Source organism: Acinetobacter vivianii, from assembly GCF_014635885.1.
In the GTDB taxonomy this organism is placed as follows: Bacteria; Pseudomonadota; Gammaproteobacteria; order Pseudomonadales; family Moraxellaceae; genus Acinetobacter; species Acinetobacter vivianii.
In genome coordinates this window covers 1-57271 of record NZ_BMDR01000002.1, presented here as the reverse complement: position 1 = coordinate 57271, position 57271 = coordinate 1, and the positions used below count along the sequence as shown (strand labels likewise).

At 42.2% G+C, this 57271-nt stretch carries 63 protein-coding genes (1 of these 63 cut by a window edge); 16 read left to right on the top strand and 47 right to left on the bottom strand.

Translation table 11 applies throughout. From position 1 onward, the window contains the following. The 35 genes from IEV36_RS04015 to IEV36_RS03845 all read right to left on the bottom strand — a co-directional run. Positions 1 to 181, bottom strand: partial view of a hypothetical protein gene (locus IEV36_RS04015; protein WP_004775590.1) — the start only. It extends 254 nt beyond the left edge of the window; only the first 181 of its 435 coding nucleotides appear in the window; it begins with the start codon at positions 179 to 181; its stop codon lies off the left edge, out of view. A 14-nt stretch (positions 182 to 195) separates the two neighbouring features. Further along, on the bottom strand, positions 196 to 1419 hold the full coding sequence (locus tag IEV36_RS04010; protein ID WP_005259603.1) for a beta-ketoacyl-ACP synthase: 1224 nt from the start codon (positions 1417 to 1419) through the stop codon (positions 196 to 198). Continuing rightward, positions 1419 to 2144 (bottom strand): 3-ketoacyl-ACP reductase FabG2, encoded by a 726-nt coding sequence (locus IEV36_RS04005; protein WP_005259612.1) that lies wholly within the window; start codon positions 2142 to 2144, stop codon positions 1419 to 1421. The genes IEV36_RS04010 and IEV36_RS04005 overlap by 1 nt, the downstream gene beginning before the upstream one ends. An 8-nt stretch (positions 2145 to 2152) precedes the next feature. Beyond that, the gene (locus IEV36_RS04000; RefSeq protein WP_005259613.1) at positions 2153 to 2590 is read right to left on the bottom strand and encodes a hotdog family protein; all 438 of its coding nucleotides are present in this window, start codon (positions 2588 to 2590) and stop codon (positions 2153 to 2155) included. Next, entirely contained in the window at positions 2591 to 3793 is a 1203-nt protein-coding gene (locus tag IEV36_RS03995; RefSeq protein ID WP_005259614.1) for a beta-ketoacyl-[acyl-carrier-protein] synthase family protein, read from the bottom strand. Next, positions 3790 to 4344 (bottom strand): DUF3261 domain-containing protein, encoded by a 555-nt coding sequence (locus IEV36_RS03990; protein WP_005259629.1) that lies wholly within the window; start codon positions 4342 to 4344, stop codon positions 3790 to 3792. The genes IEV36_RS03995 and IEV36_RS03990 overlap by 4 nt, the downstream gene beginning before the upstream one ends. A gap of 1 nt (position 4345) precedes the next feature. Beyond that, complete coding sequence (locus tag IEV36_RS03985; RefSeq protein WP_005259632.1) at positions 4346 to 5641, bottom strand: NAD(P)/FAD-dependent oxidoreductase; 1296 nt, start codon at positions 5639 to 5641, stop codon at positions 4346 to 4348. A gap of 24 nt (positions 5642 to 5665) precedes the next feature. Beyond that, positions 5666 to 7978 (bottom strand): MMPL family transporter, encoded by a 2313-nt coding sequence (locus IEV36_RS03980; protein ID WP_005259634.1) that lies wholly within the window; start codon positions 7976 to 7978, stop codon positions 5666 to 5668. After that, on the bottom strand, positions 7953 to 8624 hold the full coding sequence (locus IEV36_RS03975; protein WP_005259635.1) for a LolA family protein: 672 nt from the start codon (positions 8622 to 8624) through the stop codon (positions 7953 to 7955). The genes IEV36_RS03980 and IEV36_RS03975 overlap by 26 nt, the downstream gene beginning before the upstream one ends. Continuing rightward, positions 8617 to 9045 carry an acyl-CoA thioesterase gene (locus tag IEV36_RS03970; RefSeq protein ID WP_004775601.1) on the bottom strand — a complete coding sequence of 143 codons (429 nt, stop codon included), beginning with the start codon at positions 9043 to 9045 and terminating at the stop codon, positions 8617 to 8619. Before IEV36_RS03970 ends, IEV36_RS03975 begins: the two co-directional genes overlap by 8 nt. Positions 9046 to 9054: 9 nt before the next feature. Then, the gene (locus IEV36_RS03965) at positions 9055 to 10620 is read right to left on the bottom strand and encodes an HAL/PAL/TAL family ammonia-lyase (RefSeq protein ID WP_005259636.1); all 1566 of its coding nucleotides are present in this window, start codon (positions 10618 to 10620) and stop codon (positions 9055 to 9057) included. A 1-nt stretch (position 10621) separates the two neighbouring features. After that, positions 10622 to 11551 carry a lysophospholipid acyltransferase family protein gene (locus tag IEV36_RS03960; protein WP_005259637.1) on the bottom strand — a complete coding sequence of 310 codons (930 nt, stop codon included), beginning with the start codon at positions 11549 to 11551 and terminating at the stop codon, positions 10622 to 10624. A gap of 4 nt (positions 11552 to 11555) precedes the next feature. Continuing rightward, positions 11556 to 12296 carry a glycosyltransferase family 2 protein gene (locus tag IEV36_RS03955; RefSeq protein ID WP_005259638.1) on the bottom strand — a complete coding sequence of 247 codons (741 nt, stop codon included), beginning with the start codon at positions 12294 to 12296 and terminating at the stop codon, positions 11556 to 11558. Between the two features lie 7 nt (positions 12297 to 12303). Further along, positions 12304 to 13977 carry an ApeI family dehydratase gene (locus tag IEV36_RS03950; protein WP_005259639.1) on the bottom strand — a complete coding sequence of 558 codons (1674 nt, stop codon included), beginning with the start codon at positions 13975 to 13977 and terminating at the stop codon, positions 12304 to 12306. A 6-nt stretch (positions 13978 to 13983) separates the two neighbouring features. After that, positions 13984 to 14535, bottom strand: a complete 552-nt coding sequence (locus IEV36_RS03945; RefSeq protein ID WP_005259640.1) for a COG4648 family protein — start codon at positions 14533 to 14535, stop codon at positions 13984 to 13986. Continuing rightward, the gene (locus tag IEV36_RS03940) at positions 14532 to 14780 is read right to left on the bottom strand and encodes an acyl carrier protein (RefSeq protein WP_005193178.1); all 249 of its coding nucleotides are present in this window, start codon (positions 14778 to 14780) and stop codon (positions 14532 to 14534) included. The genes IEV36_RS03945 and IEV36_RS03940 overlap by 4 nt, the downstream gene beginning before the upstream one ends. Positions 14781 to 14791: 11 nt before the next feature. Continuing rightward, complete coding sequence (locus tag IEV36_RS03935) at positions 14792 to 15052, bottom strand: phosphopantetheine-binding protein (RefSeq protein WP_004775609.1); 261 nt, start codon at positions 15050 to 15052, stop codon at positions 14792 to 14794. Then, positions 15036 to 15857, bottom strand: a complete 822-nt coding sequence (locus tag IEV36_RS03930) for a lysophospholipid acyltransferase family protein (protein ID WP_139126642.1) — start codon at positions 15855 to 15857, stop codon at positions 15036 to 15038. The genes IEV36_RS03935 and IEV36_RS03930 overlap by 17 nt, the downstream gene beginning before the upstream one ends. Beyond that, complete coding sequence (locus IEV36_RS03925) at positions 15842 to 16456, bottom strand: beta-ketoacyl synthase chain length factor (RefSeq protein WP_005259642.1); 615 nt, start codon at positions 16454 to 16456, stop codon at positions 15842 to 15844. The genes IEV36_RS03930 and IEV36_RS03925 overlap by 16 nt, the downstream gene beginning before the upstream one ends. A gap of 252 nt (positions 16457 to 16708) precedes the next feature. Further along, positions 16709 to 18118 carry a ribosome biogenesis GTPase Der gene (der, locus tag IEV36_RS03920; protein WP_004775614.1) on the bottom strand — a complete coding sequence of 470 codons (1410 nt, stop codon included), beginning with the start codon at positions 18116 to 18118 and terminating at the stop codon, positions 16709 to 16711. Positions 18119 to 18495: 377 nt separating this feature from the next. Beyond that, positions 18496 to 19638: an outer membrane protein assembly factor BamB gene (gene bamB / locus IEV36_RS03915; protein ID WP_004775616.1), complete on the bottom strand. Its 1143-nt coding sequence runs from the start codon at positions 19636 to 19638 to the stop codon at positions 18496 to 18498. Continuing rightward, positions 19638 to 20336, bottom strand: a complete 699-nt coding sequence (locus IEV36_RS03910) for a YfgM family protein (RefSeq protein WP_004775619.1) — start codon at positions 20334 to 20336, stop codon at positions 19638 to 19640. Before IEV36_RS03910 ends, bamB begins: the two co-directional genes overlap by 1 nt. Before the next feature lie 29 nt (positions 20337 to 20365). Beyond that, positions 20366 to 21658: a histidine--tRNA ligase gene (gene hisS, locus IEV36_RS03905; protein ID WP_005259643.1), complete on the bottom strand. Its 1293-nt coding sequence runs from the start codon at positions 21656 to 21658 to the stop codon at positions 20366 to 20368. Next, positions 21655 to 22770 carry a flavodoxin-dependent (E)-4-hydroxy-3-methylbut-2-enyl-diphosphate synthase gene (gene ispG, locus IEV36_RS03900; protein WP_005259644.1) on the bottom strand — a complete coding sequence of 372 codons (1116 nt, stop codon included), beginning with the start codon at positions 22768 to 22770 and terminating at the stop codon, positions 21655 to 21657. The genes hisS and ispG overlap by 4 nt, the downstream gene beginning before the upstream one ends. A 22-nt stretch (positions 22771 to 22792) precedes the next feature. Further along, positions 22793 to 23590 (bottom strand): helix-turn-helix domain-containing protein, encoded by a 798-nt coding sequence (locus IEV36_RS03895; RefSeq protein WP_004775623.1) that lies wholly within the window; start codon positions 23588 to 23590, stop codon positions 22793 to 22795. Continuing rightward, positions 23581 to 24387: a type IV pilus biogenesis/stability protein PilW gene (gene pilW / locus IEV36_RS03890; protein ID WP_004775625.1), complete on the bottom strand. Its 807-nt coding sequence runs from the start codon at positions 24385 to 24387 to the stop codon at positions 23581 to 23583. The genes IEV36_RS03895 and pilW overlap by 10 nt, the downstream gene beginning before the upstream one ends. 17 nt (positions 24388 to 24404) lie before the next feature. Continuing rightward, on the bottom strand, positions 24405 to 25640 hold the full coding sequence (gene rlmN, locus IEV36_RS03885) for a dual-specificity RNA methyltransferase RlmN (RefSeq protein WP_005259647.1): 1236 nt from the start codon (positions 25638 to 25640) through the stop codon (positions 24405 to 24407). A 121-nt stretch (positions 25641 to 25761) separates the two neighbouring features. Continuing rightward, positions 25762 to 26193, bottom strand: a complete 432-nt coding sequence (ndk, locus tag IEV36_RS03880) for a nucleoside-diphosphate kinase (RefSeq protein ID WP_004775629.1) — start codon at positions 26191 to 26193, stop codon at positions 25762 to 25764. Between the two features lie 108 nt (positions 26194 to 26301). After that, on the bottom strand, positions 26302 to 26502 hold the full coding sequence (iscX, locus tag IEV36_RS03875) for a Fe-S cluster assembly protein IscX (RefSeq protein WP_004775630.1): 201 nt from the start codon (positions 26500 to 26502) through the stop codon (positions 26302 to 26304). A 107-nt stretch (positions 26503 to 26609) separates the two neighbouring features. Then, positions 26610 to 27161, bottom strand: coding sequence for a phosphatase PAP2 family protein (locus tag IEV36_RS03870; protein ID WP_005259648.1), 552 nt, complete (start codon positions 27159 to 27161; stop codon positions 26610 to 26612). Between the two features lie 32 nt (positions 27162 to 27193). Further along, positions 27194 to 28465 carry a glycosyltransferase family 4 protein gene (locus IEV36_RS03865; RefSeq protein ID WP_005259649.1) on the bottom strand — a complete coding sequence of 424 codons (1272 nt, stop codon included), beginning with the start codon at positions 28463 to 28465 and terminating at the stop codon, positions 27194 to 27196. Positions 28466 to 28621: 156 nt separating this feature from the next. Further along, positions 28622 to 29461, bottom strand: coding sequence for a symmetrical bis(5'-nucleosyl)-tetraphosphatase (locus IEV36_RS03860; RefSeq protein WP_004775634.1), 840 nt, complete (start codon positions 29459 to 29461; stop codon positions 28622 to 28624). Continuing rightward, a complete protein-coding gene (gene rsmA, locus IEV36_RS03855) occupies positions 29461 to 30273 on the bottom strand; it encodes a 16S rRNA (adenine(1518)-N(6)/adenine(1519)-N(6))-dimethyltransferase RsmA (RefSeq protein WP_004775636.1) in 813 nt (270 codons plus the stop codon). The genes IEV36_RS03860 and rsmA overlap by 1 nt, the downstream gene beginning before the upstream one ends. A 33-nt stretch (positions 30274 to 30306) precedes the next feature. Then, the gene (gene pdxA / locus IEV36_RS03850; RefSeq protein ID WP_005259650.1) at positions 30307 to 31275 is read right to left on the bottom strand and encodes a 4-hydroxythreonine-4-phosphate dehydrogenase PdxA; all 969 of its coding nucleotides are present in this window, start codon (positions 31273 to 31275) and stop codon (positions 30307 to 30309) included. An 81-nt stretch (positions 31276 to 31356) separates the two neighbouring features. Beyond that, positions 31357 to 31992: a hypothetical protein gene (locus tag IEV36_RS03845; protein ID WP_005259651.1), complete on the bottom strand. Its 636-nt coding sequence runs from the start codon at positions 31990 to 31992 to the stop codon at positions 31357 to 31359. A 267-nt stretch (positions 31993 to 32259) separates the two neighbouring features. On the opposite strand from IEV36_RS03845, the gene rplM reads away from it, so the two are divergent. Next, positions 32260 to 32688 (top strand): 50S ribosomal protein L13, encoded by a 429-nt coding sequence (rplM, locus tag IEV36_RS03840; protein ID WP_004775640.1) that lies wholly within the window; start codon positions 32260 to 32262, stop codon positions 32686 to 32688. 12 nt (positions 32689 to 32700) lie between these two features. Beyond that, on the top strand, positions 32701 to 33087 hold the full coding sequence (gene rpsI, locus IEV36_RS03835; RefSeq protein WP_004775642.1) for a 30S ribosomal protein S9: 387 nt from the start codon (positions 32701 to 32703) through the stop codon (positions 33085 to 33087). Positions 33088 to 33149: 62 nt separating this feature from the next. On the opposite strand, the gene IEV36_RS03830 is transcribed toward rpsI, so the two are convergent. Beyond that, a complete protein-coding gene (locus IEV36_RS03830; RefSeq protein ID WP_005259652.1) occupies positions 33150 to 33548 on the bottom strand; it encodes a hypothetical protein in 399 nt (132 codons plus the stop codon). 126 nt (positions 33549 to 33674) lie between these two features. Between IEV36_RS03830 and IEV36_RS03825 the strand changes: the two genes are divergently transcribed. The 9 genes from IEV36_RS03825 to IEV36_RS03785 all read left to right on the top strand — a co-directional run bounded on the left by IEV36_RS03825 (position 33675) and on the right by IEV36_RS03785 (position 40958). Continuing rightward, positions 33675 to 34334, top strand: coding sequence for a glutathione S-transferase N-terminal domain-containing protein (locus IEV36_RS03825; RefSeq protein WP_004775645.1), 660 nt, complete (start codon positions 33675 to 33677; stop codon positions 34332 to 34334). Positions 34335 to 34348: 14 nt separating this feature from the next. Further along, the gene (locus tag IEV36_RS03820) at positions 34349 to 34774 is read left to right on the top strand and encodes a ClpXP protease specificity-enhancing factor (protein WP_004775648.1); all 426 of its coding nucleotides are present in this window, start codon (positions 34349 to 34351) and stop codon (positions 34772 to 34774) included. Between the two features lie 15 nt (positions 34775 to 34789). Further along, positions 34790 to 35452, top strand: coding sequence for a hypothetical protein (locus IEV36_RS03815; protein WP_004775650.1), 663 nt, complete (start codon positions 34790 to 34792; stop codon positions 35450 to 35452). Positions 35453 to 35838: 386 nt separating this feature from the next. Then, on the top strand, positions 35839 to 36198 hold the full coding sequence (locus IEV36_RS03810) for a roadblock/LC7 domain-containing protein (protein ID WP_004775651.1): 360 nt from the start codon (positions 35839 to 35841) through the stop codon (positions 36196 to 36198). Positions 36199 to 36360: 162 nt separating this feature from the next. Next, positions 36361 to 37329 (top strand): hypothetical protein, encoded by a 969-nt coding sequence (locus IEV36_RS03805; protein ID WP_005259654.1) that lies wholly within the window; start codon positions 36361 to 36363, stop codon positions 37327 to 37329. Between the two features lie 8 nt (positions 37330 to 37337). Then, positions 37338 to 37880 (top strand): GTP-binding protein, encoded by a 543-nt coding sequence (locus tag IEV36_RS03800; RefSeq protein WP_005259656.1) that lies wholly within the window; start codon positions 37338 to 37340, stop codon positions 37878 to 37880. 23 nt (positions 37881 to 37903) lie between these two features. Further along, on the top strand, positions 37904 to 38323 hold the full coding sequence (locus tag IEV36_RS03795) for a roadblock/LC7 domain-containing protein (protein WP_005259658.1): 420 nt from the start codon (positions 37904 to 37906) through the stop codon (positions 38321 to 38323). 352 nt (positions 38324 to 38675) lie between these two features. Then, a complete protein-coding gene (locus IEV36_RS03790) occupies positions 38676 to 40019 on the top strand; it encodes a sphingomyelin phosphodiesterase (protein ID WP_005259659.1) in 1344 nt (447 codons plus the stop codon). Between the two features lie 12 nt (positions 40020 to 40031). Then, on the top strand, positions 40032 to 40958 hold the full coding sequence (locus IEV36_RS03785) for a lipase secretion chaperone (protein ID WP_005259660.1): 927 nt from the start codon (positions 40032 to 40034) through the stop codon (positions 40956 to 40958). A 53-nt stretch (positions 40959 to 41011) separates the two neighbouring features. On the opposite strand, the gene IEV36_RS03780 is transcribed toward IEV36_RS03785, so the two are convergent. The 5 genes from IEV36_RS03780 to IEV36_RS03760 form a co-directional block, all read right to left on the bottom strand. Further along, a complete protein-coding gene (locus IEV36_RS03780; RefSeq protein ID WP_005259661.1) occupies positions 41012 to 42970 on the bottom strand; it encodes an acetyl/propionyl/methylcrotonyl-CoA carboxylase subunit alpha in 1959 nt (652 codons plus the stop codon). Positions 42971 to 43040: 70 nt separating this feature from the next. Continuing rightward, positions 43041 to 43874 (bottom strand): enoyl-CoA hydratase/isomerase family protein, encoded by an 834-nt coding sequence (locus tag IEV36_RS03775; protein WP_005259662.1) that lies wholly within the window; start codon positions 43872 to 43874, stop codon positions 43041 to 43043. A gap of 10 nt (positions 43875 to 43884) precedes the next feature. Continuing rightward, complete coding sequence (locus IEV36_RS03770; protein WP_005259663.1) at positions 43885 to 45045, bottom strand: acyl-CoA dehydrogenase family protein; 1161 nt, start codon at positions 45043 to 45045, stop codon at positions 43885 to 43887. 109 nt (positions 45046 to 45154) lie between these two features. Then, on the bottom strand, positions 45155 to 46768 hold the full coding sequence (locus tag IEV36_RS03765; protein WP_005259664.1) for an acyl-CoA carboxylase subunit beta: 1614 nt from the start codon (positions 46766 to 46768) through the stop codon (positions 45155 to 45157). A gap of 2 nt (positions 46769 to 46770) precedes the next feature. Continuing rightward, entirely contained in the window at positions 46771 to 47652 is an 882-nt protein-coding gene (locus IEV36_RS03760; RefSeq protein WP_005259665.1) for an SDR family oxidoreductase, read from the bottom strand. Positions 47653 to 47831: 179 nt separating this feature from the next. Here IEV36_RS03760 and IEV36_RS03755 point away from each other — a divergent pair, with 179 nt between their 5' ends. Then, positions 47832 to 49799 (top strand): DUF2075 domain-containing protein, encoded by a 1968-nt coding sequence (locus IEV36_RS03755; RefSeq protein ID WP_005259667.1) that lies wholly within the window; start codon positions 47832 to 47834, stop codon positions 49797 to 49799. A 63-nt stretch (positions 49800 to 49862) separates the two neighbouring features. Here the strand turns inward: IEV36_RS03755 and IEV36_RS03750 are convergent, their stop codons facing one another. Next, positions 49863 to 51665: an acyclic terpene utilization AtuA family protein gene (locus IEV36_RS03750; protein ID WP_005259672.1), complete on the bottom strand. Its 1803-nt coding sequence runs from the start codon at positions 51663 to 51665 to the stop codon at positions 49863 to 49865. A 173-nt stretch (positions 51666 to 51838) separates the two neighbouring features. Between IEV36_RS03750 and IEV36_RS03745 the strand changes: the two genes are divergently transcribed. The 4 genes from IEV36_RS03745 (at position 51839) to IEV36_RS03730 (ending at position 53960) form a co-directional block, all read left to right on the top strand. Beyond that, positions 51839 to 52351 carry a hypothetical protein gene (locus IEV36_RS03745; RefSeq protein WP_004775670.1) on the top strand — a complete coding sequence of 171 codons (513 nt, stop codon included), beginning with the start codon at positions 51839 to 51841 and terminating at the stop codon, positions 52349 to 52351. 35 nt (positions 52352 to 52386) lie between these two features. Continuing rightward, entirely contained in the window at positions 52387 to 52986 is a 600-nt protein-coding gene (locus IEV36_RS03740) for a TetR/AcrR family transcriptional regulator (RefSeq protein WP_005259673.1), read from the top strand. Beyond that, positions 52983 to 53492: a GNAT family N-acetyltransferase gene (locus IEV36_RS03735; protein WP_005259674.1), complete on the top strand. Its 510-nt coding sequence runs from the start codon at positions 52983 to 52985 to the stop codon at positions 53490 to 53492. The genes IEV36_RS03740 and IEV36_RS03735 overlap by 4 nt, the downstream gene beginning before the upstream one ends. A 63-nt stretch (positions 53493 to 53555) precedes the next feature. Further along, positions 53556 to 53960, top strand: coding sequence for a YbbD-related protein (locus IEV36_RS03730; protein ID WP_005259675.1), 405 nt, complete (start codon positions 53556 to 53558; stop codon positions 53958 to 53960). Positions 53961 to 53976: 16 nt separating this feature from the next. On the opposite strand, the gene IEV36_RS03725 is transcribed toward IEV36_RS03730, so the two are convergent. From IEV36_RS03725 to IEV36_RS03705, 5 genes are all read right to left on the bottom strand, one after another. Further along, positions 53977 to 55140, bottom strand: coding sequence for an acyl-CoA dehydrogenase family protein (locus IEV36_RS03725; protein ID WP_005259676.1), 1164 nt, complete (start codon positions 55138 to 55140; stop codon positions 53977 to 53979). Between the two features lie 132 nt (positions 55141 to 55272). Next, entirely contained in the window at positions 55273 to 55836 is a 564-nt protein-coding gene (locus IEV36_RS03720; RefSeq protein ID WP_005259679.1) for a DUF4256 domain-containing protein, read from the bottom strand. Positions 55837 to 55858: 22 nt separating this feature from the next. Beyond that, positions 55859 to 56206, bottom strand: coding sequence for a GFA family protein (locus IEV36_RS03715; RefSeq protein ID WP_004775676.1), 348 nt, complete (start codon positions 56204 to 56206; stop codon positions 55859 to 55861). An 89-nt stretch (positions 56207 to 56295) separates the two neighbouring features. After that, positions 56296 to 56688 carry a putative signal transducing protein gene (locus IEV36_RS03710; RefSeq protein WP_005259681.1) on the bottom strand — a complete coding sequence of 131 codons (393 nt, stop codon included), beginning with the start codon at positions 56686 to 56688 and terminating at the stop codon, positions 56296 to 56298. Positions 56689 to 56742: 54 nt separating this feature from the next. Continuing rightward, positions 56743 to 57084: a hypothetical protein gene (locus tag IEV36_RS03705; RefSeq protein ID WP_005259688.1), complete on the bottom strand. Its 342-nt coding sequence runs from the start codon at positions 57082 to 57084 to the stop codon at positions 56743 to 56745. Positions 57085 to 57271: the final 187 nt, after the last annotated feature.

Sequence of the window (57271 nt, the reverse complement as noted above, 5' to 3'; positions counted from 1 at the left end):
CCTTGCCACCTGCTTTATTTCCTTTCAGATAGAACTTTACGCTCCCATCTAAAGTACCATCAGCAACCGCACGATCTACAGCAGCTTTAAAATCAAAATTATGTACAGTATCGGCAGCTTGAACAGATGCAGCAAAACCTGTGCTTAAAATTGTTGCTAGAAATAATTGTTTCATTGACATTATTATGCCCCTCGTTATGTTACACGTTTAAAAATCAGTGACGTATTAATACCGCCAAAAGCAAAGTTATTGCTCATCATTATATTGATATCACTCGTTCTTACCTGTTGAGTAATATAATCCAGATCACCACATTGTGGATCGATTTCATCCAGATTCAGGGTGGGAATCAATTGTCCGCGCTGCATCATTTCAATTCCTAACCATGCCTCGATTGCACCGCAAGCACCTAAAGTATGTCCAAAATAGCTTTTTAAGGAACTAATCGGTTTACGTCCTAATATTCGTGCAGTGGCCTGACTTTCTGCAATATCGCCCTGATCGGTAGAAGTTCCATGTGCATTGACATAATCAATCTGGCTGGCATTCAGCTTGGCATCTTTAAGCGCCATTTGCATGCATTGTCCCATTCTTTCAGTATCAGGTCTGGTGACATGTTGTCCATCGGTATTGCTTGCATAGCCAATAATTTCAGCATAGATCGTGGCGCCACGCTGCTTGGCATGTTCATATTCTTCAAGAATCAGGCTACCCGCACCTTCACCAATCACTAAGCCATCACGTTGTGTATCAAATGGACGGGGTGATTTTTCAGGATGATCATTCATTCCACTGGTGGCCAATAGCACATCAAAAACTGCTGCTCCTGCGGCACTCAGTTCCTCTGCGCCGCCTGCAATCATGACAGTCTGTTTGCCATATTTAATCGCTTCATAAGCCTGACCAATGGCCATTGAACCTGAGGTACATGCGCTTGAAGTCGGTAAAGTTAATCCTTTTAAACCGAAGTAGACCGTCATATTCACGGCGCTGGTATGGGACATCATCCGGATATAAGTGGTGGCATTGATCTTACTCATATCCTGATCAATCAACATATTACCAAACTCGCGAACGGCATCGACGCTACCTGCCGAAGAACCGAAAGCCACCCCAGCATCACCACTTTTCAGGATCTCGTGATCAATAAGCCCTGCATCCTGTAACGCATTTTCCGCACTGATCACGGACATAAGTGCAACCCGCCCCATACCACGCGTGACCTTGCGGTTAAAATGCTTGGCAACCTGAAAGCTACTAACAGGTCCCGCCAACTTGGTTCTTAAATCTGGATATTGCTCCCACTCAGGCATATAGCAAATGCCACTTTTACCCGCATGGAATTGCGCAAAAATTTCATCCGCAGTTTCACCTAATGAGGTAATACCTGCCATGCCTGTAACCACAACACGCTTCATCAGATCAGTCCTCCATTGACCGAAATCACCTGACGGGTAATATACGATGCCTCATCTGAACATAAGAATTTCACCACACCAGCAACTTCATCGACCTGTCCCATGCGTTGCATTGGAATCATTTTTAAGGCGTGTTCCTTAACTTCTTCAGTGACCATTTCGGTTTCAATCAGGCCTGGTGCAACACAATTCACCGTAATTTTGCGCTTGGCTAATTCCAGAGCCAATGCTTTAGTCGCGCCGATCAGCCCTGCTTTTGCTGCACTATAATTCACTTGTCCACGATTGCCCATAATCCCAGATACCGAAGAAAGTGTGACAATACGCCCACCTTTACGCAAATGGATCATCGGCATAATCAAAGGCTTAAGCACATTATAAAACCCATCTAACGAGGTCGAAATGACTTCATCCCAGTCCTGATCGGTTAAAGCTGGAAATGCACCGTCATGAGTAAGACCCGCATTCAGCACCACACCATAGAAAGCCCCATGCTGCTCAACATCTTGTTCTAATAGGCTTTTAACCAGTTCACGTTGATTCACATCAAATAATAAATAATGGCTGTTTTGCCCAAGACTTTGAATCTGTTCGACCACTTGCACGGCTTCTGCTTCACGCGAACGCGCATGAATGGTGACATCAAAACCCGCTCGAGCCAGTTGCAATGCAATTGCTTTACCAATGCCACGACTTGAGCCTGTCACTAATATTCTTCTATTCATTGTTGTTCCTAAAACGATAAAGTCTGTGTCGATGGATCTGTCGGCTCATAAACACTTAACATGGCACTAATCACCTGCGCATTGCAGTGAATTTCACAAGAAAACTGCCCTAAGCCTTCATGCAGATATTGCTGTTCAACCCGAATTTTTAGTGTCTGCCCAAGTGAAAAATAGGCAAAAGGTAATTGAAGTTTTCGTGTTCCCAATAGGAAGCCGACCTTGGGCGCTTGCTGTAATTGCTGTCCCATCCAGCCAGAATAAGCACTAATGGTCTGTGCCATAATTTCAATGCTTGTCCATGTTGGCAAACCTGCTGCTTCACAGAACATTAACTCAGGTCGAATGGTCAGTTCAGCAATCGCATAACCTTCATTGACCTCAACCAGATGATCAATAAAGACCATGGGCTGTTCGTGCGGAATATATTGAATTGCATCCAGTTTCATTTATGTTCCCACACCAAATAATAAGCTGATATTACTGCCCCCAAAAGCAAAAGAGTTACTCAACACATACTTAATATTCCCAGTCTGCTGAGAATCAGTAACATAGTGCTGATCCGCCAGATCAGGATCAATTTCTGTGTGTTGATGTAAGGGCAACCAGTTCTGATCTTTTAATAACTGGGTACAAATAAAAGCTTCTATGGCCCCCGCAGCACCCAAACAATGTCCTGTCTTATGCTTGGTACTGCTTAATGCCACATGCTGAGCATAGAAGATTTGCCGAACTGCCTTGATTTCCATTGCATCATTTTGCGGTGTGGCAGTCCCATGCAAATTGATATATCCCACCTGTTCAGATGTAACCGCGGCACTTTCTAAAGCGCGCTGCATCGCTGTCGCAGCCCCTAAACCTTCAGGATGAGGTGCAGAAATATGCCATGCATCCATCGACTCACCCACACCATAGAGCATGATAGGTGCAGATGCCTTGGTTAGTAAAAATAATGCAGCAGCTTCACCAATATTAATTCCATCACGATTGACACCGCAGGGTTGGCAAATATCAGTAGATAAGCTTTCCAGACTATTAAACCCGTTTAAAGTCAATTGACATAAGCTATCGACACCGCCCACCAGTACCGCATCTGCCAATCCAGCCTGAATTAAACGCTGTCCCGCAGCAAATGCTTTGGCACTCGATGAGCAAGCCGTCGAAATGGTATAAGCAGCGCCCTGCCAATCTAAATAATGTTGCAGTGCTTTTGCCAGACAGCCCATTTCCTGTGGCTGATGTGAAATTTCAAGCGTTTCATCGCCATTAAAATACTGCTTGAGTAATTTCTCACTGTCAGAAATGCCTGAGGTTGAAGTTCCCATCACAATACTGAGACGTTTTGGATCAATCCCTGCAATCTGCTGTTGGAGCTCAACCTCAATTTTTTGCAGCGCCGTCAAGGCAAAACGTAGATTCCGCGAATCAAATATCTTTAAAGGTTCTGGCACGGTTTCAATTAATGCATCTGCATAACGCCCTACCCAAACTGGGCGATCAGCTAAAAATCCTGTTTCCAGTGTCAGGGTATTGTCAGGCGTCGTTAAACGTTCGCGAATGTACTGAATATCCTGACCTAATGCGGATAGTCCGACACTGAGGGGAATACCAACCGCTTGCAACGGTGCTTGCTGAGATAAAGAATGACTCATGGCTGCATCCCTTGCTCAGGTTGATCACTATTTAAAGTATTTTCAATCGGACTTAAAGTCATGCGATAAGGGACTTGCACATTATCCAACTCAATTGAACTGCCATTTTTCTGGATCTGCAAAATGACTTTCTGCTGAATCAACACCTGTTGTTGATGCTCGCCATTGTTAACAGTGACGCCTTGCTGTCCCAAAGTTGCAAATTCAGGATAAGTTGCAAATAAAATATCCCGAACCACAAACTCAAAAGGAAGTAAGCGCATCTGGTCAATGCGTTGCTGCACCTTGACCTGCTGTCCATCAAACTGCAACTGAAACAAGGCTTGTCCTGTCAGTCCAAGACCCACCAGACTAAGCTGTTGTCCCTGCTGCTGCTGATATAGCAAAAAACTAAAGCTCTTGTCTTTCCACTGCACTTCAACTTGATCTTGTCGTTGATATTGCTGCGCAGGCCAATGGCTGCTTTGCAGCCCTTGCGCATGCGGTGTCAGCTGACAGCCCGTAAATACTAATACACTACAGCACAATAGGCTGGCCCAAATCCGTTGCATATTAAACCTCAAAGGCTTTCTCTTGCGCCACGCCATCACGGCAATACTCAGCCAGAGTACTTAAACGGCGCTTGGCATTTTTATGAATTGGATTATGATCATCCCATGCATACCCCGCCAAAAGTGAGGAAATCATACGGCGAATTCCTTCATTTTGATGCGTTGCAAATACCACATCCTGAAATTCACCTTCATACCACGACTCCACATAAGCACGGAACACCTGAATGCCTTTACGTAAAGGCATTTCATATTCCTGCATCCAGTCCACTGCTTCACCTTGCAACATACGGTCAAGCAAAGGAATCGCCAGACTGGAAGATTTCAGTGCAATGGTTACGCCCGAAGAAAATACCGGATCAAGAAACTCTCCCGCATTGCCGAGTAAAGCATAATTACGTCCTGCCAAATGTTTTACATTGGCGGAGTAACCGACCAAAGTACGCACTGGTGTATCAAATTTTGCTTGCTGTAATACCGCAGATAAAGCGGGATCATCAGCCAGAATGCGTTTCAATAATGCTTCTGGCTCATTTTGTGTCGCATCTTCCACATGATAATGGTCAAAGAAATCCTGTTCTGCCACCACACCAAATGATGCGCGACCATCCGCAAAAGGAATCAGCCAGTACCATGCACGGCGATCTTTTTCATGGACCGTAATCAGAATTTTCTCACGATCGAAATCGGCACGGTCACCAATACCATCTTCAATATGGGTAAATAAGGCGCGACGAACAGGAAAATTTGACGGACTTTCTAATTCTAGAAACTTCGGTAAGATGCGCCCGAATCCACTGGCATCCAATAAAAATCTGGCCTGAATTTGATAGTGTTGTTGTGCTTCATCCATCACTGTCAAAACTGGATGTTCGGCCTCAACATCAACTGCAATCACTTCATGTCCAAAGCGTATATCAGCACCATAGTGCTGTGCCTGCCGAGCCAGTAAATGGTCAAAATCAGCACGGCGAACTTGCCACGTTGTACCAGGACCTTCACTAAACTTCTCAGTGAAATCATAGTGACTGCGTTTATTACCACATAGAAATGCAGCACCATTTTTAAATTGGAAAGCATGCTCTTCAACATGCGCACGCACCGTTTCCAATAGCCCCGCTTCTTCCAGAAACACCATGCATTGTGGCAATAAAGATTCACCAATCGAAAAGCGTGGAAAATATTGCTTCTCAATCACCGTCACGGCATAGCCTTTTTGACGAAGCAAAGCTGCGGCTGAACTGCCCGAAGGCCCAGCGCCTATAATCACCACATCTGTGTGTTGTAAAGTACTCATCTCACCCCCTAAAACTTAAATCTTCTAATGCTCTTGTAAGTTCACAATATGTTTTTGATCTGCTGGTGTAAGCAATGTCGCATAAATAAATGAAAAGATGACGCCCAATAAAACAGTTAAACCGAAACAATGAATTGCATAGGTATGACTTAATGATAATAAACCAAAGCCCAATAAGGTCGACATCATACACAAAAACAGGGCCATGCCAACGATCTGGGGATGATCATGTCCATGTCGATAGAAAATCGCATAATCCACGCCAATCCCGATAATCAGGAAAGTTCCCATGATACTAAACAGGTTAATTTCCACGCCTAACCATGCCTGAATCGCAAACGTCGTCAATAACGCCAAACTGACCGGTAGAACCAGCGGCAGGATTGAACGCTTGCCATAGATGATACCCAACCCGATAGCCAAGCTCAGCAAAGCATAAATCAGTAAGTGCTGGGCTTGCTGGCGATGCTGTGCAAAAGCATGCGAAAGCGTACTGACCGGTTGCTGAAAATCAATATGGGACGATTCCAGTTGCTGCAATATATCGACCTGTTTCACCCCACTGACCATGACCAGACGTTCAGTGGGATTAGGCTGTAAAAATGCCAATGGATGCTGCTGAAAAACCTGTTGTGTTAATAACGGTTGCTGCTGCAATTGCTGTTGCCACTGCTGCACATCTGCAAACTTTAAACCCATGCTTTCTGCATAGTTTTTCAGTGCCGTTGCTGGAATTTGCTGAAGCAATTTCACATTTTGCTGTTGCTGAGCGAATGGTGGAATCCATTGTCCCAAAGCCTGAAAGGTTTCAATCTGGCCTTGCGCCTGCAAGTGTTGCAGTTGCTGAACTAATTTTGACTCCTGTTGTTCAAGCTCAGCAGTCGAGTTTGCCCGCACCACAAAATAATCGCTACTTTGCTGTTGCCCAAATAGAGAACGAATATACTGATCTTCCTGTTTCAGCTTGCTGTCCATGCTTTGCAAATTACGAATATCATCATTCGCTTGCAAAGCGAATAGACTGACACCACCGATCACCAGAATAGTTAAAATAAAGCCATAACGAACTTTCTGATGTTGCTGGAACCATTGTCTCACCTGCCCGATCCAGACCAGACGGCGAATTGCAGGCTGTGCATTTAAAGGCGGTAAGCGTGGCAATAACAAGACACTGGTGATCCAAGCCGCAACCAGACCGACAATCGAAAAGACTGCAATTTGTCTAAAGGCAGGAAATGGCGTGAAACTTAGAAAAATATAAGCCACCACCGTTGTCATTAAGCCCATAAACAAGCTGGGTAACAACGGTGTTAGAATTTTAAAGCCATCCAGCTGACGGTGCTGGGATTGCATCGCCATAAAATAGAAAGAAAAATCGACACAGACCCCGATTAAACTTGCCCCAAACACCAGCGTCATCAGGTGAATTTCTCCAAACACCAAATGAGTGACTGCAAATGCCAGCAAGCTGCCTGTTGATACAGCGATAAATTCAGTGATGAGTGGACGAAATGAACGGAAACCGAACCAGACCAATAAAATTAATCCAAACGTCGAGCCTAACCCAATGGTTGAAATTTCCTGTTTCGCAGACTGCGTGCCGAAATTAGAAAATAAAATGGTTCCAGTCCAATGTGACGTTACTTTGAGCTGTGCAAGCTGTGGTTTTAGCTGTTCAATCCAGCCTGTGACCTGTTCCTGATAATCGATGTTATAAGGACTGTTCTTTAATTCCAATACCAATAAACGGGATATTTTATGCTCATCATGAATCGTGGCGAATCCGTCTTCCAGCTCAATATGACTTCCCGCCTGATTTACCACATTTAACATATAACGTGGAAATAACAGCAACGGATCCTGCTGCAATGAGGTCGCAGTAATCGGCATGCCGACACTCATGAGTTGCATCAAGCTTTGCTCAGTGAGTGCTTCATAATCCTGTTGCTGTAAAAACTGCCGATCTTGCTGGCTCAGTAAGCCTGCTCGATGCTGATATAACTGTTTGGAAAATTGTTCTAAATCGAGTTGTGGCTTAAGCGGCTGCCATAAATCACTGTGTTGCAGTTTCTGCTGGAACAGTTGAGTCGCTTGCGCTAAGGCCTGTTGATCTGAGCTCTCTAAAACGACAAAAACTTTCTCATTCAGTTGATCGCTTATATATTTCTGAGTTTGCGCGAGTTCAGGATTTTGCTGTGTTTCAGGCAACAAAGCAAAAATATTGGTCTGGATATGAATATCCTTTTTCAACCATGCGACTGCAAGCGCAAGTCCAACAATGGTTAAAAGAACTAACCAGATGGCAGTAAATTTATTTTGCCAATTGGAAAAGCGCATCTTCAGCAGCCGTGAGTTGGTTCGGTTGAGTATTTTGATTACGGAATAAAATCGTGGTGCTGTTATTGCCCTGTTCCTGAATCACGATTTTATTCACATATTGCTGTCCTTGTGCATCTATTCGCACAAACAGCTTTTTAAATAATCCTGATTTAGGTGTTAGAGCAACGTTCCAGCCTGTTGGTCGATAATCCGCTGAAACGACATTAAAATTCTTTGCCAGTGCCTTTTCATCACCAGACATCAACTGTAAAAATAAAGTTGCAACCGAACTATAAGGTGACTGATCAATCTGAATCTGGCTATAGGTTCTCTGTGTTTTCTGGACGAGTTTCTTTTGCGTAACGATCAGATCTGCCTGAACAGGACGCTTAATTTGCCACAGCACGCCATTAGATTTGGCAAAGGTCAAGGCACCATTAGAAGTAAAGGTTTTATTCAAACTGGCGAGTTTCTTTTGCTGCTCAAAATCAGCACGTACGATGTCACTTTTAGACAGCTGCTTAAAAATCGAAGATACCTGTTCAGTATTGGCAGAAGCAGCCACACTGAAACTGAGCAACAAACTCCAAACAACACTGTGCAGTGCTAACCAGTGACGTTTTTGCAGCAGGCGCTGTAAGATATCCGAGAGCAGATTAATCATGATGATGCTCCTTAAATGCATCCCAGGCATTCAAACAGTCCAGTAAAACTTGCGGTGACTGGAAACACATTTCACGATTGGCAATGTTCACTGCAACTTGTGTGGTATAACCCTTGGTTAAACGGCGTCCGGTTTCTGCATCTAGAATCAAATACTCGATTTTTAAACGATTTTCCCATTCTTTTAAAATGGCACGGACTTTGATTTTCTGTTCAAACTCAATGCCCTGTACATAACGCACATGACTTTCAATCACGGGCCATGCATAGCCTGATGCTCTCATCTGGTTGTAGTTATAATTAAACTGTTCCAGCAACTTACAACGGGCGATTTCAAAATACTTTAAATAATGTCCATGCCAGACCACATTCATGGTATCGACATCATGAAAAGGAATCTCAATGATTACATCTGCCTGCATTGTGCGCTCCTATGCCTTTTCCTGAAACTGATTGAACAATTCAAAGTTGTCGAAACGATCAATGATTTGTTGTAATTCAGTTTGTAATGGGCGGTCTTCTTCAAGTAATGCAAAACTTTGTAAGGTCCATTCGACAAAGGCTTTTAAACTTGGACTGAGTTGTGAGACCACACCTTTTAAATGCACCGCCTGTACACTAGCACAGCATAAAGCCGCCAAAACCTGCTGAGTCAAAGTAATCACACGAGTTGCATCCCGTGCTGCAATGGTGCCCATACTCACTTTGTCCTGATTATGGCATTCGGTAGAACGAGAAAAAATAGAGGCCGCTAAAGTATGCTTCAATGCTTCGGCAGTCCAAGCTGACACCCCGATTTGTACCGCTTTAAAACCATGATTTAGTGGCAAGCGGTCTGCACCAGAGCCTGTCAGATTACGCGGCAATCCATGATTCATTTTATGATCAACCAGTTGTGCAATTTGGCGATCCATTAGATCCGCAATATTGGCAATCATGATCTTTAAACTGTCCATGGCCTGTGCAATATGCCCGCCATAGAAGTGTCCACCATGCAGTACCCGTAAGTTCACAGGATCAATCAACGGGTTATCGTTACTTGAATTTAATTCATTTTCAATAAACTGGCGCAACCATGTTTTTGAATCTTCAAACACCCCAATAATATGCGGTGCACAACGTAAGGAATAACGATCCTGCAAACGTGGACTTTGATGCGCTGTTTGGACTTCACTATTCAGCCATTCACGTAGTTGCTGTGCAATCAGCTGCTGCCCCTGATGAGGCTTTTGTGCAAATAAGACTTCATCAAAATGACTTGGATTCCCTTCAAGTGCCAGTACATTTAAGGCTGTAATCAAAGTACTTGCCAATGCCACCTGTTCAGCCTTTTTATAGTTTAAGCAAGCAATCGCCGTCATCACAGCGGTACCATTCATCAGTGCCAACCCTTCTTTCGGGCGCAAGATGAGCGGCTGAATTCCTTTCTCGGCATAGACTTGGGCGATCGGCACAACTTTATCTTGTGCATAGACATCCCGCTCGCCGACCAAAGCACCAGCAATATAAGATAAAGGGGTCAAATCACCACTTGCGCCGACAGAACCTTCTGATGGAATCACAGGAATGATATTTTCATTGAGCATCCAGACCAGACGCTCCAGCAAGGCCAAAGAGACACCTGAATAACCACGCGCCAATGAGCAAAGACGTGTGATCACAACCGCACGTGCAGTGATCAAGTCCAGATTTTCACCCAAACCACAGCCATGAAAACGAGACAAATGCAAAGGCAGTTCATTGACTTGATGCATGGGAATTTCAACCAGACAGGAATCGCCATAACCCGTGGTTACACCATAAATCACACCTTCATCAAGCAAGAGTTGATCTAAAAAGTCAGCCCCGCGCTGAATCAATTCACACCAAGCCGTTGACGTAGGTAAAGCCACTTGCATCTCTTGGCGGGCAACAGCCACCACATCTTCGATACTCAGCGCTTGTTCCCCTACAATCAGAACAGGCTTGACCCTTGCTTCAATTTGACTTGCATTCACGTTATTTTGTCCAAAACTGATAAAAATTAAACCATTGATACGGTGCACGTAAGCAATGCTGTTCTAATACGGTGACATAGGATTGTGTGATGTGTTGCATACTGCTTAAACGGGTTTTACGCGGTAAATCGACCTGTTCAGCAATCAAATGAATATGCACCTGAAAGTTTTGCTGGGCACGATAACAAAACACAGCCAGCACAGGCACTTTGAGTAAATTTGCCAGAATCCATGCACCTTGAGGTAGAGCCGCTTCTCGACCTAAAAACTGTACGCTTTGCACACGATCTGATTGCACAGGGACACGATCTGCGGCCACGATGACCCACTCACCTTGCTGCATTTTTTCCTGCAACAATATCGCGGTTTCAATTCCCAGTTCATCGACAGAAATTAAATTCACATCGGCTTTATCATTAATTTTTTTTAAAAACTGGTTAAATTGAGACGCGTGTTTTTGATAGACCAGCACGTTAATTTTTTGTGGATGTTCAGACTTTATCGCACGCAACAATTCAATATTGCCAAAATGCGACACCACAATAATCGTACCTTTCTGATAATACTGCTGAAAATGCTCATGCCCGAATAGCTGTAATTTTTGTTCAGGAATATGACCTAACCAGCCTTCAATTTTATCTAAAATGCATTCGCCGAATTGCATAAAATGCGTATAGCTATTGGTCCAGTTCGGCATCGCTTCAAACGGCGATTGTGTGCCTGCAAACTGATGCAAACGTTGTAAATATTGCAGCGATGCCTTACGTGCAGTCACGGCAAAGAGCCAATACCACATGATAATAAAGTACAGCACGACACGGCATAACCAGCGCCCGCCACAACGATAAAAACCAAGCATGAGCATCAAGGGTAAAAGCCCGCCACGCTCTTTAATATCGTGCCAAGTGCGATCTGTTCTGTGCTGTACCATAGAATCAGTCAGCCTTGATCTTATGCCAGACTAATTTAGGCAACCGAATCAGCATGCCAGCAAATAGCCTTGCATGGGCTTTGCTTAAACCGAGATTATCCCGCCACACATTAAAATGAGAAATGCCATGTTCAGGATAAATCACCTTGGTCGGTACATTTACAAACTGGATATTTTCCCACTTTAACCGTACCAGAATCTCACTATCAAAGCCCATTCGCGGCTGGAATCGAGCTGTGTTCAGGATCGGTATTGTTTGTGCCAATGGATAGATGCGGAAACCGCACATACTGTCTTTAATCTCAAAAGACAGGCTATTCAGCCAGACCCAGAAGTGTGTGACATAACGGCCATAGAGGCGCTTTTTCGGTACAGAAGCATCAAAAACAGGTTGCCCAATTACCATCGCCTGTGGATGCTGTTGCGATAACGCAATAAATTTCGCCACATCGTCCCAACAATGCTGACCATCTGCATCGATCTGCAATACATGGCTCATGCCCAGTTGTGCTGCATGTTGCAGGCCCGTGATCACGGCTTGGCCTTTGCCTAAATTTTCTGGATGCTCAACCAAATCGACCAAAGCATTGTGTTGTGCCAGTTGATGCAGAATCGCTGTACAGGCAGCATCACTGCCATCATTAACCAAGATGATCGGATACTGGAACTGGGATAAATGCTGCACCAGATCAGCCAGATAATGCGGATGATTATAAACAGGAATCACAATGCTATATGTCAACATAACTGCCCTAGACCTCATCAACGGCAAACGAAAGACGACCAGAAGCCAGAGTCTGTTCTGCGGCAGTCATTTCAAAGCTAATTTTATGCTGTTTTCGCGTTAATTTTAATTGTATCACCGCATAAGGACGTATCAGGTTCTGGAACTTGATCTGCTCCAAGCCCTGACACTCATTTAAGTCAGACCAACTGTTCTTGGCAAACTGTTGAATAAAACTGATCTGCCCAACCCCAGGATAAATCGGTTGATTCGGAAAATGTCCTTTAAAGCATTCCAGTTCAGGAGGGAACTCGAGTAAAAGATATTGCTCATCCTGCACCTGCCACTGTGATAAAACCACGGGTTGTAGCATTGGTGCAAAGAGCGCTTTTAAATAGTTTTTATCTCGTTTTGACTGCGCATTTTGTGGAATCTGACTGAGGAAACGCCATTGTCTTGGAATCGCAATGGTTTCAAGCTGAAACTGGAGTTGCTGCTTTAACTTCTTCACAAATGTAGCTTTACCCAGTTCAATCAGTTGCTGCTGAGCCGCTGGTGTAAGCACCACAATGCACGCCAGAATTTGGCGATTCTGATGTTCCGTCACCAAGGCATGACTTTGTTCAACCTCAACCAAAGTATTGATCTGCTGTTCAATGGCATCCAGACTTAAACGCTTTTCTTCGAGCTTGATAATCCGATCCAGTCGCCCCAATAATTTAAATTGCTTCAGATTGATATCGATCCATTCAGCAGCATCCCCAGTGATGATCCAGCCAGACTCACCGGCATGGTGACTCTGCACCATAAGCTGCGTAGTTGCTGAAATCTGAATCTCGACATTATCAAATGCTGTCCACGCGGCCTCATCCTGATGACGGTGTGCGATGCCCCCCGTTTCAGAGCTACCCAGAACTTCCACAATCGGCACATTCAGATGCGGACGAATACCTGCATCCAGTTTTCCACCTGAGCTAAAGATCATTTCACAATGTCTTAAGGCTAAATCCTGACTCCAACGTTTTAATAGCGCAGGACTTGAGATCACATAATTCGTCCAACCCGCTTGAGCTAAACGCTGCTGTGCCTGAATAACATCTTCTGGGAAAGCCAGTTGCATATTGAAAAAAGGACGGCCCGTTGCTAACGGTAAAAGCAACTTAAACAATAATCCATAGATATGTTGGTGGCTGACCGTCGCAATCGCAGCACTTTTTTCATTGAGCTGGAAACTGCTGGCCAAGCCTGAAACTTCATTTAAAAGCTGCTTTAAGGTACGCTCAATCTTTTTTGGTTCCCCTGTTGAACCAGAGGTAAAAAATATCACTTCCGCCTGATTGAGGAATTCATCCTGTTGTAATCTGATCAGGTTCGCTTCATATTCACTGCATTTTAAAGACGCATGAACAGGTTGACGCTCAAGAAAATGGATATCTTGCTGTAAAAATTGTTGCTCTAAATCACGCACTCGATGCGGCGGTAAAATAATTTTTTTGTTCGCGAGCAAGCCTGCAAAAAACAGAACACTAAATTGGTAACTGTCCTGCTCCCATAACGCCCAGATCTGTTGAGGTAAATTTTGAAAAGCCGCTGTCTGTTCAGCAACATCTTGCCAAAAGTCCGCATAAGAAATGGTTTTAAATTCAGCGCTAATACAAAACGTTTTCGCTGAATCGGTATCGTTATAAAAGAAGATAGGCATAGTATTTTAAGATATTGTTTGATTTAAACGTTGATGTCTTTTGCGCAAGATAAACTCACCCAATAATAAAATTCCCATCAAAACGTAAGAGATAAAACCATTATAGATCACCCAAAACTTCATTGGCGCAAAGCAGGTTGCCAATGCAATCAGGGCATTGATACTAAAAAATATACACCAGACCACAGTCACTTTACGTGTCCACTGTACCCCCGATGCAGGTAAATCAGGTTCCATCAGACGGGCAAAACGCTCAATCATGGAAGGTGGCTTATATAATGTCAGGGCAAAGATAAGCAAAGCGCCCAAACTCATTCCAACAGGATAAAGCTTAAGCCAGGCATGATCTTTTAAAATCAGACTCAAACCACCACAAATAATGGCCAGTCCAGTCAAAGGTAACATCAAGTCTTTTTTCGCACTGACTAAACGAAGTATACCCAGAACGACGAGTAAACCACTGACCCAGAGAAACTGACCATGCGATAGACTCCATCCGACAATAAAGGGGTATAACACAAAAAATGTGATCACGCCCCCTCTGAACAGATGTTTCATTCAGCCGTCATATTCTGAATGACAACAACCACATCTTGTACTGTTCTGACGGCCTTAAAGTCTTCTGGCTTCACTTGCTTGCCAGTCAGTTCTTTAATTTTCACCACTAAATCCACGGCATCAATACTGTCGACGTCAAGATCTTCATATAAATTTGAATCAAGCTGAATATCGTCAGGCTCAATTTCAAATAAATCCTGCATCCATTCTCTTAATTTTGCCAGCACCTGTTCTTGAGTTAACATCGATCTACTCCTTAAACTGCTTGCTGTGCTTCAACCAAAGCCACCAGACTTTGAACTGATTTAAAATGTTGTTTGGTCTCATCTGACTCAGCATTCAAATGAATGTTGTAACGCTTTTTCAATGCCAAGCCCAACTCTAGAGCATCAATTGAGTCTAAACCCAAACCCTCACCAAAAAGTGGAGCGTCGGTTTCAATATCACTGATGCTAATATCCTCAAGTGCGAGAACATCAATAATCATTTGCTTTAATTCATCAGCAAGATTGCTCATTTTTAGATAACTCATCATTAAAAATTTGATAAAACTGTTGATTCAACTGACGTACCTGCTTAGGGCTAACGTCTGAATCCGCTAATAGGTCTTTGACCTCAATTGCATCGAGTACCTTAATTTCAATATGAAAGGGTTGCGCAGGCACATGATACCATTTTTCATTTTTGGTTAAGGTCGATGGTGTACAACGTATCAACACTGGACGCACTGGCACATTGGCACGGATGGCAATATTTGCAGCACCGCGTTGAAACTCATTCAGAGATTCGCCTTTTTCCGTGCGGGTCCCTTCAGGAAAAATCAACAATGAAGCTGCGCCCTGCTCTTTTAAGCGAACTACGCAATCCTCAATAAACTGCTGCGAACCTGCATTTAGAATATAACCTGCGCTACGGACTGGCCCACGCGTAAAGGGATTTGACCATAATGATTGCTTAACCACACAATTGGCTTGTTGCATCAGACCAATCATTACCACCACATCAATCAGAGTTGGATGATTGGCAATCACCAGTTCTTGGCGGCTATTTTGTAATTTTTCCAGCCCTTCTACCGAATAGGTCATGACGCCTAACTTAACCATCATTTCGGTAAAGCCTTTAAAGCTATAACGAATCACTTGCTGCGCACGTTGCTGGCGGATTTGTGGATCACGGCTGGTCACATGAACCAAAGGCGCAACCAATGTTGCAATGCCGATACCGCCTGCACCAAAACTTGCAAAGCTAAATCCTGTGGCGGCAACACGCCAAAAATAATTGGTTTTTTGTTTGATCTGCTTGAGCTTTAACATTTTTTCCATCTCACTACAGACGGTTTTTCTTCTACAGATTGCCAAAATTGGTAAAAAGCCAAACTTTCCATGTGCTCTGAACCAGATAATGCAAGAATCTCTAAATTAGGCTCTTCCAGACTCACAACCGTTGCCAACGAAAATGCTGGAAAATCAGATGCATCACTGTAGAGATCAGGTAAAGCTTGATCATAAGCCACCACCAAAACACGCTTTACTTTGATGCTGGATTTTAAAATGGCATAGGCTTCGATCAAGGCTTCGGTCCATTCACAACTCAGGCTTGTAGAAGGTGTATCGTCCTGACACAAAATCGAATATAAGCCTGCAATCGCATTATGGACAGAGGTTGAAAATTGTGTAGGTGATGGTGTTTGTTCTTGTAATACATCTTTTAGAATATCTAAAGTTTTTTGCTCATCCCCGTATTTTGAAACCCAGACGATATAATCTGCATGCTTGCCTGCCAAAGCGGTTAATGCGCCATGGAGAGCCATTTTTGCCAATGGAGATAAACGGCGACGTTGCATTGCAGGAATAGCCTCTAGTGCAGCATAGTTTTGCTGTGCATAGGTAAGCTGAGGCTGCGTTAGATGTAATTTAAACATGCAATGCACAATCCAATCTGGTTTAAAAAATAGACAATTTAAGGAAATTTTGCGGTGGCATTATAGCACTAGCACGAAATTTAACAAAAAATTTATTTCCATTATATTTCAATTACTTACATTAAAATACTTATTGTCAATTTTATCTAAAGCCAAGCTAAACAAAAAATCTGATTATTAATATTTATTAATAAAACAATAGAACCAAAAAAGCCCAAAGCAAACTTTGGGCTTTTGAGCATTAAGTACGGCTTAACGCTTGAATTTCTTTTCCGCTTTTTTAAATTTCTGAACATAACGACGTTTACGTGCTGCAACGCGTTCATCCACTTGCGACTTACGTCCTTCAAATGGGTTTTCAGAAGTTTTAAAGTCAATACGGACGGGTGTACCTTCAAGCTTATACACTCTACGGAATACATTTTCCAGATAACGACGATAATCCGCTGGTGTCTTATCCACCTTATTACCATGAATGACGATCGTTGGTGGATTTTGTCCGCCCATATGCGCATAACGCATTTTAATACGACGACCACTGATCATTGGCGGCTGATGCGCCTCAGTTGCATCGCTTAGAATCTGAGTCAGTTTTGCAGGTGAAACTTTTAAGTTTGCTGACTCATAAGCACGGTGAATCGAAGGATAAAGCTCGCCTACACCAGTACCATGTAAAGCTGAAATCAAATGGATTTTTGCCCATGGAATAAAGTCAAAACGGCGTTCAACATCAAGTTTACATTGCTTACGATCATACTCGGTCATGTTGTCCCATTTGTTGATCGCAATGACCATGGCACGACCCGCTTCGAGCGCATAACCAATCAAATGTAAGTCTTGTTCAACAATCCCTTCACGTGCATCGACAACCACAACCACCACATGCGCATCTTTCATCGCTTGCAAAGTTTTAACGATTGAGAATTTCTCAATCATCTCATCAACCTTACCTTTACGGCGTACACCCGCAGTATCAATCAAGGTATATTGACGACCATCACGCTCATAAGGAATATAAATCGAGTCACGCGTTGTACCCGGCTGGTCAAACGCAACAACACGTTCTTCACCCAGTAAACGGTTTACCAAAGTCGATTTACCGACGTTTGGACGACCAATAATCGCTAAACGCAAACCTGTATTTTTGTTGTGCTCGTCTGGATTTTCATCTTCTGGAACTTCAGCCAACACTTCTTCAAGCATTTGCTGCACACCACGACCATGGCTGGCCGCAACCTGCATCGGTTCGCCCATACCGAGCTTATAGAATTCAACTAATGCAGCTTCTGCATGTACACCATCGACCTTATTGGCAACCAAATGTACTTTCTTGCCCAATGTACGTAGCTCACGAGCAATTTGCTCATCTGAAGCCAATAAGCCAGCGCGTGCATCAACGACAAAAACAATGATGTCTGCTTCATGGATTGCAGTTTTTGACTGCTCTGCCATGTAAGAGTCAATGCCGCCTTCATTCTCACCAATACCGCCCGTATCTACGACAATGAATGATTTATTTTGATAAACCGCATCGCCATATTTGCGGTCACGAGTTAAACCAGCGAAGTCAGCAACCAAAGCATCACGACTTTTGGTGATTTGGTTAAATAGCGTTGATTTTCCGACGTTTGGACGACCAATGAGCGCAATAACGGGTTTCATAGATTAACCTTGATATAGAGAATAACCTTGAGGTATGAATGATCATAATGGGATCTTGCCGAGTACTCATCCTATTTTGGAATAAGCCTTCGGCTCGACCTACTTTTCTTTCGGGAAAAGTAGGCAAAACCATTGTCATCCGCAAAACTCGTTCATTGTCATCGAGTCTCTTACCCATCACAGAAACCACATCTAATCAATGTAGTCCTGTCTCAAACAGTTGCGGATGACGTTTTCGAGTACCATATTTCAGTTAAAATTTGATACCGAACTCAAGTAAATAAAATAAAAATTCGGGGCTTTGATAATCAAATACCCCGATATATGTTTTGTCTAGCAATAGCTAATTGAGCATTTTACCACAAGCTAAGGCAAAATTATCGATTCTGCCAAATGGTTAATGCACCTTTTCGAGTGGCAACATAAAGCTGATTGTCAATCACACGTAATGAACGGACTTCACCGCTGGTTTTCGCACGACCGATCAACTTGCCTGATGCTGGATTAATCAGATGAAGTACCCCATCCAAGTCACCAACAACAAGGTTTTGTCCCAACATCACAGGGTTGCTCAACTGACGATTTAACAATTCTTCATTTTGCCAAACCAACTCGCCAGTCGCCAAGCTATACGCGTTTAACTTACCATCGGTTGTGGTTACAAATACTTTATCTTCGGCAACTTCAGCACTGTTGGTACTGCTTGCATCTTCACTCCACACCACACGTTGTGAGGCAAGATCTGTCACAGTTACCTGACCCTGGAAGCTGGTCGTTACAAGGAATTGACCTGCAACCACTGGATCGCCAACCACATCAATCAAACGTTGAATGTCTGAACGACCATCGCTAATCGCAACACGGCGCTGGAAGCGAGGCACACCACTAATAATGTCTAGCGCATACACATACGCATTTGCAGAGCCAATCAATACAGTACGATCATCTAGGCGAACTGGGGCTGGCTGACCACGTAAGCTAAACTGTACGTTTGGCAGCTTATAAGCCCAGACTTGCTGGCCTGTTACCGTATCATGTGCAAACACAGTACCGTCATTAGCAATGGTAATCACACGACCAGACTGGATCAACGATGGCGATAGAATTGCACCAGACAATTTTGCCGTCCACTTTTGCTCACCTGTGGCCTGATCTAAACCAAATAACTGTCCTTTACGATTACCGATTACAACAATCCCTTCGCCTGCTTCTACACCCGCAGTCAGCTCTTGTTTGGTAATCTTGCTTTTCCAAAGGCGTTCTTTACCTTTGTAAGCAGAAACCTGACCATCAGGGTCAATCGCAAAAATCACACCATTGTCTGTATCCAGTTGCAAGCGCAATGCTTCAGCAGCTTTTGTAGACGAAACACTTTGTGAAAAAACAAGGCTTAAACTTTGTTCTTGCGTGATTTTTGGCAATGGGTTTGGTTTTGCCTCTTTTACTTTATTGCTCGAACATCCAACAAGTAAAGCTGAAGCAATTGCAATTGCCAAAGGAAGTTTTAGTTTATTCTGCATTAAGACTCATCCACTTTGGTATCTAAGATCGGGCGCTCAAACTCAGGATCATCTACTAAAACGCCAACACTTTCGAGTTTAATTTGTAAAAGCTGACGCTCTTGTTTACGCTCGAGCAAGTTATCCCATGCACTTTGATACGCTTTACGAGCAGATTCGTTATCTTTTTTCGCAACAAAAATGTCACCGCGAAGCTCATCAGCAGTGGCCTTGAACGCAGGCTCTGTCACAGCAGATAAAGTTTTTAACGCATCATCAAACTTGTTTTGTGCCAACTGAGCATCAGCCAAACGTAATTTAACAACTTGTAGCAAACCCTCATCTTTCACTTTTGAGTTTTCAACTTTCTTCAAAGCTTTCTCAGCAGCAGCATAGTCTTGCTTTTCATAAGCAAGCTTCGCCATGATAAATTGCGTCTGAATCGCTTGAGCAGAATCAGCATCATCTTTCACAATTTTATCTGCTGCTTCAGATAAGGTTGCAAAGGCATTTGGCTGACCAGTGGCAGCTTTTGCCTCATCCATCAACTTCTGTACCTTCGCGGTCTGGTTCTGAGATTCAGCAAGGGTCTTTTTTTGCCAGTATTCCCATCCGAAAAAGGCAATCAAGGCAATGAGAATTCCGCTAATGATTGCAGAACCATATTTTTTGGCAAACGACTTTAAACTGTCGAGCTGTTCATCATCACTTAAACTCATGTGATTGTCCTTTTCCTAAATTTTTCAACTTATTGTTTAAATTTTTCGATCAAAAATGGCGTCAGTTCAGTTAAAGCAACTTGTGACTGTTCTGCTGTCGCAAGTTCTTTAACGAGAAGTTGCTGTGATTCCCACTCGCGCTCACCCAAGATCATCGCAAAGATCGCACCCGACTGATCGGCCTTTTTCATTTGGCTTTTCATGCTGCCTTGTGAACCTGTTTTTAAACGAATCGGGCTATTTGCCGCTTCCAACTGATCACGAATCTGTTCAGCCAAAACCAAAGCTTTAGCTTGATAAGCAGGTTCAGCCAATAAGAAGATTTCGCAATCACGTACAGCTTTGGCTTGTTCAACTTGCTCAAGTAACAGTAGCAAACGCTCCATTCCCATCGCAAAACCAACCGCAGGGACAGACTGATCTGCTTTACCTTTTAGCTGTCCAACCAAGCCGTCATAGCGACCACCTGCACATACCGTACCTTGTGAACCCAACATGGTGGTGGTCCATTCAAATACGGTTTTGTTGTAGTAGTCCAAACCACGTACTAACTTCTGGTTAATCACAAACTCAATACCAGCATCGGTTAAATATTGTTGTAATTGCTGGAAGTGATTGATTGAATCTTCTTTAAGGAAATCATGCAACTTTGGCGCATTTTCCAGAATCTTTTGCGTTGATTCAACTTTAGAATCCAGAATACGCAATGGATTGGTGGTCAAACGACGTTGAGAGTCTTCATCCAAAGCATCTTTGTGCTGATTTAAAAACTCAACCAATGCTGCACGGTATTCTGCACGCTCGTCGGTTTCACCTAAAGTATTCAACTCAAGTTGAACCTTGTCAGCAACCCCCATACGCTTCCACAGACGTGCTGTGAGTAAAATTAACTCTGCATCGATATCTGGCGTTGCCACACCAAACGTTTCCACACCAAACTGATGGAACTGACGGTAACGGCCCTTTTGCGGTTTTTCATAACGGAACATTGGTCCCATATACCACACGCGCGGTGTCGCGCCACGCAACAAATTATGTTCAAGCAATGCACGTACACAGCCCGCAGTCCCTTCTGGACGTAAGGTCAGTGATTCAGGAGGATTACCTTTGTCGAAAAAGGTATACATTTCTTTTTCAACGATATCGGTCGCATCGCCAATAGCACGTTTGAATAAACCAGTTTGCTCAACGATCGGTAAGCGGATCTGTTGATAACCATAAGCATCCATTAAAGATGCAAGTTGTTGTTCCAGACTTCTCCAAGCCGCGGTTTGCGTTGGAAGGATGTCATTAAAACCTTTGATAGCGACGATTGAACTCATGATGAACTACGAATAATTTCTTTAGATTTTGCTTCTTCAAGCTCTTGAACACGTTGACGAACCATTGTTTCAATTTCATCAACCAACTGATTTGTGTCAATTAAATGGCTCTTTTCGCCATTACGGTAGACCAGTGAACGAGGAGATGCTCCCACGATCCCGATATCTGCTTCTTTAGCTTCACCTGGACCATTCACTTTACACCCGATGACAGACAAGTCCATCGGAGTACGAATATCTTCTAAACGCTCTTCCAGTGCCTGCATCACCTGAATCACATTGAATTCTTGGCGTGAGCAGCTTGGGCAAGCAATAAAATTAATGCCGTTTGAGCGCAAGCCCAACGATTTTAAAATATCAAAACCGATTTTAATTTCATCTTCTGGCTCGGCCGCAAGCGAGATACGCATCGTATCGCCAATGCCTTCCATCAATAATCCACCAAGCGCAATCGCCGATTTCACCGTACCTGTACGATAAATTCCTGCCTCTGTAACACCGAGGTGCAACGGATTATCAATCTGTTGTGACAATAAGCGGTAAGCATCCATGGTCAAAAACACATTCGACGCTTTTACGCTGACTTTGAACTCATGAAAATCTAAACGGTCTAGAATATCGATATGACGCATTGCAGACTCAAGCAAGGCCTGCCCTGTCGGCTCACCATATTTTGCTTGTAAGTCTTTTTCCAATGAACCCGCATTTACACCGATACGGATCGAAATGCCATGATGTTTTGCCGCAGCAACCACTTCACGTACTTTCTGATCTGAACCGATATTGCCGGGGTTAATACGCAAACAATCCGCGCCATAATCCGCGACAGCCAAAGCAATACGATGATCAAAATGAATATCCGCAACCAACGGCACGCTCACACGTTTACGGATTGCACCAAATGCCTCTGCCGCTTCCATTGAAGGAACAGAAACACGCATGATGTCTGCACCAGCATCTGCACAGCGCTGGATTTGCGCCACGGTCGCATCGACATCACAAGTTTCAGTATTCGTCATACTTTGAACACTAATCGGGGCATCACCACCGACATACACTGAACCGACACGGATTTTACGTGTTGGACGGCGTTTAATTGGGTTCACAATCATCGTATAGCTCTACTCTTTGTCATTAACGAGACAAACGGAATTCTGCTTTTCCATTGACGGTATATGGAGACAACGAAATTTGTTCCTGATTTAGCACCAGAGATACAGCGGTCGCATCATCCAAACGAATCTGGAATGGAGACTGACCACTCAAATTCAATGTCGATGCCTGACGACCTGTTGCCAATACTTTACCTGTTGCGTCCACAATATGCACAGAGGTTGGACGGTTAAAGTTCAGGACTAATTGGTCACCAGATGTTGCTGCTGTTGTATTTCCGCTCATTGGCAGAATTTCAACTTCAGAGTTTTTAATCTTTGGTACATCCGCATCATCCTTATGGCTTGATGTCCAATTCTGTACAGCCACGACTGCTAACCATGCCAATAATGCAACCGCCGCCACAATCGCAATGCGTTTTAACCATTTGCGGTTACGTACGCTTTTCGAACCTGATAATTTCCCCATGATTTTAATCGGAGAATTATTCAGGGCATGGCTGGCTTTAAGACCTGTATCATTAACATAGATTTCATCAAAACGCTGAATAATCGCACTTGCATCCGCATTTAAATGCTTTGCATAAGCACGATAATAACCTTTGATAAAAGTCGCTTCTGGCAATGACTTATAATCATCTTGCTCTAATGCCGTCAAGGTTTTGACAGGCATGTTCAATACGTTTGCAATCTCTTCAATTTCTTTCTTTTGTGCAATACGAATTTGACGCAAATACTCACCAGGTCGTTGAATATTTCCTAACGCAGACGATGGCGAGGTTGAGCCAGTTGGCTGATGTGAATTTGGATTTATTTCCATACGGCCTCAGTACTGTACTGTAATTGCAAATAACGTTGATATTCTGGACTATCAGGAAATAAAGCGCGTAACTGATTGACTAACACTTGCATTCCTAACTGATCCGCATTTGCGCGAGCAATGCGTAAACCAATCCAAAGCGCACGGGCACCCTGGTTTTTCTGACCTACATTACGAACATATTGTTCGTATAGTTGCGATGCATCTCTATTATTTTGTTGCAAATAGAAAATTTCCGCCAACTCTAACATTGAAATTGTTGCGTTTCGATTCGCTTGTAGCGCTTGTTTGAATGATTTTTCAGCATTCGCAACATCGCCAAGTTTTAAATAGATTCGCCCCAGATTTTCCAGCGACTGAAAACGCTGATCATAACCTAGGGTTGCGCCCGCACGGGTAAATTGCTCAATGGCTTCATTATAGCGTTGCTGCTGGTACAAATATGTACCGTAATTATTACGAGCCTGAGCGTTATCTGGTTCGGTAGAAATAGCGCGCTTAAAATAAGACTCCGCTTTTTCCATATTTGCTGCACTACCTTCTTGTTGCAGCAAGATGCCCATCATCATATTGGCGTTGGCATCTCGGGAATTCAGTTTTAACGCCTGATCAAGCGAACGCTTGGCTGAATCCAGATCACGTGTACGAATATATTCTGCCGCAAGCTGTGTACGAACCTGCACCGCTTTTTCCGGATCTTTTTTTAATGTTGTAGATGGCGTCTGGCAAGCTGTTAAGCCCAGTAAAGTAAACACAACAGCTGTCGCTATAATCGTTTTTGATCGAGTTGTATTCAACGCTTTTTCCCCAAGTTTTATCCTTGTGTGCGCAATATTTCTTGTCGTTGCGCCACTTTCTTTTTCCACTGTTCAGCACGACGAGTACGGTCAGCAACCTGTCCTACCAATTGTCCACACGCCGCATCGATATCATCACCACGTGTCTGACGAATCGTACACACAAATCCTGCATCCGACAAAGTTTTTTGGAACGAAATAATACGGTTACGGCTCGAACGGCCATATGGTGCGTGCGGGAACGGATTAAATGGAATCAGGTTGATTTTACTTGGTAAGTTTTTCAATAATTTTAACAATTGCTGTGCATGCTCAGGTTGGTCATTGACCCCTTCAAGCATCACATATTCAATCGTGACATGGCGACGAGAGCTTTCATTGCCATCTTTGCCCAAATAACGTTGGCAAGCCGCAATCAGTTGCTGTAACGGATATTTTTTATTGATCGGCACCAATTCATTACGCAGTTCATCATTAGGTGCATGCAGTGAAATTGCCAATGCAACATCAATATCCTGCGCCAGTTGATCAATCTTCGGAACAACACCAGAAGTCGATAAGGTCACACGGCGCTTAGACATGCCATAAGCAAAATCATCAAGCATCAACTGCATAGAACTTAGAACAGCATCATAATTGAGTAAAGGTTCGCCCATACCCATCATAACCACATTGGTCACGGTACGTTCACGCTCTGCAACAGGAACATCTTCCATGTAGGAGTAGTTCGCCATCCACAACTGACCAATAATTTCCGCTGGAGTTAAGTCACGCTGGAAACCTTGCTTACCGGTAGAACAGAATGAGCAATCCAGTGCACAACCCACTTGTGAAGAAATACACAAGGTTTTACGCGCGCCAGTTTTATCATCTGCCGGAATCAATACGGTTTCAACCAGCGAACCATCACCATCACCGACACGGAATACCCACTTACGGGTACCATCTTTGGAATAGTTACGATGCACCACTTCAGGCGCTTTAATTTCACAAATTTTTTCTAATTTTTCACGTAATTTTCCTGAGATATTGGTCATCTCAGCAAAATCTGTCACAAAATATTGATGAATCCATTTCATGACCTGACCCGCGCGAAACTTTTTTTCGCCCAGATCTTCAAAGAATTTTTCCAGTTCAGCTCGAGACATGCCAAGTAAATTTACTTTATTATCGGCAGTTTGAACGACAGGCGTAGGAACAGACTGTTGTTTTTCATCTAAATTTTCTGATGAAACGACCACTGCAGAACTCATGTATATTTACCTAAACAATATCAGCGCTAAAAAATACTGTGCATTATTTACACAATACAATCTATAAAAAATAAAAAACCAGATAAGTAGTATACCACTTATCTGGCTCGAATACTTTGGATTAACGAGTGCGTGGGCAAATCTCGTTATCAGCAAAGAAGTAAGCGATTTCGCGCTCAGCAGAAGCAACTGAGTCAGAACCGTGAGCAGCGTTTTCGTCAATGCTTACAGCGAAGTCAGCGCGGATTGTGCCTGGAGCAGCTTCTTTAGGGTTAGTTGCACCCAAGATATCACGGTGAGCAAGAACTGCGTTTTCGCCTTCAAGAACTGAAACAACAACTGGACCAGAAGTCATGAATGCAACGAGGTCAGCAAAGAAACCACGTTCTTTGTGCTCTGCATAGAAACCTTCAGCATCAGCTTGAGAAAGGTGTTTCATTTTAGTTGCAACGATTTTCAAACCTGATTTTTCGAAACGAGCAAAGATGTCGCCGATGTGGTTTTTAGAAACTGCATCTGGTTTTACGATAGATAAAGTACGTTCAATCGCCATGATTGACTCCTATTATGGTTTAAACTAAAAAAATTTGCCGCATTATACCGATGTCATCGCTAATAATCAGCTTGAATATGCAAAAGTTCAGCGATTTCTGACGAATTTCTAACGAACTTCATCCAGCCAAGCCATTTGAATGGCTTCAAGCAAACCTTCCGTTGATTTAGTAGGGTCATCACTAAAGTCTGGTAAAGCACACACCCATGCATGTAGATCCGTAAATCGAATCCACTGTGGATCAACTTCTGGATGCGCTTCAGTGAGTTCAATCGCAATATCAATCGTATCTGTCCAGCGTAAGCCCATATAACAACCTGAATAAAAGTATGTGATTGAGCGTACTTTAACAAAACACCAGATTTAAGAGATAGTGTTGAAGTGCTAAATTGTCGCTAAAACACTTATATAATGCGTTACAAAATGAGATTAAAGCTCGGTGCCAGTAAAATGATTGCACTTGCAACTGATGCACCAATCATTGCACCGACAATGACATCGCTTGGATAGTGTAGTCCCAGAATCATGCGGGACAATGCGACCAAGATCGTAAACGGTAACATCAGGATCAATAACAACGGCTCAATATAGCCCAATGTGATGGTCACCATAACAGCATGTAGGGTATGACCAGAGGGAAAGCTAAAATGATCCAGTGGTCGCTCTCCCAAGATGATCACCTGATGCACCTGATAAGGTCTTGGACGCGTGGTTTTATTTTTTAAAAATTTATAAATCAAGGTTCCCACTGACCCTGCCCCAATCAGATACAAGATCTGCACACCGTACGCCAAACCATGCATCACCCATACCGACAACAACATGACATACCAAAATGGTCCATCGCCCAAACGACTGATCGTTTTAAAAAATAAAGCGACACGTTGCGACTGTGAAAGATGATTCAGGTAGACACACCCTTTTAAATCGAGATCCAGCATTTTTATTTTTGCATTTTGAAATTTCATACTTTTTCTCCTCTTCAGGATTTAGGTCGTCGTCATGGGAGACTCCTCACGACCTGATAAAATGCGTGTTCTAATTGTTGTACCGGAAACTGCCAACTGCTTTGTTGTACGCTTTCGCTAGCAAGCAATCCCATTTGTCTCAACTGTGGCAGCGCAGGTAAATGACAAATCGATTGAATAAAATCAGTCGTCTCTCCAAGCTGACTCAGCCAGCCTGTCACTTCATGTCTCACATGTTGATGCGCACAGACATAGTCATAGGCAACTACAGGTAGGCCACTGGCAATGGCTTCTAAAACGACGTTCCCAAACGTATCGGCCTGACTTGCAAAGGTAAATACATCGGCACTGGCATAAGCCGCCGAAAGTTCCTTTCCACTCAAGCTCCCCATAAAGATAACATCACTGGATTGCGCCATCTTGCTCAGACGTGTCTGATCTGGCCCTTCTCCAACAATCACGAATTTAATATTTTTACCTTGTCGTGCCTGTAAAGCATGAAAGCCTTTCACCAACACATCTACTTCCTTTTCAGGTGATAAGCGTCCAACATATAGCATGACACGGGTATCAGCATCAGCACCCCATTGTTGGCGCAGCTGCTCTGAACGATGTTGCGGTGAAAACTTTTCCGTATCCACACCACGGCCCACCACCATCAAAGGACACGTTACGCCAAAACCGCGTAAGGCCTGCTCTGTATATTGGCTTGGTACGCAGGTCACATCGGTACTGTTATGAAACCATGTTAAGTAACGCTGAATCGGCTTGACCAGAAAAGCCAGATCAAAGAAACGGCTAAAATCATGAAAGGCTGAATGGAAGCCACTAGAAACTGCAACCTTCCGCGATTTTGCGGCCTGCAAAGCGGTTAGACCCAATGGCCCTTCTGTGACGATATGCACCACATCTGGCATAAATTTTTCAAAGGCTTTTGAAACCTTAAGGTATTGCGGCCATCCGAATTGTACACTCGGATATTTAGGAATCGGCTGTGACATCACCAGACATTCCTGATCTGGGTGGAATTCGGTACATACTGCTTTTTGTGTTGGTCGTACCAGTAAAATTTTATGTCCAAGGCGCTGTAAACCCTGACACAATTGCATCATTGATAAAGCCACACCATTAATTTCTGGGGGCCAGGTTTCAGTCACAATTGCAATTCTGAGACGAGGACGAACTAAATCTTGAAGTTCAGACAATTCATCTTGTTTATTTTTGAGTTGTTTCCTTTTAAAGTAAAATTTAAAATTTTCAGGAAACTCTTGCTTTAATAGAGATGTCGCGTATGTACTCTGCATATCGCCATCCATTTGTGTCGTTATTTTCATGCTTTCAGCTTAAAAGCATTTTTTGACACTTTAATGATCAGTGTATGACAGTTTTTTGACAGCCTAAAAATAAAAAATGCCCAATTTCAACATAAAAATGGGCATTCTAAAGAAGTAGAAAACTCATCAAGCCAACGGATTATCTACTGCAAAAATCTGCTGATCTTCCAAACGGAAAGCTACCAATTGTTGCCCCCAGACACAGCCACCATCTACATTCTGAATTTGAGCATTAATGGTCTTGCCCTGCAAAGCAGCCCAATGTCCAAAAATCAGCTGATGTGTTTGTGCTGCCTGACTTTCAAACTCAAACCACGGTTGAAAACCCGCTGGCATCGGCGCATCTAGGGCATCTTTAAACTCAAATTCCAAACGTCCTTCTGCATCTGTTAAGCGCATACGGGTCAGATAATTGGTGATGCAACGCAACCGTGCCATGCCTGTAAGCTCATCTGACCAAAGATCAGGTTGAGAACCATACATTTCTGCCAGAAATCCATCTAGTACAGAGAGGTCTTCATGCGCAACAACCTGTTGCACTTCTTGCGCCAATGCAACAGTTTTTTCAGCGCTCCAGATACAGGGCACACCCGCATGAGTAATTAAGGTCTGTTCATTAGGAGACAAACTTAAAGGCTGTTTACGCAACCAATCAATCAGCTCATCACCATCAATCGCATCAATCACTTCTTGCGTATGATCTTTTTCTTTAGCCTTTTTAAAGCCACGCGCACAGGCAATCAAGGTCAGATCATGATTACCCAATACGGTTGCGGCTGCCCCACGGTCGGCCAGCTTTTTAATAAAGCGTAATGCACCCACCGAGTTTTCACCGCGTGCCACAAGATCCCCAGCAAACCATAAAAAGTCTTGGTCTGGATCAAAGCGAATTTCTTTCAGCAAAGCTTTCAGCGCCTCGAAACAGCCTTGCACATCACCAATGACGTAGTTATAGCGCTTAGACATCAAGCCACCATCTGATCAGAAAGAGCCACAAAATCTGCCAGACTTAAGGTTTCTGGACGTGCCATTGGATCAACACCCGCTTTTTCAAAGCCATCTTCTACCAGCATGCCTTTTAAGCTATTACGCAAGGTTTTACGGCGTTGAGTAAACACATGTCCCACCAAACGCGCTAACGCTTTCTCATTTTTTGCCACAATAGGTTTGGTTTCGTATGGCTCTAAACGGAAAACTGCTGATGTCACTTTTGGCGGTGGGTTAAATGATCCCGGCGGTACTTCAAATAAGAAAGTTGGTTTGCAGTAATACTGAATCATGACCGACAGACGACCATACTCTTTAGTATTTGGCGTTGCGGTAATACGGTCAACCACTTCTTTTTGCAGCATGAAGTGCATATCTTTCACTTTGTCGCCAAACTCCAAGAGATGGAACAACAGTGGTGTTGAAATGTTATAAGGTAAATTCCCCACTACACGTAGTGGACGGCCTTCCTGAAACAATTGAGTAAAGTCATACTTCAAAGCATCTGCTTCAACAATGGTCAAACGCTCAGGATGTGGCACGCGGCCTGGTAAGCCCGCTGCCAGATCTCGGTCAAGCTCCACCACCGTCAACGCATCACATTCACCAATCAAAGGCGAAGTCAATGCAGCCAAACCCGGGCCGATTTCAACAATGTTTTCGCCCGCACGTGGATTCACTGAGCGTACAATTTTGGCAATCACACGTTGATCATGTAAAAAGTTTTGACCAAAACGTTTTCGAGCCTGATGCCCTTCATCTTTAGGGTTTAGGGCATTAATTTGATACATAATAATTCCAACGTGAATAATTTACTCGTTTAATCACTGACGAGCTAAATCAAGTGCTAAATCCACTGCAACATGCAAGCTCGATGCTTTTGCCTGTCCAGTGCCTGCAAGAGAGAGTGCTGTACCATGATCGACAGAGGTTCGAATAAATGGCAAGCCTAATGTAATGTTAACTGCTTCACCAAAGCCCTGTGATTTTAACACAGGTAAGCCCTGATCGTGATACATCGCTAAAACAGCATCTGCATCTTTCAGATTTTCAGGCGTAAATAAGGTGTCTGCAGGCAGACTCAGACTCATATTGACACCCTGCGCGCGATAACCTTCCAACACAGGATTGATCACATCAATTTCTTCACGGCCTAAATATCCGTCTTCACCAGCATGCGGATTTAAACCACACACCAGAATACGTGGAGCCGCAATTTTAAATTTTGTTTTTAAATCGTGGATCAGAATATCAATCACTTGATGCAAACGTTCGGTGGTAATGGCGGCGGGAACATCGCGTAGGGGTAAATGTGTCGTAGCTAAAGCCACCCGTAGCGTTTTCGTTGCCAGCATCATCACCACACGGTCAACCCCAGCAAACTCTTGGTAGTATTCTGTATGTCCGCTAAACGCGATGCCTGCCTCATTGATAATGGACTTTTGTACAGGCGCTGTTGCTACACCCACACTTTGTCCAGATATTGCATAATCGGCTGAACGACGTAATTGTTCTAGTACATAAGCCGCATTAGCAGGATCTAACTGCCCTAAAGCCACTGGGTTTGCCAATGGTACATGTTCAACAAAGAGTTGCCCTTTCAAACTGGATCCTGCTTGTCCCTGATAAGCAATCAGCTCAACATCCATACCCAACACGTTAGCGCGCTGCTGTAACATCGGTAGATCAGCAAGGATAACAATCGGCCGCTCATCTACACGTTCTGCCAGACTGAGACAAATATCAGGACCAATACCTGCAGGTTCACCTGAAGTGACATATAAAGGAAGCATACATACCGCCAATCTTTTGATTCTGTTCTAGTGTAACGAAAATCTAAAAGCAGTATAGCCCTACATTTTTATAATTTAAGTTTACGGTGCCGAAGCTTTGGTTAAATTCTGTGGCACCAGATTCGATGGGACAAACTCAACCTTACGCGTCCAAGGATTCACTTTGGGTTGTACTTTCTTCTCAGGCTGCACCAAAGCCACTTCATCTTTTTTCTCGCTCACGACGACTGGACTCACAGCCTTCTCAATCGAAGGATTGCTTACACTCTCTTTCTTTTCCAGAGCTTGCACAGTTTGCTGAAGCTGAGGTTCTTTTTTCTCTGCCCCTGTAGTTGTAGCAGCGGCATTCACAGGTCGGGTATAAGGCGCAGCAATTGCACCTTGTTTCACGATGGTTTGGGTGATGGGTTGTTGTAATTGAGCCGTTGGCGTTGAACCCGCAACACTTGAAGCGCCTTGCAAATTCATTTGATCAACAGGAATTTCAATCGCTTTCATTTCCGCAGTAACCGCCATTGCAGGATCGACATGGTCATTGCCACGACTTTCCAGAACTTCAAGTTTACGGCTAGTGCCTTCTTTCGGCTGGAATTCGGAATAATTGGTGACACTGGTTTGGTCTACCCATTTATATAGTCGTCGTGCATTGGTTTGTGTAGAACAAACGCCCACTAATAATGTAACTACAACAATTTTTGTAGAAAGCGACAACTTCATCAAATTCCCCGAGAGAAGAGGTAAATACTTCTATTTATTTCAAATGATTGGTATAAAAATGATAGGTTAAATCCTACCCGCTCTCAAGATAAATAATAGGCGATTCAACTCAGCGCTGATTAGTTCTCAATTCAGTCACATTACAGCAATTTATGACTTCTCAGGCTAATTTTTCTTGTGTGAATTTATAAACTCATGTAGAATTCGGTCTCCTTTTGTTTGGACAGATTCCACCGTCCAAACCAACTATAATAGGTAGTGGTTTAAATGAAAACTCTCAGCGCTAAGCCAGCTGAAGTTCAACACGACTGGTATGTTGTTGATGCTTCTGGCAAAACTTTAGGTCGCCTTGCGACTGAAATCGCTCGTCGTTTACGCGGTAAGCACAAAACTTCTTATACTCCTCACGTTGACACTGGTGACTACATCGTTGTGATCAATGCTGAACACGTTCAAGTGACTGGTAAAAAAGCGCTTGATAAGAAATACTATCGCCATACTGGTTTCCCTGGTGGTATCCGTGAGACTAACTTCGAGAAGTTAATTGCTCACAAACCTGAAGCTGTTTTAGAAAAAGCTGTTAAAGGTATGTTGCCAAAAGGTCCTCTTGGTTATGCAATGATCAAAAAAATGAAAGTGTACGCTGGTAGCGAGCATCCTCATACTGCTCAACAGCCACAAGTTTTGGACATCTAAGGGATACAGCACATGGCTACTAATTATGGTACAGGTCGCCGTAAGACCGCAACTGCACGTGTTTTCTTATCAGCTGGTACAGGCAAACTCGTAATCAACAATCGTACTTTAGAGCAATATTTCGGTCGTGAAACTGCTCGTATGGTTGTACGTCAGCCTTTAGAGCTTTTAGAAGTTACTGAAAAATTTGACCTTTACATCACTGTTAAAGGTGGTGGTATCGGTGGTCAAGCTGGCGCTATCCGTCACGGTATTACTCGTGCATTGATCGCTGCTGACGAAAACTTAAAACCTGCTCTTCGTCAAGCTGGTTTCGTTACTCGTGATGCTCGTGAAGTTGAACGTAAGAAACTTGGTTTACGTAAAGCTCGTAAACGTCCTCAATTCTCTAAACGTTAATCGTTTTACGAGTTGGACAAAAAACCTCGGATTTTCCGAGGTTTTTTTATTGCCCTTGCTTATTACTTCTTTTTAGAACAATCCATAACTGCATCACCTGTGCCATCGGCAGAAGAGAATTCCGTGATCGTACAGCCATTTTCCTGATAGCTTCGAGTGCTTTTGGAAAATTGATGATCTTTCGGAATCGGTGCATTACAAGGTTGGCCCGTTTTTTCATGCACCATCTGGATCGGCCCATCATTATAAATAGTCACCTGACAAGCTTTGACCACATACTGTTTTTTGACGCCACCATATTGTTGTCCACTATCATCATCAGCTCCAGCAGCAATCACAGCATCAGCCGCCGCCTCACTCTCTACCGAAGAGATATTGCTCTGTCCCACTCCCTGAGGTGAACCCGCACAACCACCTAGTAACAACACACCACACAATACAATCAGGTAATCTCGCTTCATTCTATTTTCTCTCATTGAACTTATTGAATAATAAATCTATTCTGTAAGGCTCATATTATTAATGTTTAAGTGCTTTCCAACGTTAATTTTAGTATTCTAAACAGTCAATCAGAATTTTTTGGATTTATGTCTTTAGAAAATCCCCCAAGCCCTGTCCAAGGCATTACGCTTTATAGTCATGCAGATGATTTCCGCTCACACTGGATTCGTTTTTTGCTTGCTGAAAAACAAATCAAATATCAGCTCATTATCACAGACCATGAAGATGAGGATTTAGCAGACCTCAATCCCTACAATCAGCTCCCAATGTTGATTGAACAAAATCTGAAGCTATTTTCAGCCAATGTCATTGCGGAATATCTGGATGATCGTTATCGCCAGAATAAACTCTATGCCGATGCACCAATGGCCAGAGCAGAACAACGTCAATATATCTGGCGCTTTGAGCAGGACTGGTTCAAACTGGCAGACCACATGCTTAGACATGCCGACAGCCTCGATCTGAAACAAAAACAAAAAGCACAAAAAGAACTCAGGGATACCTTGATTTCACTAACTCCCCTATTTCAACATTTTCCATTTTTTATGTCGGAAACCTTTTCAATTCTGGACTGTATGCTGGCCCCGATCTTCTTGCGCCTGAAAAGTATGGGGATCGAATTACCAGCACAGCATTGCCGACCGATTTTCTTGTATTGTCATCGTATCTTTAGCCGTCCATCTTTCATTAAATCAATGACAGCTCAAGAAAAAAACAGCTACAATGAATTGATTTCTACGATTTAATAAGTTTTTCAATTATGTCAGAGCAAATAACTTTTACGCCTACACGCCCATATCTTGCTCGTGCCATTTATGAATGGATTTGCGATAACCAACTGACGCCTTATTTGTTAGTTGATGCTACACAACCGCATACCGATGTTCCCTTACAATTTGTAAAAGATGGGCAAATTGTTTTGAACCTTGCACCACATGCAGTTCACCAACTACACATGAGTAATGACGCAATTACCTTCTCAGCCCGTTTTGGCGGTGTTGCAAAAGAAATTTATGTGCCCATTCGTGCCGTGCTTGGAATTTATGCCAGAGAAAATGGACAAGGTTTATTCTTTGATCCTTCTGAATATGAAGAGATAGAAGAAACTGCTGTGCCAGAAACAGAAGAAACAAAGCAAGAAGCAGAACCAGCGAAAAAGAAACCTTCACTAAGAATTTTAGATTAAGCGAGGATATATACAATGGCATTTGACTTGGTTCAGTATTTTGCTGAACAGATTAAAATTCAAAAACCGCAGCTTTTTAGCCAATATTCTCCAAAAGAAAAGCAGTCTTATATTGATGAAGTCAATGTTTTAGCGCTTGGTCAATTGATCAGTCTGTGGAAACAGAATCCCCAGAAACTTTATCAGGAAGTGCAAACCGCTGATCCGCTTTATATACAAGAGATTGCTCGTCACCTGACGACTTCACCTCATAATCAGTCTGAGCTGAAAGCAACTGAACTCGAAAATAGTCTTTCAGAAGTACTGGCCTTACAATTGGCAGAGTTGAAGCAACTCGACCAGACTGGTAGCTTCGGACAGACAGGACTTACTGAGCTATTAATGGGTCAAATCGAGCATTTATCTGGTCAAGCGGAAGATTGGGTATGGTCAACCAACCAACTTACTGAATTACTTGGCTCGAAGCCTGTTGTACAAGAAGAAGTCTCTCTTGAAGCCACCATGCAAGAATTTAATCAGATGGTGAATCAGGCACAACCCGTTGCTCATGATCATCATGACGTCGCAGAGGTTGCGCCACCGGTAACACCAACTTGGGCGTATATCGTTTCTCCTTTAGTGGCATTGGTCATTCTTATATTTTTGTATTGTTCATATTGCCAATTAATCTCGGCTTGATTTTAAACACCTAGATAAAGAAAGAATTAAATTCTTTCTTTATCATTAACTTAATAAAAAATTAATTAAAATTAAAACGACAATTTAATCGATCTAATTAATAAATTTACATTTATTTACAATCAAAACCACATATTAAATTCAAATATTAATGTGAATAAAATCACACTAAAAACCAATTCCACACCTTAATTAATATTTTTATTTGTTTATCTGACAAAAAATGTCAATTATTAGCATTACTTAAATTTCAATTCATTTAAAGCATGATTGATTTAATAAAAGAGTTTCCTATAATGAGTTTATCTGCTTTTGAAAACCAATCAGAAACAAAAGTAGTGAATATATAAATTCATAAACAAAGATGTATTAGTAGAGATAAAATCATGGCTAAAATTTCATTAGAAAGCTTAACAAATATTGATGGGTTCGTTGCAGCAGCTTTAGTTGATACAGAAAGCGGTTTGGCGCTAGCAACACAAGGTGGGGGGTCACTTGATTTAGAATTAGCAGCTGCAGGTAATACTGAAGTTATCCGTGCGAAACGTCGTGTAGCTAACTCACTGAAACTTAACGATGATATTGAAGACATTCTCATCACACTAGGTAAGGCATATCACTTAATCCGTCCACTAGAAAGCAATGGCAATTTGTTCCTTTATCTTGTTTTAGATCGTACTAAATCAAATCTTGCAATGGCGCGTCACGAACTTAAAACGTTCGAAAAAGAATTAGATTTCGCTTAATTCTTAATTTAAAAATATTTAATATATTAGGTTTCTTGTATATATTTTTGTTTTATTTATTCAAAATAATAAAATAGAAATAATACAAGCACCCTAATATTAGCCTTTAGTATAATGGCTATTTTTTGCAGTCCAATATTTTAAAAACATTAAAGTGATACTATGAATGGACATTGCATTAATATCGCAATTTCAGGTATAAGTTTAAAAGTTTCAGATGAATTAAAAATAGAACTTAGAAAAACCATACCGCACGAGTTTGGCATTAACTGGATCAATATTGCAGATCCCAATATCGACTTATTATTAATAAATGAAAATTTCTTTGAAACCGAAGGCATTCAACGCATTTTAGAACAAAAACAACTTCCCTGCTTAAAAGTTGCTAAAGGAGAAGGCTCACATCATATCGAACAACACAATACTTTATATTTACCTTTTCAGCATACAGATGCATTAAAAAACTGGATTCAGCTTCGATTGCTCAGCTATCTATCACACCAACAATCTCAACAGCCAAAGACAGAAACCGTTTCAACACACAATGCAATAAATGCAAAGTATTTAACGGATATGCTCAATCCAGAAAATGCCAGACTTCACCTTTTCGATGATCATGGTACCTTAGCCATTATTGATACACGCAGTCAAATTGCATGGCTAGAACCAACACGGATTCATACAAAAACCAATCACAGCTTTAAATACGAATTTGCAACCACATCCAATTTCACTAAAGTCTCTCGTAAAGTGGAATATAACTTACAGGACTGGGTCTGGAATCTGTTCTGGCACTCTATGGAGTTCCAGCGTCTCGCACCCAATGAAAATGAATATTATAAAATCGAAAACTGGCCTCAGCCTGCTCAAAGCGAAGGTCGTAAAACCGCCCTTCTGCTTTCAGCCTGTTTTATACAAGGCGCCCAGCTTTATCAAGTTGCAACACAGTTAAAACTTCCAATTCAAACGGTTCAACAATTTATCGCTGCCTGCATGATTTCTAACAATGGTGGCATTATTCCAGCTTCAGAAAGTCATTACCTAAAAACAGAAGCAGACGAACAAACGATTGAACAAAAAGGTTTTTTAAATAAATTTTTCGGCAAAATCAGACGCCGCTTTGGGCTTTAAGGAATGCTATGATTCTCCAACAATATAAAATTGTCTTTGCAGGAAGCATGGGCGCAGGAAAAACAGAAGCCATTAAATCGCTTTCAGAAATTCCTGTGCTTGCGACTGAAGCATTAAATACAGACAGTCAAGCCCACAATAAGATGCAAACCACAGTGGGTATTGATTACGGTGAAATCACGCTGGATGACGGCGTCAAAATCGGCTTGTATGGTACACCTGGTCAATCACGTTTTGATTTTATCTGGCCCGTGATTTGCCAAGGTGCCTTGGGCGTTATTCTATTGGTCGACCATAATAGTAAAGTGCCGATTGAAGAACTTGAAGCGTATCTGGAAACATTTAAGGATTACACCCAGAATATTTCGATTGGCATTACACACATCGATGAAAATAAAGAGCAGTCGACCTCGATCTATCGGGATTGGTTAATTCAGAATGACTATCAATATCCCCTATTTTTTATCGATGCGCGTAAACAAGAGCATATCTTGCTCATGATTGAATCTCTCATTGCAGCATTAGAAGTCAATTTAAAAGCAACAAATTAATTACTTTATAAAAGAGAAGAATTATGTTCAGTATTCCCAGTCAGCAACGTACAGCACCGAAAGATCTTATCCAGTTTGCCAAGGCACAAGCCAATGATATTTTGATGAATATTCGAGGCGTGGATTATATTATGCTGTGCTCAACGGATGGTTTTGAATTAGCCGCAATTTATAAGAAGAATCCGTATAACAGTACAAAACTGGCTGCTGTCAGCAGTTCAATTCTGGCGATGGTCACGGCTTTTCTCAATGAAATTCAGCTAACAGGATGCCAAAGTATTACGCTGGATGCTGAAAATGGTAAAGCGATTCTCACCTCTATCCCAGCGCAACATCATCCAATGGTGATGGTGACCTTGAGTAATAAAGATGTACTATTAGGACAACTGCTCTATAGTCTAAAGCAAGCAAGCACAGCCATTTCCGAAGCTGATCAAGCTTAAACGTCTCACCGAACAAATAATCTGGCATGGTGCAGTCCTTGTCAGATTTTTTTCATCTATACACCTTATAATTTAAACCCCTTCCTAATTTTCGTTTATGAACACTTGTATATTTTAATAGCACTACAGCATTTCATACCGATTTCTAATTCCTTCCAAAAATCTTCATAACTATAAATAAGATATGACTTTTCAAACATCAGATGAATGGTCATTAATTTAAATGATTTAGCAACATTTTTTCATTATTATAAATTTCGAACAAATAACGATCATAAATTTTTCATAAATGAATAATTTTAATAATACATCCCGTCTTTGTTCAAACAATTAGCACGATGGAGAGAGAAAAATGAAGCTGAAAAGCTTAAAAATCGGCGCAGGGGTTGCGTTGTTTATCTGTGGTTTTTCAAGTCAGCAGGCGATGGCCGATTCCTATGTTTTTATGACCAATACCACGCCACAAACGGTATCGATACAAGTCAACCAAACTGGCGCATCATTACAGCAAGGCAATGAATGGGCACAGGAAGCCACACAAATTGCGCCTTACGAAACCAAACGTATTTTACGAATGAACCGTTATAGCGGGATTAAATCAGGTAAAACCTATAACTTTGATACTGTAGTAACCAGCGGCAATTCACAAGTGACCTTAAAACAAACCATGACTGGCACTTGGTCTGGTAGCAACATTCAACACGGGATTCAAACGGCAACCACGACATCACCGTGGTATTCGGATCGTAATGTTCATCGTATCAATACCACTTATGCAGGCTTATCCGCTCAGGCGGCAGTAAAAGCTGAATATACAGGAGGTTATGATGACTTCCACTACACTATTCATCAAAACACGGTACAAGAGCCTGTTTCAGCCAGTGCCAATGAACTCAAAGTGCTGACCTATAATATTTATGCCCTGCCAATGGTAGCGAGTAAAATCAGTGAACGTTTGGCTGAACTGCCGAAGCATCTGGATGGTTACGATGTGATTATGATGCAAGAAGCATTTGCCTCATCGCGTACAGACATGTTGAACCAACTGGCACAACAATATCCGTATCAAACCCATATTCCTGTCGGTTCTGGTTATAACCTGTTTGACAGTGGTCTGGTGATTGTCAGCCGTTATCCGATCGCGAAAACGGCACAATTGATTTATCCAGATTGTACAGGAACCGATTGCTTCGCCGATAAAGGTGTGCTGTATGCTGAAATCATTAAAAATGGTAAGGCTTATCATGTAACTTCAACTCATACCGCCTCATTTGATACCGATGAAGCACGTGCTCTACGCCAAGTTCAGTTCAAACAAATCCGCCAATTGGTCAATCAACAAAATATTCCAAGTTTTGATGCCGTATTGATGGGCGGTGATTTTAATGTAAATAAACTACTTTGGCCGCAAGACTATCAAGATATGTTGAGCAATCTAAATGCCACCGCAGCAACAAGCACAGGCTATACCGCTTCGACCTTTGATCCACGTGTGAATAAATTGGCAGGTGCAGCAGGATCAGGTGGTTCAACTGTTGAATATCTGGACTATATCGTGGCATCGAATAATCATCGCCAACCCACTCAGTCCCGTAATGATGTTCGTATTTTGCGTACTACGGCTGACCCGCTGTACATGACATGGGATCTCTCAGACCATTTCCCTGTGATGGGCCAATTTAATTACAACCCATAAACGGAAAAGGGTATGAATAAAAGACTATTGCTGACAATAATAATTGTTGTCGTGGTCTTGGTTGGGATTGTTGTCTGGAAGAGCACCGCCTCTTCCGCTGCAATCCAGCACACCAGATCCACAGTATCTCAGGATTCATCGACACAGATGCGTGATGACAGCATGCCAAATAAAAGCAAGGATGAAATTTTTCAGGACTCGCTCTTAAAGCAAATCAAGAATTTACAGCAGCAACCTGGCAATATCACTCAGTTTCTCAATGACTTTAAGGCCAACTGCCCTGTATCTGACTGTAATGCTGCTTTGGCAAAAGCCTTAGCCCATTATCCTGATCAAAAGTTTGCACAACTGGTCGCGAATCTACTCAAACGTTTGCCTGAGTATGAGCAGCAGATGCAAAGTACGGTGCTATCCACCTCTTTATCACCGAAAGAGCGTTTTGATCGCTTATGGAAACTGAGAGAGCAGACTTTGGGAAAAGCAGAAACCATGCTTGGTTTTGGGCAAGAGCGCAGTTATGCGGAATATCGTTTTGCCTATAATGATTTGGCTCAGAATCAAAAACTCAGCGCTGAACAACGTTTAAAAGCCTTTGAACAATTGCAGCAACAATATCCTGATGCAACTGAGCAGGAAGGCAAGATCGGACAATATCAACAAGCCTTAAATTTGATTCAGCAAGGCCAACAAAATACTGCTGAAACTGAACGCTTAAAGCAACAATTACAACAGCAATATTTAACAGAGCAGGAACGCCAAGAGGTTCAGCAAAGAGAACGACGCGAAGCTCAGCAACAGCAGCAAGTTGATCAATATCAGCAAGCCTTGCAGCAGCTACAACAAGAGATGGAACCATTAAAAGCACAACTCTCAGAGACAGAATGGCAAAAACAGTATCAGAGTCGTTTAGAGAGTCTACGCTTAAAAATGTTCCCCTAAATCGATCGAACCCAAGCGATCGCTGATCGTAAGGGTTCAATCAACGGATTCAGCTAAAGTAATGAAACATTTAATAATTGCTGACGTTTTTTCACCTGCTGCCCAACCTGACCAATCAGTTCTTCGACTACACCATCAACATCGGATTTGATCTGTTGTTGAATTTTCATGGCTTCGAGCACCAATAGAGTTTGTCCTTTCACCACCTGATCGCCGACATTGACCAACAGATTCACAATCGCCCCATCCATCGGTGCTCGGATTTTTCCATCACCAACAACTTCTGCGGCTTCAGGTGCTGCATAGGTAATATTCTCAATCACCACATTGCCATTGCCTACATCTAAATACAGCTGATCTTGATCAAATACATAAGCCAGCTTACGGCGAACGCCATCACAGCAATAAACAATCTCTTCACCATTGATGCTTATAATGTTGATCGTTGCCTGTTGGTCACATAATTCAACTTTGACCTGCTGCTGATCATTTTGTACATATAGCAATAACTGTTGATCTGCATATTTCAGTTTCAACGGAAATGGCAACGCGACACCTGTTTGCCAAGCAATGCGCTGCTGATTCTGTTGGGTAAATAGTGCTGCTGCCACCGCAAGTGTTTCAATCTTTAAGCTTTGTTGATGTAGACTCACATCATCCTGAAAATGCTGCTGAATAAAGGCAGTATTAGTATCCCCAGCGACAATAATCGGATGACGCAATAAATTGCTCAGGAATTGTTTATTACTATTCACGCCCAATAAGACACAATCATCAACGGCGCGAGCGAGCAACCGAATCGCATCCTGACGAGTCTTACCATAAGCAATGACCTTGGCCACCATCGGATCATAGAACGGACTAATTTCACCTTGTTCTAACATGCCGTGGTCAATACGGACATTCGGCAACATACCATCAGCACCAGCGGGTTGCCAACGCAGCACTTTCCCTGTTTGTGGCAAGAAATCCTGTCGTGGGTCTTCGGCATAAAGACGCACTTCAATCGCATGCCCATTCAGCGTCAGTTCATGCTGCTGCAAAGCTAAAGTTTCACCATTGGCAACACGGAGCTGCCATTCCACCAAATCTAGCCCTGTGATCATTTCCGTGACAGGATGTTCGACCTGCAAACGGGTATTCATTTCCAGAAAATAGAACTCACCCGACTGGTCCAGCAAGAACTCTACTGTACCTGCCCCGACATAATCACAAGCTTTGGCCGCTGCCACAGCTGCCTCACCCATTTTCTGACGCAGTTCAGGCGTCATCACAGGACAAGGAGCTTCTTCGACCACCTTTTGATGACGACGTTGAATTGAACAATCACGTTCAAACAAATACACATAATTGCCATGCGTATCACCAAATACTTGAATCTCGACATGGCGTGGGGCGATTACCGCTTTCTCTAAAATCAGCTCACCTGAACCAAAGGCATTTTCTGCCTCTGAACGTGCTGTTTTTAAGGCATCCAAGACATCCGAAGCCTGATGAACCAAGCGCATGCCGCGTCCACCACCACCTGCCGAAGCCTTGACCATCAAAGGATAACCAATCTTCTCTGCCTGTTCAGCTAGATAATCAATATCCTGCTGATCCCCTTCATAACCGGGCACACAAGGCACGCCTGCCTGAATCATGGCAATTTTAGATAGGCGCTTGCTGCCCATTAATTCAATAGCAGCAGCGGTTGGCCCAATAAAGGTAATACCATGATCAAGACAAGCCTGAGCAAAGTCAGTATTTTCAGACAAGAAACCATAACCGGGATGTACCGCATCCGCACCTGTCTTTTGGCAGGCTTCAATAATATTGGCAATCGATAAATAGGATTCTGAAACTTTAGATGCACCGATATAAACCGCCTCATCTGCCAGCTGGACATGGCGAGCATTGGCATCGGCATCTGAATACACGGCAACCGTTTGATAGCCCATCGCTTTGGCCGTTTGCATGACACGAACGGCAATTTCACCACGGTTTGCCACTAATACTTTTGAAAATTTCATTATTTAATCCCTCAAAGCACCGTATGTATAGTTTTGACCGATACGGTGCGCAAAGACATACTTTGCTCTTTTACTGCTCAGTCCAGTTTGGCAAACGTTTTTGAATAAAAGCCATCGTTCCTTCTTGCCCTTCTGCGCCACCGACTGCTTGTGCAAATTGTTGTGCTGCATCATCCAGCAGAGAAGTTAAAGGTTCATTCAACGTTCGATGTAATAAAGCTTTGGTGGCACGGGAAGCCAAAGGTGCGGCACGCTTAATCTGTTGAATGGTCTCAGTAAGCTGCTGTTCCAGTTCAGCGTCATTCTGCGCCAACTGATGAATCATACCTAAATTCAAAGCAGCATGACCATCAAAACGTAAACCTAATAAAGCCAAACGACGCGCTTGAGTCAGACCAATCCGCTTTACCACGAAAGGCGCAATTTGCGCGGGTAAGATGCCCAAACCTGTTTCTGGCAGACCAAACTGGGCGCTATCACGACTGATGGCAATATCCGAGACACAGGCCAAGCCAAAGCCGCCACCAAGTACAGTACCTTCAAGCACAACAACAACGGTTTGCGGTGCTTGGTCAACCTGCTCAATCATGGCTCCAAAACGGCGGTTAAAATCGACGTAGGGTTGCAAACTGCCTGTATTCGCAGCTTCAACACGTAAGCTCGCCATATCTTTGATATCGCCCCCCGCACAGAAATGCCCGCCCTTACCTCTGAGAACGACAGCTCGAATTGAGGAATCATCCGCAATCTGGCTAAACACCTGTTGAATGGCAGTCACCATATTCAAGCTCATAGCATTACGGCTTTCAGGACGATTCAGCCATAAGGTCAAAATGCTGCCCTGTAGCTCTAGTTCAATGCTGTCATCAATATTCAAGTCTGCAAGAGAAGTTGAAAGCACCATCTTTCGTCTCCTAGTTTTTCTGCTTTTTAGGCAGAATATCCATGAGCTTACAGATAATCCCCAACATAATCTCATCTGCACCGCCGCCTATTGAGCCTAGACGGCCATCACGGAACAGTTGCGACGCAGGGTTATCCCACATAAAGCCATTACCGCCCCAATATTGCAGACAGCTATCCGCCACTTCACGGCTTAAACGACCTGCTTTTAGCTTTGCCATTGAAGCCATCATGGTGACATTTTCACCTGCGATATGCTGTTCACAGGCTTGATAAGTTAATGCGCGTAAAGCTTCCACTTCGGTCATCAACTCAGCAAAACGGAAATGCACATATTGATTGTTAATCAAGGGCTGACCAAAGGTGGTGCGCTCTTTGGCATAATCAATGGTTTGCTGAATGACCTTTTCCATACCGCCCACTGCATTGGCACAGGCCCACATCCGCTCTTCCTGGAACTGCATCATTTGCATCATAAAGCCCATGCCTTCAGCCCCCACAAGATTGCGTTGCGGTACACGAACATTGTCGAAATAAACCTGTGCCGTGGTGGTTGAACGCATACCCAATTTATTCAAGGGTTCTGAAAAGCTAATCCCTGCCGTTTTTGCTGGCACAATAATCATGGATTTATTGACGTGTGGCTTATCATCAGAAGTATTGGCAAGTAAACAGAAGAAATCTGCTTGTAATGAGTTGGTGATCCACATCTTACTGCCGTTAATCACATAGTCGTCGCCATCTTTTTTTGCAGTCGTTTTGATGGCTGCCACATCAGAACCCGCATGCACTTCGGATACCGCAATCGACGCGACATATTCACCACGAATTGCAGGATTTAGAAACTCTTCTCGCAGTTCTTCGCTACCAAAACGAGCCAGTGCAGGTGTTGCCATATCGGTTTGCACGCCAATCGCGAGGGGTACACCTCCACAAGCAGCACGACCTAATTCTTCTGCTACGACAAGGTTATAAGAATAATCGAGCCCTAAACCACCATTTTCCTCTGGCTTGCAAATCCCCAATAAGCCCAAATCCCCCATTTTCTTAAATACATCATGAATCGGAAAACGACCCGCTTCTTCCCACTCAGGAATAAAAGGATTCAATTCATTTTCAACAAACTGACGTGTGGTACGGCGTAAAGCATCATGTTCTGCGGTAAATTTCATTGTTTTTGTTCCTTAAAAATTGTTTTTCCCCTCTCCCTAACCCTCTCCCCAAAATGGCGAGGGAATCCCTTCTCCCTCAGGGAGAAGGCTAGGATGAGGGTGTTAAAAATTAAAATCTCGACACACCAAATCGTGTTGGATTTAACTCACGTTGCTGTGCTTCAAAAATGGTTTGTAATAAGAAAATCAGTACTTTTCGAGTATCTCTCGGATCGATAATCCCATCATCATGGAGCATTGCGGTATTGAATAAAGCCGTCGACTGCTGTTCCAGTTTCATTGCTGTACTTTGTTCCAAGAAATCCAGCATCTGCGGATTCGGTTCCATCCCTGATGCTTTCTGTTTACCCTCAGCCACAATACGCAATACTTTTCCCGCTTGCGCTGCGCCCATCACTGCCACATGCGAATTGGGCCATGCAAAGATAAATTGTGGCGATAAACTGCGTCCACACATCGCATAGTTGCCTGCCCCATAAGAACCCGCAATCACGATCGAGATTTTTGGCACCGTCGCATTGGCGACTGCCTGAATCAGCTTAGAACCATGCTTGATAATGCCGTTCTGCTCTGCATCCGTTCCGACCATAAAACCGGTGGTGTTGTGCAAGAATAACAGTGGACGTTGGGTCTGTTCACACAGATGAATAAATTGTGCTGCTTTAGCCGCACCTTGCGGGGTAATGGGACCATTATTGGTAATGATGCCAATATGCAAACCACCTATTTTTGCCCAACCGCAAACAGTTAAAGCATCATATTCCTGTTTAAATTCCAGAAAGTCTGAATCATCAATGATCCTTGCAATGATTTCCTTCATATCAAAAGGTTGCTTTGGATCTTGCGGAACAATACCTAACAATTCTTCCGCAGCATAACGTGGTTCTTTATAATTCTGATTCGATTGCGCGGTTTGTTCTTTCCAGTTCAGATGTTCAAAAATCTCACGCGCCAAACGAATACCATCCGCATCATTCTCCGCCAGATATTCCGCCACCCCTGAAACTTGAGTATGCATTTCCGCACCACCCAGCTCTTCAGCTGTTGCGACCTCACCTGTTGCTGCCAATAACAATGGTGGTCCAGCCAATAACATTTCAGTCTGCTTGCGTACGGCAATCACATAATCAGATAAACCTGGCTGATAAGCACCACCCGCGGTGGCATTACCATGCACTACTGCAACTTGTGGAATTCCCGCGGCAGATAATCGTGCCTGATTGGCAAAGGTCATACCGCCATAGGTAAACACTTCCGCAGCATAGTTCAGGTTAGCCCCGCCGCTTTCAGTCAAGGTGACCATTGGCAGCTTTTGCTCTAATGCGATCTTTTGCAGGCGGAGGGTTTTATGTACCCCCATCGGTGACATGGTGCCACCTTTGATCGCACTATTACTGGCAGAAACCAGCGCACGTACACCACTAACAAAACCAATCCCTGCGATCACCCCACCACCTGCCTCGGAGCCATCTTTATCATCATGCATGTTGTAGCCAACCAGACCACACAACTCGACAAAAGGTGAGTCTGCATCGAGCAGTAAACGAATACGTTCATGGGGCAAGATTTTGCCTTTCTTATCAAACTTGGGTTTTGCCGCATAAGATTTATCGATGCTTTTTTGCTGCACGGCCCGTACTTCAGCCAACTGCGTTAATAACGTCTCTCGATTTTGCTCATATTGCTCACTACCCACTGCAATTTCAGATTGGAGAATAGTCATCTTTATTCTCCATCAGTGCTATTTTTGAAAATGTCAGGAATAAACGCACGATGGAAACCATTAAAGGCTTCATTGTTGGTCGCATCTGCCAATGGATACATACGAGTGCCTTGTGAAGCAGCCCCATCGATGCGGAGTGTTACCCCTGATACAAAAGCGGCAGCATCGGAGAGTAAATAACAAATCGCGGAAGAAATTTCTGACTCTGTACCCATACGTTTTAACGGGACATTGCTCGCCAGACTTGGAATAATCACTTTGGCAAAATCACCACTATAGTTATCCATGCCCGAAGAAATAATCCAGCCTGGTGCAACCGCATTGACACGAACCCCAGACTTGCCCCATTCAACCGAAGCGGTTTTCGTCAGGTTATCCACGCCTGAACGTGCTGCACCTGAATGGCCCATACCTGGCATACCGCCCCACATATCTGCGGTCATGTTGACAATGCTGCCCCCATGCTTTGCCATCCATTGATTATAAGCTTCACGCATCAGATAGAAGGTTGAATGCAGGTTATTACGGACCACCGCATCAAAACCATTGGCAGAAATATTCTCTAATGCAGATGGAAATTGTCCGCCTGCGTTATTGACTAAACCATCGAGCTTGCCGAATTTTTCAATAACTTCAGCAATCATGTTTTTAACTTGTTCTTCATCACGATTGTCACAGACGATGAAATGAACTTTGCCGCCATCTTCCAGAATTTCCTGACTGACCTTCTCTAATTTTTCAACTTTACGTCCCGTAATCACAACTTGCGCACCTAAGGATGCCAATTCATGTGCCGTACAACGGCCAATCCCAGAACCACCGCCTGTCACGATAATTACTTTGTCAGCAAATGCATCTGCCCTAAAAATTGATTGATAACCCATGTTTTATGATCCATTCATCTATTATTTTTAACTGATCACACACTACCAAGCAAGTGCTTGGTTTGTAAAGTGCAAAGATGCCTTAATCGTCCGAATTTAAATGTCATTTTTTGCTAAAATATTATTTCTAGTGCTAACATATTGTTCAATTTAAGATTTTTAAACCTTTAAAACTCACAATGAATACAAGTTATTATCAAAGTTCGATAAATTTCTTTTTAAACGAAAATAAAAATGCAATTTTTGGACAACTTGCACGTTACCATCCACATGATTTAGAAGATTTACAGAAAAATGCTTGGCTTGAACAAATTGATTTTCTAAAAAGAGAGCTTAAAGATTTTTGTGGGCATTTATATTTTGAGTTCTCTATTCCTAGAATGGGGAAACGAGTAGATAACATATTAATTATAAGTAATTTAATTTTTATAATAGAGTTCAAAGTTGGTGACAAAAGTTATTCAAAACATGCTCAAAATCAGACCATTGACTATTGTTTGGATTTACAAAATTTTCATGAAGGAAGTCACAATAAAACGATTATCCCTATCTTGATTGCGACGAATGCCCCAAGTGTTAACTCAAAGATTGATAGTGCTGTAGGCTTAACCAGTTGCATCCTATGTAATAAAGAAAACTTTAGATCAACATTGATTCAAATTCTAGACCAAGTAAAAACTGAAAAAAGTTTAAATATTCTTTCTTGGGAAAATAGTGCTTACAAACCAACACCCACTATTATTGAGGCCGCTCAAGCCTTATACAAAGGGCATAGCGTTAAAGAAATTTCACGAAGTGATGCCGGTGCAATTAACCTATCAAATACCTCTATTCTAATAAACAAAATTATCGAAAACTCTAAAGTCCAACATAGAAAATCAATCTGCTTTTTAACAGGTGTTCCTGGTGCAGGAAAAACGCTTGCAGGTCTAAACATTGCGAATGAGCGACTAAAAGCAGATCAATCAGAACACTCAGTATTTCTATCGGGTAATGGTCCATTAGTTGATGTCTTGAGAGAAGCATTGACTAGAGATTCAGTAGAATCTGCTAAAAGGAGTGGTCAGAGAATTTTACGTACAGAAGCTGAAAGGAAAGCAAAGGCCTTTATCCAGAATATTCATCATTTTAGAGATGACAATTTAAGGACACCTCATGCCCCGATTGAAAAAGTTGTCGTTTTCGATGAAGCACAAAGAGCTTGGCAAAAAGAACAAGTCTCTAAGTTCATGCAACAGAAAAAGGGAATCCAAAACTTTGATATGTCTGAACCCGAATATCTAATTAGTGTAATGGATCGACATAAAGATTGGTGTGCAATTATATGTTTAATTGGTGGCGGACAAGAAATCAATACAGGTGAAGCTGGCGTTTCAGAATGGATTGAGTCGCTAAAAACAAAATACCAATCTTGGGATATTTATTATTCAGATAAGATTTTGGCTGAACCTAATACCTATCTAAATAATTTAGATTTATCAAACTGGTTAGAACAACATGGACATCAAAAAACTGATCTTCATTTATCCACCTCAGTTCGCTCATTTCGAAGTGAAAAAGTTGCATCCTTGATCCAAGCCATTTTAGACAATAAAAATGATCAAGCCACTAAAATTTATCAAGAAATTAAACACAATTATCCCATTAAAATCACTAGGGACTTAGCCAAGGCAAAAATCTGGTTAAGAAATCAAGCTAGAGGTACTGAAAGAATTGGGTTGATTGCAAGTTCAGGTGCTAAAAGACTAAAAGCAGAAGGCATCTATGTTAAGAATGATATATCTCCAACTGATTGGTTTTTAAATACTCAAGATGACATACGATCTTCTTATTACTTAGAGGATATCGCGACTGAGTTTGATATCCAAGGACTTGAAATCGACTATACATGTATAAGCTGGGATATAAATCTCTATTACGAGAATGGTTGGCAATTCCAAAGTTTTAAAGGTTCTAAGTGGCAAAATATTAAGAAAGACGCAACCAAAAGCTATCTTCTAAATGCTTATAGAGTGTTACTGACTCGAGCAAGGCAAGGTATGGTTATTTTTATTCCGGCTGTAGATGGTACAGATCCAACAAGACCCCAAAAATACTATGACTCAATCTATAACTATCTTCTCTCTTGTGGGTTAGATATATTGTAAAAGACATAGGAGTTTCGCTTGTACTGCATTACTCAAACGCCCCCTATATCAGGTAAATATAGCTCAAGATATCAGTTTTCTAGGCACTTTCACCGGCATATCCAATAATTGCTGTGCAAAAGCTTTACCTTGCGGATCGATTCTCAAGCTGGCAATCCCACCACCACCCAAAGCATTTTCCAACATGAAATTCAGCGCATGCATCTCTGGCAATTCATAACGAATTACTTTTGATTTTTCAAGATCTAAAACATGTTGCATATACGCGGCAACATTGCCTTCAGTCAGTGCCGCACGAATCCACGGTAAATATTCAGCTTTACGTGCAATCACTCCGATATTGCTATGATTGCCCTTATCGCCACTGCGTGCATGTGCCACCTCAATCAAAGGTACTTCAATCTCATCGCCTTGATAGGTTGCCACTTCACCGACAGGATGTAGCACATAATCTTGTGAAGATTGTCCAACGGGAATCTGAACGGGATAACGCTGTCCTGCAAAGTCGACTTCGACTTTCAGTTGATCTTTATCAATCAAAAATGAAAATAATTTCACTACTGCCGATGCTTTAGGACGACCTCCGACAATTCCTGCCAATGCAGGTGCCATGCCTGTTGAGGCTTGAGCAATTTCAGAAGCAAAGAACATACAAGCTTCTTTAAACAGATGTTTGACCGCGATTTTGACCACGACTTCACGGCTGTCTTTGATTCGGGCGTGTGTGCCATAGGTACTTTCAATCCCGAGAATCTCGACTGACTTTTCACTAAACGGAGGGACTGAACGTAGTGCCAAAACGCGTTCACATTTATTCAGAATGGCATCGGCAATCACTTGGGCTTTTTCTGGTGCTTCACGACCAGCAATTAAGAAACTGACCAAGACTCGATAGCCATCGGCATAGGTTGTACTGACTTTATATTGTTGGGTGGGTGCACGACCTGTGGCACCTGTCACCTTAACTCGATGTTCGCCCACCTGTTCTAAATGGACTTGACTAAAATCAGCAATCACATCAGGTAAAAGATAGGCTTGCGGATTGCCAATTTCGTAAACGATCTGTTCTGCTACAGTCGCAGTCGAAACCAACCCACCCGTCCCTTTTGGCTTGGTCACGATGAATGAAGCATCAGCACAGACCTCTACGATTGGAAAGCCCATATTGTCAAAGCCTTGAACCAGACGCCAATCAGTAAAATTTCCACCTGTACACTGTGCACCACATTCAATCACATGCCCTGCCAATGAGCCTTGTGCTAACTTGTCATAATCCTCAAGTGACCATTTATACTCATGCAATAATGGTGCAAGCACAACCGCTGAATCGACCACACGACCTGTAATAACAATATCTGCTCCTAAGTCGAGCGCATCGCGAATCGCAATAGCGCCTAAATAGGCATTGCTACTGGCAACCTGTGCAGGCAAGGCATCGCCATTAAACATTTCTTGAATATCTTGTTTTAATAATTCGGCATGCTTGGGTAATACATCATCCCCTAACACCACTGCAACTTTTAAATTTAAGCCCTTTTCATCAATGATTTTTTGTAATGCATCACGGCAAGCCAGTGGATTTACCCCACCTGCATTACTGATTACTTTTATTTTTTTCTCAGCAATTTTATTGATCAGCGGTGCCATCACTCGACTGACAAAATCTAGTGCATAACCATGACTTGGGTCCATCATCATCGCCTTCGCCATAATCGACATGGTAATTTCAGACAGATAATCAAAGACCAAATAATCAATATCACTGAGGTGTACCAACTGAAAAGCAGCGGTATTGGTATCGCCCCAGAACCCTGATGCACACCCGATTTTGACTACCCTCTGGTCATCCTGTTTGACACTTGTCATGCGCTTTCTCATTGTTATTGCTAAAAACGCCTTAACATTACCAAGCAAGTGCTTGGTTTGTAAAGTGCATAATGCTATGGTATAAAAATAGAAATAATATTTCTTGCTAATACCTTGTTATTTGGAATAAATTTTCTAAAAAAATTATGCTACCTAGCCATGTGAAATAAAAAATGCTTTTAATTAGTTTTATTCAAAGCCACTATCTAGAAGTTTCATTTCTTCTCTATGAAAAAGCAGAATTAATTATTTTTTTGCTCATTCTTTGTTTAGGTATCCTTTTCGCCAATATTCCGAAAAATAAAGTCATTGCTTTTATTCTTTTCATTCTAAGTTTTATCTTACCTTTCATATATATTTTTTATTTTCAGATGATTATTGTAAATAATCATCTCAATCAAGAAGTTAAAAAACAAAATTTTCACTATGGCTGTATGACCTATTATACAACTGTCAAATACAAACCTAAAAATTCAAAAGATTTTTCATATAGTGATTATTTTATTATTAACAATACATTTTCAAAAGTTGATATTCGAGGAAAAAACTCTCACATAGGAAAGCAAATCAATGATTTGAATACACTTAGAAATCCTGATACTTGCTATTCTGTACGCTATATAGAATTCAAATTCTTATTTTATAAAAAAATTAAGGTTTATGATTTGGTAGAGCTTCCTAATTAACCTATCATACTGCCACATTGCTGTAGGACTTAGACATGATCGCAACTTCAATTGAACAAATCCCCAAAATTGTTTGTTTTGATGACAGTCCACGTGGACGTTTATTGCAAGGTGCAGCCTATCTATTTTATAAGCAGGGTTATGACAAAACCACGGTCCGTCAACTCGGTGAATTTATCGGAATTCAATCAGGTAGCCTGTTTCATCATTTTAAAAGTAAGGATGAGATTCTTGCGACAGTGATGGAACAAACCATTATTTATAACTTTGCCCGTTTAAAGGAAGCAGCTGAACGCTCAACTGATCCTGAACAGCAATTACGTCATTTGATCAAAGCTGAATTACTCTCCATTGCTGGTGATACAGGTGCGGCTATGGCGGTACTGGTACATGAATGGTTTGCGCTATCAAAAGAAAAACAAGACTATCTTTTGAAGATGCGTAATGAATATGAGCAAGTATGGTTGGATGTGATTGAAAAATTACGTGCTCAAGGCAAGGTGAAACATGATGCTTTTATCTGGCGTCGTTTGCTCGGTGGTTCGATTTCTTGGACAGTGACATGGTACAAACCCGAAGGCAAAGTCAAAATTGATGAGTTGACTGAAATGGTTTGGGAAATGGCGGTGAAATGAGTCCAGTCTATTTACGTAAACCTCAACGCAGTGATTTAACTGAAATCAAACATGCCTACCAAAATAGTATTCATCTACATCAACCGTGGACCTATCCGCCAACTGATTTTGAACACTACCTCGCTCAAGAATATCGTTATTTCGTCTGCTTGAAGGAAAATCATGCCATTGTTGGCACCTTTAATATCTCGAATATTATTCGTGGTTACTTTCATTCTGCTTATTTAGGCTATGAAGCCTTTTCTCCTTATGCAGGACAAGGCTATATGCGACAAGGGCTACAACTGGTTTTAAAAGAAGCATTTCAAACACTGAATCTACATCGACTAGAAGCCAATATCCAACCAGATAATCTGCCTTCTATTCGCCTTGTTGCACATGCAGGTTTTGTGAAAGAAGGCTTCTCTCGCCAGTATCTACGAGTCGGTGGAAAAGAATGGAAAGATCATGAACGTTGGGCAATTTTAAATTCGGATTGGACAGATAAGAAATATCAAGCCTTTTAATCGTTGAGATATCTGATGTATTAAGGTAGAAATAAACTGATGCCAATTCTGCAGGCGAAATATATGCAACGCATAATCTTGATTTTACTTTCCAGTCTAATACTGGGTTGTACAGATGATATTGTTACAACCAAGTTTACAGATTTGCAGCATGCTAAAGCTGAACATGCATTTGAACGTGGTTGGTTACCTCCCATTTTACCACCTACTACAAAAAATATTATTGAAATAAATGATTTAGATCTAAGCAGAGGCGATGGCTCTTTTACTTTTTCGCCAACAGATCTCAACTATTTTAGCGCTCAAGGTGCCATCCCAATTAAAATCAATAATGCGACCCAAGGTAAAAAGAAAGAAATGCAGGATCAGGGATTCCAGTTTTTAGTCTACGCTCAGGGTTCATCAATTTGGTATATCGCAGTTCATCCTGAGGGAAAAGGAGCTTATTGGGTTGAATCCATACGATAAGCTCCTAGAGATCAGTTTAATAACCCAATTGCTTACTAATTAAGTCCTTCATAATTTCTTCTGCACCACCACCAATCATATTCACTTTCACTTCACGATAAATACGTTCGGATTTAGTACCCCGCATAAAGCCCATTCCACCTAGCGTCTGTACCGCAGCATCTGCACAGAATTGCATGGTTTGAGTGGCAACATTTTTCAGCATACAAATCTGGGCTATCAGTTCACTACCTTGCAATTCAGGCTTGCCCAAGCGATAAGCCGTATCCTCGAGTAAAGCACGTGTTGCAGTCAATCGAGTTGCCATATCTACCAGCTTATGACGCATCACCTGATGATCAACCAACCGCTTGCCAAAGGTTTGACGTTGCTGTGCCCAATCCAATGCCTCTTCATAGCAAGTCAAAGCAAAGCCATAACTACTCGCAGCAAGGAAAAAACGCTCCATATTGAAGTTATTCATAATCACCAGAAAGCCCATATTTTCAGGGCCTAACAAATTGCTGGCTGGCACTTTAACGTTATCAAAATGTAAATGCGCGGTATCTGATGCCCACCACCCCATTTTGTCCAGTTTAGTTTTGCTGATCCCTTCACTATGTGCATCAATCAATAGCATGGAAATACCATTTGCACCTTTGGCATTTGGATCAGTACGAACCGCAACAGAATAATAATCTGCTCGCATCCCTGAAGTGATAAAGGTCTTTTCTCCACTTACCAGAAAATAATCGCCGTCTCGGACAGCTTTGGTTTTAAGTGCTGCCACATCCGACCCACCACCAGGCTCCGTAATCGCTAATGCCGAGATCTTTTCACCTGATAAAATCTGTGGAAGTACGTGAGATTTTACCTCTTCATTTGCAAAATGCTGGATCGGTGGCGCGCCAATCGTATGTGAAAGTAAAGAAGCAGCTAAACCACCTGATGCACATTTTGCCAGCTCAATAGAAGCTAACAAGGTATAAAATGCATCTGTTCCCGCAACCCCACCATATTGCTCTTCAAACCCGAGTCCCAACAAACCAATATCTGCGGCTTTCTTATAAAGCTCTCTGGGAAAAGTCTCACTTTCATCCCACTCATTGATAAAAGGTGAAATCTCTTTTTCTACGAAACGTCGAATACTCTTGGAAAATTCAAGATGCTGCTCGTTATAGTACAAAGGATTAAGGTGCATATCTGCTTCCTAGCAATTATTCATCATTGTTTATTGAATGAGCACTAAAGTAGCAAAACCAGAAAAACCAAGCAAGCGCTTGGCAAAATTAAAAGTTAAAAAATACTTAAAAAAACCAGTGAAAACGAGAAACTATATTGTTAATCGGCCGCGAAAGCCACGAGTCGCATAGTAAGATTGTGCACCATTGTGATAAGTAAAGACTCGACCATAACGACTATCACAAAAAATTGCACCGCCCAATTTGCGAATATCTTCTGGCGTTTTGACCCAACTTGAGGTTTTTAAATCAAAATGCTCAACAGACTGTAACTGTCTATATTCTTCTTCTGTTAGCAATTCAATTCCGATAGCCTCTGCCACCTCAACCGCATTATTTTCTGGCTTATGTTCCTTACGCGCATCTAAAGCGGCACGATCATAACAAAGGCTTCTACGCCCTTTTGGTGTTTCCACGACACAATCATAAAAGATAATTTCAGATGATTTTGAATCCAATGAAACTACATCTGGCTCTCCACCCGTATCTTCCATTTGATTAAGAGACCATAACTTTTCTGGCTTCTGCTGCAATCGATCTTCGATATCCGCCCAATTCAAACTCTTATGTCGATGCATATTTTTTTCAAAACGCATCTTTAATATCTCTAATAGTGCTGCAACTTCTGCGAGATCTAACTTTTTATTCTTGGTCATTTTTATACTCTAAATTTTATAACTACACCGAACGACCATCAAAATGATTGATCTTAATACTTTCCAAATCCAGATTATCAATACAACGGACATTGATCGCACATATCGAAATCCCTTTTGGATCAGTGCCTATCGCGTAGGGGTGAATACCACAGTCCTTGCAGAAATGATGCTCAATCACATGCTTATTGAATTGATAAGTCGCCTGAGCGTCCTCTTCAACAGTAATTTCGACTTCGCTTTTCGGTAAAAACCAGAGCAAAGAGCCTTTTTTCTGGCAAATTGAACAATTACAAGATAATGCTTCAGTCAGTTCACCCTGCGCAATAAAGGTGATTTTTCCGCAATGACAACTTCCTTTATATTCCATCTTTTTTTCCTTTTTAATTTTCTATCTATTTTTACAGGACGCCATGCATAAATTCAAATCTGGTTCTGTTAATCAATGCTTATACAAACTTAAGTCCAGAAATGTTGGCATTGTTGGCACTTGGTTCCATGTTTATACGAAAATAGTGGGAAACCCAGCAATAAGAAAACAAAATATGCAGGCCTCTTCCCTTCCGTATAAGGCTTTATATCTGTGCTTCCACAATTAGGACAGCATTCACTTAAACCAAACTCTTGTTCTAATTCCTGACTAAAATCTTGGGCCAGTAATGCTTGTGCTTCTTCCAAATAACTTTCTGGAACTAACAAGCGAACACCACCCAATGCATTGGAATAAAGCCAATCCATATTAATAGTATGTTCATTTTCAATACGGGCAGGAATTTCAGCAGCTTCCAATTGCGTTTTAGCAATTTGTGCTTCGTAGGGAAAAGAATATGTTTCAGCAACGACCCATTGCATAAGAATGCCTAAAAGGAATAAAAATGAATTTTAAACTCTCTCAACTATACCTTGTTATGTATTTTCGCTATGAAATTTTTCCCATGCTATCGATTCTATATTGCCAGTCAGTTCATTTGACTCCTCATCAAATAGCCTATACATGATTTGATGCCGACCAATTGATGCGCAGCCATCAAGACCGAGTAAGATGGTATACAACGCATCAGTTAAAGCTTCTGAAACAATTTTTTTCGTTAAATGAATCTGTGCATGATTCATACCAGATTTTTCTAATAGACTGATTCGTGATATTTCAGAATCAAAAGTAAAGTAACTCTGGATCAGATCATCTCTTAAAAATCTAAATTCCTCTACGAATTCTTCTGAAGTCATGGCAAGGTTATTATTGATCATTTAAATTTCATCCTTTTATTATTTTGATTCAATCTATAAAACAATAACATATTCCTCAAGATACGCTATTCAATTTATTTTCCCAAGCATAAAAAACACCCCCTCTGCGTTAGCGGAGGGGGTGTTTCTAATTTAAAAGCTGGCGATGACTTACTCTCACATGGCAAGTGCCACACTACCATCAGCG

Excerpts from the sequence above, each read along its gene's own strand:
- IEV36_RS04010 (WP_005259603.1), bottom strand. The coding sequence starts at position 1,419 with ATGAAGCGTGTTGTGGTTACAGGCATGGCAGGTATTACCTCATTAGGT.
- IEV36_RS04005 (WP_005259612.1), bottom strand. The coding sequence starts at position 2,144 with ATGAATAGAAGAATATTAGTGACAGGCTCAAGTCGTGGCATTGGTAAA.
- IEV36_RS04000 (WP_005259613.1), bottom strand. The coding sequence starts at position 2,590 with ATGAAACTGGATGCAATTCAATATATTCCGCACGAACAGCCCATGGTC.
- IEV36_RS03995 (WP_005259614.1), bottom strand. The coding sequence starts at position 3,793 with ATGAGTCATTCTTTATCTCAGCAAGCACCGTTGCAAGCGGTTGGTATT.
- IEV36_RS03990 (WP_005259629.1), bottom strand. The coding sequence starts at position 4,344 with ATGCAACGGATTTGGGCCAGCCTATTGTGCTGTAGTGTATTAGTATTT.
- IEV36_RS03985 (WP_005259632.1), bottom strand. The coding sequence starts at position 5,641 with ATGAGTACTTTACAACACACAGATGTGGTGATTATAGGCGCTGGGCCT.
- IEV36_RS03980 (WP_005259634.1), bottom strand. The coding sequence starts at position 7,978 with ATGCGCTTTTCCAATTGGCAAAATAAATTTACTGCCATCTGGTTAGTT.
- IEV36_RS03975 (WP_005259635.1), bottom strand. The coding sequence starts at position 8,624 with ATGATTAATCTGCTCTCGGATATCTTACAGCGCCTGCTGCAAAAACGT.
- IEV36_RS03970 (WP_004775601.1), bottom strand. The coding sequence starts at position 9,045 with ATGCAGGCAGATGTAATCATTGAGATTCCTTTTCATGATGTCGATACC.
- IEV36_RS03960 (WP_005259637.1), bottom strand. The coding sequence starts at position 11,551 with ATGGTACAGCACAGAACAGATCGCACTTGGCACGATATTAAAGAGCGT.
- IEV36_RS03955 (WP_005259638.1), bottom strand. The coding sequence starts at position 12,296 with ATGTTGACATATAGCATTGTGATTCCTGTTTATAATCATCCGCATTAT.
- IEV36_RS03950 (WP_005259639.1), bottom strand. The coding sequence starts at position 13,977 with ATGCCTATCTTCTTTTATAACGATACCGATTCAGCGAAAACGTTTTGT.
- IEV36_RS03945 (WP_005259640.1), bottom strand. The coding sequence starts at position 14,535 with ATGAAACATCTGTTCAGAGGGGGCGTGATCACATTTTTTGTGTTATAC.
- IEV36_RS03940 (WP_005193178.1), bottom strand. The coding sequence starts at position 14,780 with ATGTTAACTCAAGAACAGGTGCTGGCAAAATTAAGAGAATGGATGCAG.
- IEV36_RS03935 (WP_004775609.1), bottom strand. The coding sequence starts at position 15,052 with ATGAGCAATCTTGCTGATGAATTAAAGCAAATGATTATTGATGTTCTC.
- IEV36_RS03930 (WP_139126642.1), bottom strand. The coding sequence starts at position 15,857 with ATGGAAAAAATGTTAAAGCTCAAGCAGATCAAACAAAAAACCAATTAT.
- IEV36_RS03925 (WP_005259642.1), bottom strand. The coding sequence starts at position 16,456 with ATGTTTAAATTACATCTAACGCAGCCTCAGCTTACCTATGCACAGCAA.
- der (WP_004775614.1), bottom strand. The coding sequence starts at position 18,118 with ATGAAACCCGTTATTGCGCTCATTGGTCGTCCAAACGTCGGAAAATCA.
- bamB (WP_004775616.1), bottom strand. The coding sequence starts at position 19,638 with ATGCAGAATAAACTAAAACTTCCTTTGGCAATTGCAATTGCTTCAGCT.
- IEV36_RS03910 (WP_004775619.1), bottom strand. The coding sequence starts at position 20,336 with ATGAGTTTAAGTGATGATGAACAGCTCGACAGTTTAAAGTCGTTTGCC.
- hisS (WP_005259643.1), bottom strand. The coding sequence starts at position 21,658 with ATGAGTTCAATCGTCGCTATCAAAGGTTTTAATGACATCCTTCCAACG.
- ispG (WP_005259644.1), bottom strand. The coding sequence starts at position 22,770 with ATGATTGTGAACCCAATTAAACGCCGTCCAACACGTAAAATCCGTGTC.
- IEV36_RS03895 (WP_004775623.1), bottom strand. The coding sequence starts at position 23,590 with ATGGAAATAAATCCAAATTCACATCAGCCAACTGGCTCAACCTCGCCA.
- rlmN (WP_005259647.1), bottom strand. The coding sequence starts at position 25,640 with ATGAGTTCTGCAGTGGTCGTTTCATCAGAAAATTTAGATGAAAAACAA.
- ndk (WP_004775629.1), bottom strand. The coding sequence starts at position 26,193 with ATGGCGATTGAACGTACTTTATCTATCGTAAAACCAGATGCAGTTTCT.
- iscX (WP_004775630.1), bottom strand. The coding sequence starts at position 26,502 with ATGGGCTTACGCTGGACAGATACGATTGATATTGCGATTGAACTCACT.
- IEV36_RS03870 (WP_005259648.1), bottom strand. The coding sequence starts at position 27,161 with ATGAAATTTCAAAATGCAAAAATAAAAATGCTGGATCTCGATTTAAAA.
- IEV36_RS03865 (WP_005259649.1), bottom strand. The coding sequence starts at position 28,465 with ATGCAGAGTACATACGCGACATCTCTATTAAAGCAAGAGTTTCCTGAA.
- IEV36_RS03860 (WP_004775634.1), bottom strand. The coding sequence starts at position 29,461 with ATGTCTAAGCGCTATAACTACGTCATTGGTGATGTGCAAGGCTGTTTC.
- rsmA (WP_004775636.1), bottom strand. The coding sequence starts at position 30,273 with ATGTATCAAATTAATGCCCTAAACCCTAAAGATGAAGGGCATCAGGCT.
- pdxA (WP_005259650.1), bottom strand. The coding sequence starts at position 31,275 with ATGCTTCCTTTATATGTCACTTCAGGTGAACCTGCAGGTATTGGTCCT.
- IEV36_RS03845 (WP_005259651.1), bottom strand. The coding sequence starts at position 31,992 with ATGAAGTTGTCGCTTTCTACAAAAATTGTTGTAGTTACATTATTAGTG.
- rplM (WP_004775640.1), top strand. The coding sequence starts at position 32,260 with ATGAAAACTCTCAGCGCTAAGCCAGCTGAAGTTCAACACGACTGGTAT.
- rpsI (WP_004775642.1), top strand. The coding sequence starts at position 32,701 with ATGGCTACTAATTATGGTACAGGTCGCCGTAAGACCGCAACTGCACGT.
- IEV36_RS03830 (WP_005259652.1), bottom strand. The coding sequence starts at position 33,548 with ATGAAGCGAGATTACCTGATTGTATTGTGTGGTGTGTTGTTACTAGGT.
- IEV36_RS03825 (WP_004775645.1), top strand. The coding sequence starts at position 33,675 with ATGTCTTTAGAAAATCCCCCAAGCCCTGTCCAAGGCATTACGCTTTAT.
- IEV36_RS03820 (WP_004775648.1), top strand. The coding sequence starts at position 34,349 with ATGTCAGAGCAAATAACTTTTACGCCTACACGCCCATATCTTGCTCGT.
- IEV36_RS03815 (WP_004775650.1), top strand. The coding sequence starts at position 34,790 with ATGGCATTTGACTTGGTTCAGTATTTTGCTGAACAGATTAAAATTCAA.
- IEV36_RS03810 (WP_004775651.1), top strand. The coding sequence starts at position 35,839 with ATGGCTAAAATTTCATTAGAAAGCTTAACAAATATTGATGGGTTCGTT.
- IEV36_RS03805 (WP_005259654.1), top strand. The coding sequence starts at position 36,361 with ATGAATGGACATTGCATTAATATCGCAATTTCAGGTATAAGTTTAAAA.
- IEV36_RS03800 (WP_005259656.1), top strand. The coding sequence starts at position 37,338 with ATGATTCTCCAACAATATAAAATTGTCTTTGCAGGAAGCATGGGCGCA.
- IEV36_RS03795 (WP_005259658.1), top strand. The coding sequence starts at position 37,904 with ATGTTCAGTATTCCCAGTCAGCAACGTACAGCACCGAAAGATCTTATC.
- IEV36_RS03790 (WP_005259659.1), top strand. The coding sequence starts at position 38,676 with ATGAAGCTGAAAAGCTTAAAAATCGGCGCAGGGGTTGCGTTGTTTATC.
- IEV36_RS03785 (WP_005259660.1), top strand. The coding sequence starts at position 40,032 with ATGAATAAAAGACTATTGCTGACAATAATAATTGTTGTCGTGGTCTTG.
- IEV36_RS03780 (WP_005259661.1), bottom strand. The coding sequence starts at position 42,970 with ATGAAATTTTCAAAAGTATTAGTGGCAAACCGTGGTGAAATTGCCGTT.
- IEV36_RS03775 (WP_005259662.1), bottom strand. The coding sequence starts at position 43,874 with ATGGTGCTTTCAACTTCTCTTGCAGACTTGAATATTGATGACAGCATT.
- IEV36_RS03770 (WP_005259663.1), bottom strand. The coding sequence starts at position 45,045 with ATGAAATTTACCGCAGAACATGATGCTTTACGCCGTACCACACGTCAG.
- IEV36_RS03765 (WP_005259664.1), bottom strand. The coding sequence starts at position 46,768 with ATGACTATTCTCCAATCTGAAATTGCAGTGGGTAGTGAGCAATATGAG.
- IEV36_RS03760 (WP_005259665.1), bottom strand. The coding sequence starts at position 47,652 with ATGGGTTATCAATCAATTTTTAGGGCAGATGCATTTGCTGACAAAGTA.
- IEV36_RS03755 (WP_005259667.1), top strand. The coding sequence starts at position 47,832 with ATGAATACAAGTTATTATCAAAGTTCGATAAATTTCTTTTTAAACGAA.
- IEV36_RS03750 (WP_005259672.1), bottom strand. The coding sequence starts at position 51,665 with ATGACAAGTGTCAAACAGGATGACCAGAGGGTAGTCAAAATCGGGTGT.
- IEV36_RS03745 (WP_004775670.1), top strand. The coding sequence starts at position 51,839 with ATGCTTTTAATTAGTTTTATTCAAAGCCACTATCTAGAAGTTTCATTT.
- IEV36_RS03740 (WP_005259673.1), top strand. The coding sequence starts at position 52,387 with ATGATCGCAACTTCAATTGAACAAATCCCCAAAATTGTTTGTTTTGAT.
- IEV36_RS03735 (WP_005259674.1), top strand. The coding sequence starts at position 52,983 with ATGAGTCCAGTCTATTTACGTAAACCTCAACGCAGTGATTTAACTGAA.
- IEV36_RS03730 (WP_005259675.1), top strand. The coding sequence starts at position 53,556 with ATGCAACGCATAATCTTGATTTTACTTTCCAGTCTAATACTGGGTTGT.
- IEV36_RS03725 (WP_005259676.1), bottom strand. The coding sequence starts at position 55,140 with ATGCACCTTAATCCTTTGTACTATAACGAGCAGCATCTTGAATTTTCC.
- IEV36_RS03720 (WP_005259679.1), bottom strand. The coding sequence starts at position 55,836 with ATGACCAAGAATAAAAAGTTAGATCTCGCAGAAGTTGCAGCACTATTA.
- IEV36_RS03715 (WP_004775676.1), bottom strand. The coding sequence starts at position 56,206 with ATGGAATATAAAGGAAGTTGTCATTGCGGAAAAATCACCTTTATTGCG.
- IEV36_RS03710 (WP_005259681.1), bottom strand. The coding sequence starts at position 56,688 with ATGCAATGGGTCGTTGCTGAAACATATTCTTTTCCCTACGAAGCACAA.
- IEV36_RS03705 (WP_005259688.1), bottom strand. The coding sequence starts at position 57,084 with ATGATCAATAATAACCTTGCCATGACTTCAGAAGAATTCGTAGAGGAA.